The sequence below is a fragment of the Rhodococcus sp. IEGM 1306 genome (assembly GCF_036541985.1).
GTDB lineage: Bacteria > Actinomycetota > Actinomycetes > Mycobacteriales > Mycobacteriaceae > Rhodococcus_F > Rhodococcus_F qingshengii.
On sequence record NZ_JAZHFF010000001.1, the window covers coordinates 797,564 to 853,896 of the forward strand.

Genomic DNA, 56,333 nt, shown 5'->3' on the forward strand with positions numbered 1-56,333 from the left:
AAGACCGCTGGCCGCAGGCGTTGTCGCTGCTGGTCGAGTCGCCGGCGACGCGGGCGCTGCTCACCGACCGTCGTGGATACACGGCGTGGTGGTTGCGTTCGAATGCCGAACTCGGCGGTGAGGTGCTGGGCTTGCTGCGCGCTCCGGGCGATCGCACCTTCGAGGGCTTGCTCGATGCTGCCGAACACCCCGACGCCGGATTCTTCTCCGGATTGCTGGCATCGGATACCGTCGACGATCCGGAACTGGCTCAGCTGCTGCTCGATCGGCTTGCGGACCCACTACGGATGCCGGCCTCCGCCGTCGTCGCGCGGACGCACCGGCTACTGGGTGAGGCAGCGCAGCGACGGGTTCTCGACCTGGAGGAACTGCACCTGCCTCCGTTCGTGCGAGGCCTTTCCGGCGATCTGGTCGATCCCGGCGACGCCCTTGTTCTCGACCGACCGTGGCTGGGAGCGGCACTACCTGCACAACGAGTGGTGCTCGGCAGCTTCGAGACGGCCGACGCACTGGCAGATCTACTCGACGTCGCGACGGCGTCTGCATCCGTTCACGGACGAGTGAGCAGCACCGGCGTCGTCACGACGTGGGCGAACGAACCGCAGGCAGTTCTCGGCTTCGCAGCCCTCGGCCGTGAGGTACCCAGCGGCGAGGTAGTGATCCATCACGAACTGACGGTGGAACTGACGGGGGCGGTCGAGACGACGGTGATCGTGCCGTGGTGGGTGGACTCGGACGGCGTTCATCACGTGATGCGTACGTGGACTCTGCCGCAAGGAATGTGAGGGCAGATGTCTTTTGATCAGTGGGTACTCGACAGCGCAGTGAGTCAGCGGACGGCGTGGCTCGTGGACGTCGTCGACGTCATCACCGACAGCGGCGGAACCCTCGCGTCGTGGCTGATCGCGACGCTGCTCACGATCGTGCTTCTGGTTCGGAGACTGCGTACCGAAGCTCTGCTGATCGCCGGATCGATGTTGACCGGTCTGCTCGTGATGAGCGGATTGAAGCGCATCTTCACGCGAACCCGCCCACCCGTTCCGGAGAGATTGATCGAAATCGATTCGTATTCGTTCCCGTCGGGCCACGCGATGATGAGCGCGATACTCGCGACTTCGGTTGCCGCCGTGATCCTTCGTCTTGCCTTGCCGAGGCTCGCGAAGATGGCAATGCTCGCGAGCCTCGGCCTGTACACGATCGCCGTCGGATTCTCCCGCGTCTACCTGGCTGCCCATTGGATGACCGATGTACTGGCAGGTTGGGCGTTCGGGATGATGTGGGCCGGGGTGTGGATCTGGGGAACCGCGCAGATCAGAAAGCGCCGGGCGCTGGTTACTTCGTGAGTTCGGCGAGTAGTTGGCTCGTGGCCCACGGCAAGCTCAGTGCCGAGCTCGCGGTCAAGGCCGCACCGACCTGCGGAGCCTGATCGTCGTTGACGTAGACGACGCGATTGTCCTTGACCACGTCGAGTTGCTGGAAGCCAGGGTTGTTTCGGACCGCCTGTGCGGCATCGGGATTGCCGATGACAACGAGACGGTCCACGTCGAGAAGATCCAGTCGTTCGGTGGAGATCGGCGCGTAGAACTCACCGTTCATCAAGGCCTCGACCGCGGGAGCAGGTTTGAATCCGAGACTGCCGAGAACCCGTCCGCGGGCGTCCTCGGAGGAGAAGGCGTAGAACTCCGGGGTCGCGTCGACGCTGATGATCACCGCGGTCTGGTCTGCAAATTCCGGGTGAGCGCTTCTGGCGTCGGCGAACTGCTTGTCGATATCGGCGACCAACTTCTCGCCGTCGGCTTCGCGACCCACTGCCTTCGCTGCGGTCTTCGTCGTGATCTGCCACGGAGTTGCGTAGTCGCCGTAGGCCGGATCCTTCGCGACGGTCGGGGCGATCGCGGAAAGTGTGCTGTACAGGTCTTTGTCGATGCTCGAGTAGAGCGCGAGGATCAGGTCGGGCTCGAGCGCAGCGATCTTTTCGACGCTGATCGTGGTTTCGGGATTGCTGCCGACGACGGTCGGTTCGGTTCCGCCCCAAGGGCCGGTGACCCATGGCCACGTGCGGTTGACGTCCGGTTCGCCCGGGTACTGGTTGACCATTCCGACGGGCTTGATGCCCAGAGCCAACAGAGCCTGCTCGTCGTTGTAACCGACGGTGACGATCCGTTGTGGTTCGGAATCGATCGTGGTGCTGCCGAAAGCGTGATCGATCGTGACGGGGAAGGCGCCACCACCGGAACTCGACGAACTACTTGCTGCGTCGTCGTTCGAACTGCAGGAGACGAGTGCTGTGCCGACCAGGGCGACCACAGCAACGGATGTCAGTCTCGTCCAACGTCCTCGGCTTTTCCAACGATTTCGGTGGGAGATCTTCACGGCTACGTGGTTCCTTTCAGCATTGACAAGCTAAGACCGACACGAGAGTGCAGGGTAGGCTTACCATACTGAAAGGGTGAATCGACCTGCTCAGTCGACCAGACCGGCGCCCTGTTGTGCGCCCTTGTCGCCGCGCACAGCTGCGCGTCGTTGAATGGAGAACAGAGCGAAGCCGAGGAAGCCGACTCCGATACCCGCGTAACAGATCGGGAGTGCATCCGACCAACGATCGCCGCTCACCGCGACCACGATCGTGGCGATCACCCACAACGCGGTGCCGATGATCAGTGCCGGCGCGGGTGCGGACAATTTGCCGATCAGGCCTGTTGTGTTGCGAGTCTCCGTCACAAAATTAACGCTACCCGTACCCCGGTGGCCTACTCTCCCTAGTGCGACCGGCTTCATGTGCGCCGGCACACGGCGACCTACAGCGATGGGGAAAGAACAAACATGGCGGCACCCGGCAAGATCCTCGACACCTATTTCAAGATCAGCGAACGAGGGTCGACGATCTCGACCGAGATTCGCGGCGGTGTCGTCACCTTCGTGGCGATGGCCTACATCGTGGTCCTCAACCCCCTGATCCTCGGCAGTTTCTCGGCTGACGACGTTGCAGCGAAGACCGACGTTCTCGGCAACATCCTTCCGGTCAACCAGGTGGCGGCGGTCACCGCTCTGGTTGCGGGCCTGATGAGCATCGTCTTCGGTGTCGTTGCCAACTATCCGTTTGCCATCGCCGCGGGTCTCGGCATCAACAGCCTGCTCGCCGTCACAATCGCACCTCAGGTCACCTGGCCCGAGGCGATGGGCCTGGTGGTCATCGACGGTGTGATCATCGTTCTGTTGGCACTCACCGGTTTCCGAACTGCGGTGTTCAATGCGATTCCCTCGGCATTGAAGTCCGCGATCGCGGCCGGTATCGGCATGTTCATCGCCTTCATCGGACTGGTCGACGCCGGATTCGTCCGCCGTATCCCCGATGCCGCCGGTACGACGGTTCCCGTCGGACTCGGAATCAACGGCTCGATCGCTTCGTGGCCGACCGTGGTGTTCATCTTCGGTGTGCTGCTCATGGGTGTTCTGGTAGTGCGCAAGGTTCGTGGTGGACTGCTGATCGGCATAGTCGTCACGACGATCCTCGCCGCGATCATCGAGGCAGTTGCCGACGTCGGACCCTCGCTCGGAACCAACCCCAAGGGCTGGAACCTCAGCATCCCCGCGATCCCGGAGATGCTCGGTGGTATGCCTGATCTGAGCCTGGTCGGCGACGTCAGCATCTTCGGCGCATTCACCCGCATCGGTGTTCTGGCCGCCAGCCTGCTTGTCTTCACCCTCGTGCTCGCGAATTTCTTCGACGCCATGGGCACGATGACGGGTCTCGGTAAGGAAGCCGGCCTGACCGACAAGGACGGAAACCTCCCCAACGTCGGTCGCGCGCTTGTCGTCGAAGGCGCGGGCGCGATCGTGGGCGGTGGCGCTTCGGCGTCGTCGAACACCGTGTTCGTGGAATCGGCGTCGGGTATTGCCGAAGGCGCCCGCACGGGCCTGGCAAACGTCGTGACCGGACTGCTCTTCCTCGTCGCGATGTTCCTGACGCCGCTCTACTCCGTCGTGCCGATCGAGGCAGCTGCGCCTGCCCTCGTCGTCGTCGGTGCGCTGATGATCGGGCAGGTCCGAGACATCGATTTCACCAAGTTCTCGGTTGCTCTCCCGGCGTTCCTGACCATGATCGTCATGCCGTTCACCTACTCGATCGCCAACGGCATCGGCGTCGGCTTCATTTCATGGGTGGTCCTGCACGCTGCCAGCGGTGGTATCAAGAAGATCCACCCGTTGCTCTGGATCGTGGCGGCACTTTTTGTGGCCTACTTCACTGTCGGACCCATTACCGACGCCCTTACGTGAAATCAGGGTTGACCGGTATTCGATTACGTGAGCTACCGGCCAGCTCTTGACGTATTGTCTGACGCGTGACCACCGAAACTCGTGCGCTGGCCAGCGATCTTTCCCTGGCTGTAGTGCGTCTCACCAGGCATCTGCGCGGCCGCAGAGTCGACGCTCAGGTATCGCTGACGCAACTGTCCGCCTTGGCGAGCCTGGATCAGTACGGCCCGATGACTCCTGGCGTACTCGCAGCACGTGAGAAAGTGCAGCCGCCGTCGATGACGCGCGTTGTTGCTTCTCTCGCCGAGCTCGGTCTGGTCGAGCGCTCGCCGCATCCCACGGACGGTCGTCAGATCATCGTGAATCTGTCCGACGCCGGGCAGGCGTTGCTCGCGGACGAAACCCATGCGCGTGAGGCGTGGATGAACGAGCAGCTGGCCGGGCTGGGTGGCGAAGAACTCGCGACGCTGCGCGGTGCCGTCGAGATCATCACCGAGATGGTCAACAAGACGGAGTAGCTCCGTGAGTTAGAGGTCGCGTAGCTCCGCTACCTAGAGGTCGTTGCCCAAACGAATTACTCGAGGGGCAAGATAGTGGGGTGCCCCGAGACCCCGATTCCGGCATGTTTGCCGCGCTCCACAACCGCAACTACCGCCTTTGGGCTTCCGGACAGATCGTTTCTCTGGTCGGCACGTGGATGCAACGCATCGCCCAGGACTGGCTGGTACTGACGCTCTCGGACGGCAACGCGCTGGCGGTGGGCATCGTCATGGCCTTGCAGTTCGGCCCGACGCTGTTCTTGTCGGTGTGGGGTGGGGTGCTTGCCGATCGGTACGACAAGCGTCGGATCCTGATCTTCACGCAGTGGGCGAGTGCGGTATGCGCACTCGTGTTGGGCCTGCTGGACGTCGGTGGGCTCGTCGCGTTGTGGCATGTCTTCCTGATTGCCTTTGCCCTCGGCTGTGTCTCGGCGCTCGACGCACCCGTGCGTCAATCGTTCACCATCGAAATGGTGGGCAAGGAACACCTGTCCAACGCCATCGCGCTCAACTCCATGACGTTCAACACGGCCCGCATCGTCGGTCCGGCCATCTCGGGTGTGCTGATCAACCTGATCGGAACAGGGTGGGTGTTCCTGCTCAACGTCGCGACATTCGGTGGGGTGCTCATCGCGCTCTACCTGATGAACAAGAAGGAGTTGATCCCGTCGGAACCGGCCCCGCGCACCAAGGGGCAGGTGCGCGACGGGTTCCGATATGTATGGGGCCGCAAGGACCTTCGCGTGATCATGGTGTCGGTCTTCATGGTCTCGACCTTCGGCCTGAACTTCGCGATCAGCCTGGCGGTGATGGCGCGCAACACGTTCGGCCTCGAGGCCGACGGTTACGGATTGCTGTCCACGACGCTCGCCGTGGGCACCCTTGCCGGCGCTGCGTACGCCGCAAGACGGAAGGAAGCGCCGCGGTTGCGGACGTTCCTCGGTGCCGCCGTGGCTTTCGGTGTGTTCGAGGTCGCGGTGGGATTGATGCCCACCTACGCGTTGGTGGCGCTGATGTTGATCCCCACGGGCGCACTGACGTTGACGTTCACGACGTCCGCGATGAACATCCTGCAGATGTCGGTGCCTTCCGAGATGCGCGGGCGGGTGATGGGTATCTACATGCTCAGTTTCCTCGGTGGCACACCGCTGGGAAGCCCGTTGCTGGGTTGGCTCGCCGACTCCGTGGACCCACGTGCGCCCTTGATCGTGGGCGGAGTGATCTCGCTCGTCTCGGGCACTGTGGCCGGGGTGTACCTGCTACGCAGCGAAGGGCTGAAACTTCGTCTTGCGCGACCGGAAGACGGTGGCAGGCTGCCGGTTTTCGTCCTGCGTCCGGTGATCGTATGCGACGCGACCGAACAGGCAGTCGAGGCTAGCCGCGCGCCGTGACCTTCTCACTCTTGGGAAACACCGTGTAGCTCAGGGCGATTGCTCCCCAGATTGCGAGTACCACTGTCAGCTTGCTGATCCATCCGTCGAGGGCTCCAGTGCGGGTGGGGTCGTCGACGAGGAAGATGGCCGCGCCGAGAAGTCCGCACGCGACGGCCCAGGCGATCGCGGCTTTGCCGAACTCGCGCCATTCGCGCAGTGCTCGCGCACTCCCGTACTTGGGTGGTGCGACGGGAGCCGGGCCGCCGGCAAATCGGTAGGCGAACCTGGCGTCGGCCCAGGAGATGAGGCTGTGTCCGAACGCGACGGAGAATCCGATGTAGGCCGCGGCAAGCCCATGGGTGAAGTTCGCCTCGCCACCGCCACGAAGATCGAGGGCTGTGGCGACGAGCAGTACGACATCCACCAGGGGCGCGCAGATGAGCAGTGCGGCGCCCAGCGTTTTGCGGCGCAGTAGATAGCGGGCCGCGAGACCTGCGGCGATGAACACCCAGAACATGATTTCGCACGCGATGATCAAGTGGACGATCATGACATCAGCTCATTTCTAGTACGACTGTGTTAGTGATTGAAAACTAGCACAGCTGTGTTAGTTTTGTGAAGTGGTGAAACGTAGCAGTCCGGATGAGCGGCGTGAAGAGATCGCCGAGGCCGTGTGGCGTGTGATCCGTCGAGACGGTGTGGCGAGCGCCAGCGTCCGGGCGGTCGCGGACGAGGCGAAGATGTCGACGGGGTCGCTACGGCACTTCTTCGCGACGCAGTCCGAACTCTTGCTGTTCGCGATGACGCTCGTGACTGTCCGGGTGGAGGAAAGGATTGCCGGCATCGACTTCGATCCCGACATCCGCCGCGCGATCCGTCAGTTCACCGATCAGTTCGTTCCCCTCGACCAAGATCGGCGTGAAGAAATGCAGGTTTGGGAGGCCTTTGCTGCTGCCGCCCAGACCGATTCGGCGTTGACGGCGGTGCGTGACGAGACAGACCGGACCTTGTTCGAGCACTTTCGTTCGTTCGTGGAAGCGGCGCATCGAGCGGGTTTTCTACGGCCGGGTGCCTCGGTCGACATCGAGGCGATGAGATTGCATGCGCTCGCCGACGGGCTCGCGTCGCACGGCGTCGACAATCCCGAGCGAACCAATCCAGAGGTGATCAGCCAGGTGCTCGACGCGCATTTTGTCACGCTGTTGCGCTAGGTCGGGAGTAGTGGTGGGGGCTCGCGGTGCGTACGGCACGATAGACCCGTGGTTCACGTCATCGACATCTCAGATCCCGCCGATCCCCGGCTGGATGACTTTCGCGATCTCAACTCTTCGGATCGGCGCCCCGACCTGCCGGAGGGCAAGGGACTGGTCATCGCCGAGGGAGTGTTCGTCACTCAGCGACTGCTGACTTCGCGGTTCGAGCCGATCAGTCTCCTCGGCGTCGAACGACGGCTCCTGGAGCTCGCTGACGATCTCGACGGTGTGGACGTGCCGTTCTACCGTACGAGCGCCGAAGTGATGGCCGAGGTCGTCGGATTTCACCTCAACCGCGGCGTCCTCGCTGCAGCAGCACGCCCGGCACCGCTCGCGGTCTCGGACGTGTTGAAGGACGCGAAGACCGTCGTGGTCCTCGAAGGCGTCAACGATCACGAGAATCTCGGCTCGATGTTCCGCAACGCGGCGGGGCTCGGTGTCGATGCAGTTCTGTTCGGGAAGGGTTGTGCCGACCCGCTGTACCGGCGGTCGGTCCGTGTGTCGATGGGGCACGTGCTGCGAGTGCCCTTCGCGCATGTGGCAAAGTGGCCAAACGACTTGGATGAGCTGCGTGGCAACGGTTTTCAGCTCATTTCCTTGACTCCGAATCCGGAAGCGGTCACTTTGGCCGAAGCGATGACCGGGGAGAAGGTAGCGCTACTGCTGGGCGCCGAGGGGCCAGGTTTGACCGAACATGCGATGCGGGCCACCGATATTCGTGCCAAGATACCCATGGCGCCCGGCACCGACTCGCTCAACGTCGCGACCGCAGCGGCGATGGCCTTCTACGAACGTGTCAGGACCGGCCGGTGACTCAGGACCGCACGCCCTGGTTCACCGGAATCGCGGTGTCGGTGTTCGCAGCCATGCTCTCGACCAGTGCCGTCGCGGCGTTCTGTGTCGCGCTGGGCAACGTGAACGTGCTCCTGGCGGTTGTCGTCAATGTCATTGCGGTAGGCGGACTTGCGCCGACCGTCTGGCGCTGGCGAGCCGTCCCCGTCTGGCGATGGGTGGTCTACGGCGCGGTAGCCGGCGTACCGCTCGGGTGGATCGCAGCGATAGCCGCGTGAACCTGTGAGGCTGCTCGGCGCTACTTGAAGCCGAAGTACCGAGCGAGGCGGCCGCGCGGCTTGGCCACCGGTGCGTCGTGGATCGGCGGCATGTTTTCGGGCATGGGTACCTCTGTCGGCGCCTGCTCGGGCATCGGCGCGGGGGCTGGGGGTGCAGGTTTGGGTGCCTCGCCGGGTCGGTGAATCTTGAAGCCCCACAGGAGAATCTGCGTTGTGTCGAGTTCGTGTTCTCGCGGCGCGCCGGTGTATCGAAATCCCAGCCACTCGAGGTTGGCGGACTCCGCGAACTGTTGCGGGTGGAACGGAAGTGACTGCGGATCAGGCAGGATCCCGGGCGGGTAACGCAGGGGATGGTTGCCGGCCCAGAATTCCAGTTCCCAGGTCTGTGGGATCCCCAGATTTTCGACGATGTCGATCGGGATGGCACTGAACGAGCGTCGTAGCTCGCCGTCCTCCCACAGTGCAAACGAACCCTGCGCGGTTTCGGGGACGGAGCTGATCAACAGCGTCGAGCCACCCTCTGCCGAAAGGTTCCAGGAATCAGGCAGTTTCGAGGGGACGAAGGTGCTGAGTTCGGAGCTGCAGACGACACTCACTCGACCGTACGCGCCGACGAAGACGTAGCCGGGGCTCACCGTCGCGGCCATCGACAGCGGCTGAGGCCCGAGCGACTCGAACTCCTTGTCCGGGTACAGCGACATGGCGATTTTCAGGGCCTCGGTCTGATCCGGCTGTGGGTACCTGCTCAATTCGGTGCGAGCGTCTGCGCCGCCCAGAAACCAGATCGTCGATACCCGTGCAGCCACCGGCAGCCCTCTCTCCTCAGCCTCGCTCGAAAGAAGAATACTTTCCTTCGGGTCAGCGACCGCTGCTGCGGACCCCGAGGAGTACGTCATCCCACGAGGGAAGAGCAGGCCGTCCGCGCTTGTCCTTGGTCTGCGTCTGCTGCGGAGCGGTTTTCGGGGTCACATCCGGTGCGGGTTCGGGAACCTCTTCGGTGACGACGGTTTCCGGCTCGACAGCAATCGGTTCGGGCGCCACGATCCGTTCCGCCACCACCGTCCGCTCGGGGACTACTGTGCGCTCGGAAACTGCTGTCCGCTCGGAAACTGCTGCGGGCTCGGGCTCGATCTCCGCCACCGGTTCGACGTCGAATCGGGACAGTTCGAGCTGCTGCGGCTCGTTCGAGACCACCGGTACCAGGCCGCGGAGTGGGCGACCGAAGTCAGGATCGATCAAGTCGAATGCCGCGTCGTCGAGTGCGACGATCGTTCCGCCGTGCGCGTCGGGCTGGTAGCGCCAGTGCGCGGCGTTGGTGGTGCGGCCGGCCTGCCACTGCAACTGCGCGACCCACTGATTGTCCTCGTCGCGCCAGGCATCCCAGGTGGCCTCGTCGATACTGTGGCCGCGGGCGCGGAATGCGTGGGTCACGATTTCGGAGAGGGTGGGAACTGTCGGACCGTTGTCGCGCACCGGGTGTCCGCCCTGCGCCATTTCCGCGGCGCGGGAGCGCTCGAGCAGAACGGGGTACGCAAAGCGCTCGACCTTGCTGATGGGGATCTTCGCTTCTTCGGCGACCTGCTCTACGGAAGCACCGGAACGAATGCGCGCCTGAATTTCGCGGGGACGGAGTTGGCTTTCCATTTCGATCTCAATCTGGCCGAGTCGAGCCACGTCTCCGCGGGAAGCTGCACGAAGTTTGTCATCGGCGGGAAGCCGGAATTTCTGGCCGGTTTCAGCATCTGCGCACACCACATGCGATCCATCGGGTTCAAGTCCGATCACTCGAAGCTCTCGCACATTGACCTCCTTATCGCGCCGGCTCGCGACTTTGCGCCGCGCTCAACTGTAATTCATTCGTGACCATGGACTCGGCAGGACACGCAGGGCGAGATGACCTCGGATCCGCCCACCGGTGTGGTAGCTCACAAGGCCTGGCGCAAACGACGCTCGGCCCCCGACGTCATGCCGGGGGCCGAGCGGTGAAGCAAATGTGAAAATCAGCCGAGCTGAGAAACGACCCAGTCGATGCTCTTGGTGAGAGCGGTGACGTCATCGGGGTCGATGGCCGGGAACATGCCGACGCGCAGCTGGTTGCGGCCGAGCTTGCGGTACGGCTCGGTATCGACGATTCCGTTGGCGCGCAGGATCTTTGCCACCTCGGCAGCGTCGACGTCGTCGTTGAAGTCGATGGTGCCGACAACCTGCGAGCGGTGTGCCGGATCAGCGACGAACGGCGTTGCGAACTCACTGGCCTCGGCCCAGTTGTACAGGCGCGAGGACGAATCCGCGGTGCGAGCGGTAGTCCAGTTGAGGCCGCCGTTGCTGTTCATCCACTCGATCTGGTTGGCGAAGAGCAAGAGGGTGGCCAGGGCCGGGGTGTTGTACGTCTGATCCTTGGAGCTGTTGTCCACGGCGATGGGCAGCGAGAGGAAGTCAGGCGTCCAGCGTCCCGAATCCTTGATCTCCGCGACGCGTTCGAGGGCGGCCGGGCTCATCAGCGCGATCCACAGTCCGCCGTCTGCAGCGAAGCACTTCTGCGGAGCGAAGTAGTAGACGTCGGAATCGGCGACATTGACCGGAAGTCCGCCGGCGCCCGAGGTGGCGTCGATGGCGATCAGTGCGTTCTCCGAACCCGCGGGACGCGAGACGGGGATCGACACACCGGTGGAGGTCTCGTTGTGCGCCCAGCCGATGAGATCGACGGACGGGTCGGAGACCGGCACCGGTGCGCTGCCCGGATCGGCGGAAACGACGATCGGGTCACCGATGAACGGGTTGGCCTTGGCGACCGAAGCGAACTTGGAGCTGAATTCGCCGTTGGTCAGGTGCAGCGACTTCTCGCGGATGAGGCCGAATGCGGCCGCATCCCAGAACGCAGTGGTTCCGCCGTTGCCGAGGACGACCTCGTAGCCCTCGGGCAGTGAGAACAGATCGGCGAGGCCGGAACGAATGCTGGCCACAACGTTCTTGACCGGCTTCTGGCGATGGCTGGTGCCGAACACCGAAGCGCCCACCTCGACCAGGGACTGCAGCTGCTCGGGGCGAACCTTGGAAGGACCGCAGCCGAAGCGTCCGTCGGCGGGCTTGAGGTCGGCGGGGATGATCGGTGTGGAGGTCATCGCTTCTTTCTGTTCCTTCACTTGTGTTCTGTACTACCGTGATTGGCGAATTCGAGCGGGGTACTACGCGTGGCTGATCTGGTCCCAGCCCTCGACCGACTCCGGAGTACGGGGCGCCGGGCCGGTGTAGATGGCGGCCGGGCGTACCAGTTTACCGAGACGCTTCTGCTCGAGGATGTGTGCACACCAGCCGGCGGTGCGGCCACAGGTGAACATGGCAGGCATCATGTGCGCGGGAACCTCGGCGAAGTCGAGGATGACGGCGGCCCAGAACTCGACGTTGGTCTCGATCGCGCGATCGGGACGACGCTCACGCAGTTCTGCCAGTGCAGCCTGCTCGAGAGCTGCGGCAGCCTCGTAGCGGGGAGCGTTGAGGCGCTTGGCCGTGGCGCGGAGCACGCGTGCACGGGGATCTTCGGCGCGGTAGACGCGGTGTCCGAAGCCCATGAGCTTTTCCTTGCGGTCGAGGATTCCCTTGACCAGTGCGCGGGCGTCGCCGGTCTTCTCGGTCTCTTCGATCATCGGAAGAACTCGGGCCGGTGCGCCGCCGTGCAGCGGGCCGGACATCGCGCCGATGGCGCCGGAAAGCGAAGCCGCGACGTCGGCGCCCGTGGAGGCGATGACGCGGGCCGTGAAGGTGGAGGCGTTCATGCCGTGCTCGGCTGCCGAGACCCAGTACGCGTCGATTGCCTCGACGTGTGCCGGATCGGGCTCACCCTTCCAGCGAACCATGAAGCGTTCGGTGACGGTCTTGGCCTCGTCGATGCGGCTCTGCGGGACTGCCGGCTGGTAGATGCCGCGAGCGGACTGCGCGACGTACGACAGCGCCATGACGGATGCGCGGGCGAGCTGGTCGCGGGCGGTCTCGTCATCGATGTCGAGGAGCGGCTGGTAGCCCCAGATGGGAGCCAGCATCGCCAGTCCGGCCTGAACGTCGACACGGACGTCGCCGGTGTGAATGGGGAGGGGGAACGGCTCGGCCGGCGGGAGGCCGGGGCCGAAGCGGCCGTCGACGAGAAGGGCCCATACGTTGCCGAAGGTGACCCTCTGGCCGACCAGGTCTTCGATGTCGACTCCGCGGTAGCGCAGTGCGCCGCCGTCCTTGTCGGGTTCTGCGATATCGCTGGTGAAGGCGACGACGCCTTCGAGTCCGCTCACAAAATCGTCCGGTATTGCTGCGCTCGCTGCCATTCTCGTGGACTCTCCTCGTTCGAGTGCGCCAGGTCTACAGTCGCACTGCCTCAGCTTCAGTGACTGCGCCTCGGTGCTCGCAGGGATGAGCACGCACCGTGTTTTGTACTGCGCAATCGTCTCGTCCCGATTCGGCGCTGTCGCTGGTGCGGCTCGCGGTCCGGGTCGGGTCTAGCCACGGCAAACTTTAGCGCGTGCCGCGTAGCCGTTGGCCAGTGAGTACCCGGGAGTAGCGTTCTCGGCTGTGTCGAATGAACGTCAGGACCCGCAGGCGGTGGACAACGAACTCGCGGCCATGCGTGTGGGCTATCCGCAAGCAGGCAGCGAATCGGAGTCCGTCGAGGACCGCATGAGTGCGGAATTGGATACTTCGGTTGTCGAAACCGGTTGGCTGCCCCTCATGCGCCAATGGCTCGTGGACGCCGTCGAAGCTGACGCGCCGGAGCCCAACGCCATGACTCTGTCGACGGTGGACGACGGTGGCCGTCCGGCGTCGCGCACCGTGCTCTGCAAAGGGCTCAGCGAGGACGGCGTCCTCTTCTTCACCAACTACGGATCCGACAAGGCTCGTCACCTCGACGCCCACCCGTACGCGTCGGCGAACTTCACGTGGCTGACCCTTGCCAGGCAGGTGATCGTCCGCGGCACCACCGAGCGGGTGAGTGCTCAACTGACGCAGGAGTATTGGCGAACCAGGCCTCGAGGTTCACAGCTCGGCGCGTGGGCGTCGTCGCAGTCTCGTCCGATCGACTCGCGAGCCGATCTCGACGAGCAACTGCGTGAGGTCGCTGCTCGATTCGGCGTGGACGGTGAGATTCCGGTGCCACCGAACTGGGGCGGGATTCTGATTCGGCCCGAGTCCGTCGAGTTCTGGCAAGGACGCGCGAACCGCATGCACAATCGAGTTCGCACGAGCCTGGTCGACGGACAGTGGTCCGCCGTCCGTCTCCAGCCGTGAGCCGGCTACTCGCGGACACGACTCCGCTCGAGAATCGCGACTATCGACGGCTGTGGACGGCCGGCATCGTCACCGTCATCGGCGCTCAGCTCAGCGTGGTCGCCGTACCGCAACAGGTGTACGAGATCACCCGAAGCTCGGCCTACGTCGGTCTGACGGGAATCTTCGGTCTGGTCCCGCTGGTCGTTTTCGGTCTGTGGGGCGGCGCACTGGCCGACGTCATGGATCGACGACGGCTGTTGATGATCACCTCGATCGGACTCGGCGTCACGTCGGTGCTGTTCTGGATCCAGGCTGCCCTGAACGTGAACAACGTGTGGTTGGTGCTCGGATTGTTCTCGGTTCAACAGGCGTTCTTCGCGGTGAACCAGCCGACGCGAGCGGCGATCATCCCTCGGTTGATTCCGGGTAGGCAGTTACCGGCCGCGAACTCGCTGAACATGACTGTCGTGCAGTTCGGTGCGATAGCCGGCCCGCTACTGGCGGGTGTCCTCATACCGTCGGCCGGTCTGCAACTGCTGTACCTGCTCGACTCGATCTTTCTTCTCGCCACACTGTGGGCGGTATGGAAGCTCCCGGCGATTCCGCCGACCGGAACGTCTCGGCGGGCCGGATTGAGCGAGGTCCTCGGCGGTTTCACGTATCTCGCGACGCAGAAGGTTCTGCTCGCGTCGTTTGTGGTGGACATCATCGCGATGGTGTTCGGGATGTCGCGAGCACTGTTCCCGGAGATCGCTCACGAATCCTTCGGTGACCCCGCCAGCGGCGGTTTTGCGCTGGGACTGCTGTTCGCGGCGATGTCGGTGGGAGCCGTTCTGGGCGGAGTCTTCTCGGGTTGGTTGCCACGGGTTCAGTACCAGGGGCAAGCCGTTCTGGTCTGCATCGCGCTGTGGGGGCTGTCCATGGTCGGCTTCGGCGTTGCCGTGTACTTCGCGAGTCCCGGTTCCAGTGTGATTCTGCTCTGGGTGGCGGTCGCATTCCTGGCATTCGGCGGAGCCGTCGACATGGTCTCGGCGGCTTTCCGCAGCACGATGCTCCAGCAAGTGGCAACCGACGACATGCGCGGACGACTGCAGGGCGTGTTCATCGTGGTCGTGGCAGGTGGTCCGCGTATCGGTGACGTGCTGCACGGCGGTGCAGCCTTCCTGTTCGGGACCGGTGTCGCGGCAGCGGGCGGCGGCTTCCTGGTGATTGTCGGTGTTGTCCTTTCTGCCCTCGCATTCCCGGCATTCGTTCGCTACAAGGTGGGACGCGCCGTCTGACGTCCTGGTTAACCGGTCGCTCGTGGTGGAAACTGGTACGTATGACTGCGCCGCACAGCACGGGTAGGGGAGGGTTCGAGATCCGTGGTGGAGGCTATCGAGCCGAGATCGCCGCGGCCGGTGCCGGGTTGCGGCTACTCGATCACGAAGGACCGAACGGTCAGCGCACGCTGACCGAGACCTGGGCACTCGGATCGAAGCCACCGCTGTCGGCCGGATTGGTTCTCGCGCCGTGGCCCAACCGAATTCGCGACGGGCACTTCATGTTCGACGGGATCGAGCATCAACTCGAGATCACCGAACCTGCGCTGGGGAACGCGAGCCACGGGTTCGTCCGGCGTCGCAATTGGAGCCTCGTGGACCACACGTACGAGCGCGTCGAACTGTCGGTCGACGTGGGACTTCACAAGGGTTGGCCCTATCCGTTGCAGCTGACGGTCGCCTACGAGGTCGGTGCCGACGGACTGACCGTCACGCACACGGCCACGAACAAGGGTGCGACCTCGTCGCCGTTCGGGCTCGGAATGCACACCTTCATTCGCGCCGGCGACTTTCCGCTCGACGAATGTGCTCTGCATCTGGCAGCAGGCACACGGTTGCCGATCGATCCGGCGAGGATGCTGCCGAACGCGTATTCGCAGGCAGTCGCCGGTACGGACTACGACTTCCGGACACCGAGACTGCTTGCCGGGGTGCAGTTGGACACTCCGTACAGCGCATTGGACGTCGTCGACGGCAGTGGTCGCACGCAACACGAGCTGCTGGCTCCGGATGGAACGGGCACTGCCCTGTGGACCAACCGCGAGTTCCCGTGGATTCAGGCCTTCATCGCAGACCCCGCCAACGACAAGGGGTATCCCGATCGCGGCCGCGCATTGGCTTTGGAGCCGATGACCTGCCCGCCTGACGCCTTCAACTCGGGCATCGATCTCCTGGTGCTTCATCCGGGTCAGACGTGGACGGGTAGCTGGGGCATCAAGGCGCTGTGATCCGGCTCTCATACCGTGGGATCGTGTAACACCAAGTAGGCATCAGCCGATAACAATCGGTTTTCGGTACCCCGTGTCAGTGGTCCGGAAGGTCCGACGTTGCTCCCATTTGCGAATCGCAGCCGAGATTTGCAGATCAGTGTGGGCAAATGCGCGATTCCGTAGACTGGAGTACCGGTCACGCGAGTGGGAAAGCCCAGACTGGAACATGTTTCAGTTTCGGTGGGTATGTCGGGTTCGTGAGTACCCGAAAAATAGCCGTGGAGCGACCCTCCTTCGGCACGATCTCTCCCGTGCGACTAGTTTCTAGTTGATCGCATGTAGTTACTCGTTGGTTCGAGCTTGAGAGGGATCCTTCGTGCCCGCTGACAATGACACAAAGCCCACGCTTACTTACCCCGGTGGTGAGTACACGATGTCCATTGCCAGGGCAACAGAGGGCAATGACGGCATCGAGCTGGGAAAGCTGCTGGCCACAACGGGGTACACCACCCTTGACCCCGGTTTTGTGAACACTGCATCCACCAGTTCTGCAATCACGTACATCGACGGTGAGAAGGGAATCCTGCGTTACCGCGGATATCCCATCGAGCAGTTGGCAGGTAAGTCGACGTTCATCGAGGTCAGCTACCTGCTGATCTACGGCGAACTGCCGACCGACGCCCAGCTCGAGTCCTTCACGGACCGCATCCGTCGACACACCCTGCTTCACGAGGACCTCAAGCGGTTCTTCGACGGATTCCCGCGCAACGCTCACCCGATGCCGGTTCTCTCGTCCGCAGTGAACGCATTGTCGGCGTACTACCAGGATTCGCTCGATCCCGAGGATCCGGAGCAGGTGGAACTGTCCACCATCCGTCTTCTCGCGAAGCTGCCGACCATCGCTGCGTACGCGTACAAGAAGTCCGTCGGACAGCCGTTCCTGTACCCGGACAACTCGTTGAACCTGGTCGAGAACTTCATGCGTATGACATTCGGCTTCCCCGCCGAGCCGTACCAGGGTGATCCCGAGGTCGCCAAGGCACTCGACATGCTGCTGATCCTGCACGCCGACCACGAGCAGAACTGCTCCACGTCGACCGTGCGTATGGTCGGCTCGTCGGACGCCAACCTGTTCACCTCCGTCTCGGCCGGCATCAACGCACTGTGGGGCCCGCTGCACGGCGGCGCCAACCAGGCAGTGCTCGAGATGCTCGACGAGATCAAGGCCAGCGGCAGCACCGCAGCCGAGTTCGTCCGCAAGGTCAAGAACAAGGAAGACGGCGTGAAGCTCATGGGCTTCGGACACCGCGTCTACCGCAACTACGATCCGCGCGCTGCGCTGGTCCGCGAAACCGCGCACACCATCCTCGCCAAGCTCGGCGGCGACGACGAACTGCTCAACATCGCAATGCAACTCGAAGAGGCCGCCCTCACGGACGACTACTTCATCGAGCGCAAGCTCTACCCGAACGTCGACTTCTACACCGGCCTCATCTACCGCGCGATGGGCTTCCCGCCGCGCATGTTCACGGTGCTGTTCGCCATGGGCCGTCTGCCCGGCTGGATTGCGCACTGGCGTGAAATGCACGAGGATCCGGCTACGAAGATCGGCCGCCCGCGCCAGATCTACACCGGCTACACCGAGCGTGACTACAGAGACATCACGTCCCGCTGACGCGTGACCTAGCGATATCACCACCCGCTAGTCTTCTGTACCCAACATTTCGCCTCAACGAGGAGGACCCATGAGTAGCAAGCCCGTAATCGAGTTCCAGGAAGGCCCCGCGCCGACCGATCTGGTCATCAAGGATCTGGTTGTCGGAGAAGGCGCCGAAGCCGTTCCCGGTGGCACCGTCGACGTTCACTACGTCGGTGTCGAGTTCGAGTCCGGCGAAGAGTTCGACTCTTCCTGGAGCCGTGGCGAGTCCATTCAGTTCCCGCTTCGTGGCCTGATCAAGGGCTGGCAGGACGGCATCCCGGGCATGAAGGTCGGCGGACGCCGTCAGCTCACCATTCCGCCGGAGCTGGCATACGGCCCCGCCGGTGCAGGGCACCAGCTTTCCGGCAAGACCTTGGTCTTCGTGATCGATCTGCTGGACGCCAAGTAATCCACTGTGCGCCTTTATTAACCCCCCGCGGTTAATAAAGGCGCACAGCACAAGCAGCCCCGCACCGTCAGGTGTGGGGCTTTCTTGTGTGGTCAGCTCGCGGTCTTTCGTCGGTAGAGCCAGTTGGACCACACGAATCCCACGGCGGCGATGCCCAGGCACCACGCGAGGGCGATGGCCGCGCTGTTCCCGATCGGCGTGCCCATCAGGAGTCCGCGCACAGTCTCGATGATCGGAGTCACCGGTTGGTGCCGGGCAAACCCCTGCAGCCAGGACGGCATGGTCTCAGCCGGTACGAAAGCAGTGCTGACGTAGGGCAGGAACATGATGGCGAAGGTGAATCCGCTTGCAGCTTCCGGGTTCTTGGCCAAGAGTCCCAAAGCTGTCGAGAGGTACGACATGGCAAAGACGAAGGCGACGATCACAGCGGCGACGCCGAGCCAGCGCAACGGATCGCTTGTCGGGCGAAATCCCATGATCAGCGCAACGACGACCACGATCGCCGCAGTCAGGACGTTGCGGACGACGCTGGCCAGTACATGACCGGTCAGGACCGACGACGGAGAGATCGCCAAGGTCCGGAAACGGTCGATGATCCCGTCCTTCATGTCGCTCGAGACGCTGACCGCGGTGGTCGAGGCGCCGAAACCGGCGCACAGAAGGATTATTCCGGGCACTACGTAGTCGATGTACTCGCTACCGGTGTTGATGGCGCCGCCGAAGACGTAGACGAACAGCAGCATGAGCATGACCGGAAGGGCTATCGCGGTGATCATCGAATCCGGACTGCGCAGAACGTGTTTGAGATTCCGGCGGAGCATCACCGCGGAATCGATTGCAACGGTGGAGGTCATCGAACGCTCGCAATCTCGGGTTGGCCTGATCCGGTGAGCGCGAAGAACACGTCGTCCAGATCCGGAGTGTGAACGGAGAACTTCTCGACGGTGATCGACGGATCGTCGATCGAGTCGAGGATCGCTTTGATCGACGGAACTGCCCCGTCGGAAGGGATGTGCAGGGTCAAGGTCTCGGCATTCGAATGCGCCTGCGGCAGTGATGCCGCGGCGAGTTCGAGTTGGGCCAGGTTCTCGAATTGCAGTGCGACGTGGCCGCCGGGAACAAGGCGTTTGAGTTCGTCCGGTGTTCCCTCGGCGACGATGCGGCCGCCGCTCAGCACGCCGACCGTATCGGCCAATTCGTCTGCCTCGTCGAGGTATTGGGTGGTGAGGAAGATGGTGACGCCTGACGCTGTGAGTCCTCGAACGATCGACCACATGTCGTGGCGGCTTCGCGGGTCCAGGCCGGTGGTGGGTTCGTCGAGAAAGACGACGTCCGGTCGGGCGACGAGGCTCATTGCGATGTCGAGTCGTCTGAGCATGCCGCCCGAGTAGTTGCCGGCGCGTTTGTCGCCGAAGTCCGTCAAAACGAACTGGTCGAGCAATTCCTCGGCACGGCGACGGGAGTTCTTCCGGCCCAGGTGATTCAGTTCGCCCAGTAGGGTGAGGTTCTCGAATCCGGTCAGCAAGGTGTCGACGGCTGCGTACTGCCCGGTCACGCTGATGCGTCGCCGAACGTTCTGTGGATCTCCGGGCAGTGAATGCCCCGCGACCGTGACCTCACCTCCGTCGAAGGGGATGAGGGTGGTGAGAATTCTTACGGCCGTGGTCTTTCCGGCGCCGTTCGCGCCGAGGAGGGCGTACACCGATCCGGCCGGGACCGACAGGTCGAGTCCAGCCAGTACCTGTTGATCGCCGTAGCGCTTACGGAGTCCGCGGACCGAGATTGCGGGGATCGTTCCTGACATCGAGACCTCCAAGTAAGAACTGTGTATGTCATAAACTCGTGTTTATAGCGTACACAGTTCTAGGATGATGGCAAGAGTGAAGAGTGGGAGCTTATGGATCGCGGAGCGCTACCGAGAGCAGTTGAACTGGCCTGGGGACTGGACCAGCCGGGAACGCGGGGTCCGAAGAAGGGGCTCAGTCTCGAGCAAATTCTCGACACCGCGATCGAATTGGCCGACGCAGAAGGCGTCACCGCTCTGTCGATGGGCCGCGTGGCCAAAGCGCTCGGGTTCACGACCATGTCGCTCTACCGCTACGTGGCAAGCAAAGACGAACTGATCGAACTGATTTCGGATCGGGTGATCGGGCCGCCGCCGGTAATTCCCGACGGCGTGACCTGGCGCGTCAAGCTCGAGGCGTGGGCGAATCAGGAGTACGCCACGATGCTGAGTCGACCGTGGTGGCTCAAGCTGCCCATCACGGCTCCACCGACCGGGCCCAACAACATGGCGTGGCTCGACGCGGGTCTGAGCGCCCTCGACGGGGTCGCCCTGAGCGCCGCGTCGAAGTTCCAGGTGGTGACCAACGTGTCGTTGTTCGTCATCGGCCGCGCTCGATTCTCGGCTGACCTGGCGTCTCGTTCAGCGCAGTCGGCAGACGACGACGTCGCATACGGCGCTCTCATTGCTCGTGTCATCAATCGGGAGGGATTCCCCTACCTGAGTGCCGCAATCGAGGAAGGCGGCTTCGAGGACGGCAGCCCGGAGGGTGAGGCCGCCGGCGACGATGCCTTCGATTTCAGTTTCTCGCTCGGCTTACTTCTCGACGGAATCGAGAAGCTGGTGCAGCGGTCAGGACACCAGCGCGGTGGCGCTGACGTCGTCGATGATCAGATCGGTGATCAGCCCGCCCCGTAGTGCTCCCTCCAGGGCCGGCAGTTTTGCTGTTCCGGCGACGATGCACACGCGCCTGGCGACCTTCTCGAAAAGGTCCAGTCGCGGGCCGCTCGCGCGCTCGTTGAGTTCGATTCCGCGGTAGCTCCCGTCCGACCGGAAGAAGACGGTTGCGATGTCGCCGACCACTCCGTCGCGTCGAAGTGCTTCTGCTTCATCGGGTTCGAGGTATCCGGCGGTGTAGACGTGACTCGGTACGTTGCCGCCTGGTACGCCGATGCTGAAGACTGCCAGGTCCATTCGCTTCTGCATGTCCAAGACGCGTTTGATGCTTCGTTCGCGCCACAGTTGCTCCCGAGTTTCCGGGTAGTCGAAGAAGGCAGGCACCGGAAATCCTTGTGGCAGAGCACCGTAGGCGTCGGCGATGGTTCTGATGATGTCGCTGGCGTAAGAGATTCCGGTGGTGCGAGTATTCGCGGCGCCGTTGAGTTGCACGACGTACGAGTTGTACGTGCGTTTGGGGGCAAGGTGCTTGCTGACTTCACTGAGTGTGGTTCCCCAGGCGATCCCCATCACCATGTCGCTGTCGAAGAACGACGCCAGCAGGCGTCCGGCAAAGGTTGCGACCTTTTCGAGTCGCTCGAGATCTCCCACCAGTTCCGGCACGGTCACCACGTGGGCGCGCACTCCGTACCGTTCCGAGAACTCGCGTTCGATGCGAGGAGCCTGGCCGTGCGGGGTGCTGATCTTGATCTCGACGAGACCCGAGGTGCGCGCGTAGGTGATCAATCGGGAGACGGTGGATCGGGACACCCCCATGTCGCGGCCGATGGCAGCCATGGTCTGGTCCTGGAAGTAGTAGAGGCGTGCGGCCTGAACTGCGTCGGCGATGCGCGGGTCCGCCGGATCGGAGGTAGCGGAGTCCGAAGTGGGAGTTTCCATGGGTTCGTCCTGTCTGCACGTACGTGCAAGAGCATTGAACCGAATCATATCCGAGTAGGCCCAGGCTGAGGCGCTCGATCACGCAAAGTCCCAGAAGTGTGTCTGTTACCCGCGTTACGGTGCGCAAATGGGGCATTTGCACATATGTGCACGAGCTATGCGTGAATGTGCAAACGGCCTTACGCTACGGGTGCAGCAATCCAAACTATGACATGCATCACAACGAAGTGAGGGTGGGGATGGAGAAAGCCAAGCGATTAGGGCTTCCAGGCGAGTTGGCAGCCGAGTTCGCCGGAACGATGATCTTGATCTTGTTCGGCGTCGGAGTTGTGGCGCAGGTTGTGTCCGGCGGGAGCGGTGGGGGTCTCGGCGGACACGACAGTATCGCGTGGGCCTGGGGACTCGGCGTCATGTTCGGCATCTATGTCGCAGGCCGGGTGACGGGTGCTCATCTGAACCCCGCAGTGACCTTCGCCTTTGCGATCTTCCGGGGATTCTCCTGGCGCAAGGTCCTGCCCTACACGCTGGCGCAGACCGCTGGAGCCTTTGTCGCGGCCCTGATCGTCCGGTGGAATTACAACGACATGCTCAATGCCATCGATCCCGGACACACAACGGCGACTCAGACGATCTTCTCGACGATGCCCGGAAACGGAACGCTCCCGGTCAGTCTGGGATCAGCGCTGATAGATCAGATCATCGGCACGGCGATCCTGTTGTTCCTCATCGTTGCGGTGACCGATACTCGGGGAACTCCGCCGCTCGCGAATCTTGCGCCCTTCGTCGTCGGTTTGATCGTGGTGGCAATCGGATTCGCATGGGCGACCAACGCGGGTTACGCCATCAATCCGGCCCGTGACTTCGGTCCGCGGCTGGCGTCGTATCTCACCGGTTACGGCAGCGCCTGGCGAGATCAGTACGGGAGCCTGTATTTCTGGGTGCCCATCGTGGGGCCGCTGATCGGCGCTCCGATCGGGGTGTTCCTCTACGACAAGCTGATTGGTCGATTCCTGCCTGACGAGTCGGTGGAGAAGGCAGCCGAGGAGCCGGCCACGATACCGGCCTGATGGCGAATCATCATCTCTGACAGTAAATCTTTCGCACTTTCTTCGACACCAAAGGGGTAGCACGATGGCGCAGTTCGTAGCCGCGATAGACCAGGGAACCACCTCCACGCGATGCATGATCTTCGATCACAGTGGGCACGTAGTCGCTGTCGAACAGCACGAGCACACACAGATCTTTCCGCAGGCAGGCTGGGTCGAACACGATCCGATCGAAATTTGGGACAACGTCCGCAACGTCACCGCGGGCGCCTTGGCCAACGCAGATCTGACCGCGGCCGACATCGCATCCGTCGGCATCACCAATCAGCGTGAGACGGCAGTGGTCTGGGAACGAGCAACCGGAAAGCCCGTTTACAACGCCATCGTCTGGCAGGACACACGCACCGATCGAATCTGTACTGCACTCGCCGGCGAAGACGGCCCCAGGAAGTACACCGAAGTCACCGGATTGCCGTTGGCCACGTACTTTTCGGGCCCCAAGGTCAAGTGGATTCTCGACAACGTCGAGGGCTCGCGTGAGAAGGCCGAAGCAGGCGAGTTGTGCTTCGGCACGATGGACACCTGGGTGCTGTGGAACATGACCGGCGGCGTCGACGGCGGAGTGCACGCTACCGACCCCACCAACGCGTCGCGCACCCTGTTGATGGATCTCGACACTCTCGCTTGGGATTCGGCGATCTGCGCCGACATGGGCATCCCCGAATCGATGCTCCCCGAGATTCGCAGCTCGTCCGAAACTTTCGGATTCGTGCGCGAACGCGGAACGTTGTCCGGCGTGCCGATCGCCGGAATCCTCGGCGATCAGCAAGCAGCGACTTTCGGTCAGGCCTGCCTCTCGCCCGGAGAAGCGAAGAACACCTACGGAACCGGCAACTTCGTGCTCCTCAACACCGGCACCGAAAAGGTGATGAGCAAGAACGGCTTGTTGACGACGGTCTGTTACAAGATCGGTGAGCAGCCAACGGTTTACGCACTGGAAGGATCGATCGCCGTGACCGGTTCGCTGGTCCAGTGGCTTCGAGACAACCTCGGCATGATCGACAACGCGGCCGACATCGAGGTGAACGCGCGCTCTGTGGACGACAACGGTGGCGCGTACTTCGTGCCCGCGTTCTCGGGCCTGTTTGCACCGCATTGGCGCGCGGATGCACGCGGTGCGATCGTCGGTCTGACAAGGTTCGTGAACAAGGGGCACCTTGCCCGGGCGGTGCTCGAAGCGACTGCGTACCAGAGTCGTGAGGTGATCGAGGCGATGAACCTCGACTCGGGTGTCGACTTGAAGGTTCTCAAGGTCGACGGCGGAATGGTCGCGAACGAACTCCTCATGCAATTCCAGGCCGATCTGCTCGACGTCGAGGTGATCCGCCCTGTCGTTGCGGAGACCACGGCATTGGGCGCTGCGTACGCCGCTGGTCTCGCGGTCGGGTACTGGGAGAGCGAGGACGACATTCGCAGCAACTGGGCGAAGGACAAGAGCTGGACGCCGTCGATGGATTCGGCCGAGCGTGAGCGCCTGTATGCAGGCTGGCAGAAAGCCGTCACTCGGACACTCGACTGGGTCGACGCAGACTGATCGCGGCGCCCCCATTTCTACCTATTTTCAAGTGAAGGAACAGTTTTCATGAGCACAGCACAAGCATTGAGTCCGTCCTCGCGGGCGGAGTCGCTGAAGAAGTTGGAAGAAACCGAACTCGACGTCCTCGTTATCGGCGGTGGCGTGGTCGGAGCGGGTAGCGCGCTCGACGCCGCAACTCGCGGTCTGAAGGTGGGCTTGGTGGAGGCTCGTGACTTCGCGTCCGGAACCTCGAGCAGGTCGAGCAAGCTGTTCCACGGCGGACTGCGTTACCTCGAGCAGTTCAATTTTGCGCTCGTGTTCGAGGCACTGCGTGAGCGGTCGCTGGTTCTGAATTCGCTGTGCCCGCATCTCGCGAAGCCGGTGCCGTTCATCTACCCACTCGAGAAGTTGATCGACCGGCCGTACGTCGGTCTGGGCATCGGCGTCTACGACGTGATGGGCGCAGGCCGCGGGGTTCCCTCACACCACAAGCATGTGGGCAAGAAGAAGACTCTCGAATCGTTCCCTTCCGGAAAGCGCTCTGCTATCCGGGGTTCGGTCAAGTTCTACGAGGGTCAGGTAGATGACGCCCGCCACACGATGATGCTGGCGCGCACGGCGGCCGAGTACGGCGCGCTGTGCGTCAACAGCACCCGCGTAATCGGCTTTCTCCGTGAGGAGGACCGCGTAGTCGGGGTGAAGGCCGTGGATCTGGAAACAGGTCGCGCGTTCGAGATCCGTGCTCGTCAGGTCATCAACGCCGCCGGTGTGTGGACTGACGAGATTCAGGAAATGGTAGGTGGTCGAGGACAATTCCAGGTTCGCGCTTCGAAAGGTGTGCATTTGGTCGTCCCGCGAAACCGCATCAACTCTGCGACCGGAATCATCACGCGGACCGAGAAGAGTCTGCTGTTCGTGATTCCGTGGGGAAGCCACTGGATCATCGGTACGACGGACACCGACTGGAACCTCGACCTCGCCCATCCGGCAGCGAGCCGAAGCGATATCGACTACATCCTCGGACATGTCAACAAGCTCCTTCAGGACGAGTTGACGCACGAGGACGTCGTCGGTGTGTACGCGGGGTTGCGTCCGTTGCTGTTCGGCGAATCGGATTCGACCAGCACTCTCTCGCGTGAGCATGCGGTGTCGAGTCCGGTCCGAGGTTTGACGGTGGTCGCCGGTGGCAAGTACACCACTTACCGCGTGATGGCCAAGGACGCTGTCGATTCCGCGGTGCACGGATTGGAACAGAAGGTGCCGAAGTCCTGCACCGAGCGTATCCAACTTGTGGGTGCCGACGGCTACTTTGCCGCGCACAACAATCGGCATCTCACCGCTGAGCGCACGGGACTGCACGTTTCGACCATCGAGCACCTACTGGGTCGGTACGGCACTCTGGCTGACGAGTTGTTCGAACTCGTCGAGGCGCGACCGGAACTGGGGCAGCCGTTGGACTCCGCCCCCGAGTACCTCAAGGCGGAGGTCCACTACGCTGCGAGCCATGAGGGTGCACAGCATCTCGACGACATCCTTACCCGTCGTACCCGCATCTCCATCGAGGTTACCGATCGCGGCGACGCGGCAGCAGCGGAAGTAGCCGAACTGGTTGCGCCGGTGCTGGGTTGGACTCCCGAGCACATTGCCGAGGAGATCGAACACTACCGGTTGCGTGTCGCAGCCGAGCGGGAATCTCAGGAGCAGCCCGATGACCTGACCGCTGATGCGGCGCGCCTCGGTGCACCGGACGTTCGCACCGGAGTCGCTGTCGGACAGGTTTGAGTCCGAGACACCACCAATGATCGGCCGGGACCCTGTGTCCCGGCCGATCGACCGAACTGCCTCGGTGTCAATCGAACTCGTCTGCCGAACATTCGGGGAGGTCGATCGTCACCACCGCGCCCCCGTTCGGATGGTTCGCGAAGTCGATACGAGCGCCGATGACCGCCGCTTGTCCCACTACGATCGTCAAGCCGAGGCCCAGGCCCGAGTTCGGGCCGCGTTCGACGGAGTTGGTCTGAAATCTCTTCGGCCCCTGGCGAAGCCACTCTTCAGTGAACCCGACGCCCCGATCCCGGACCGTGATGCGGGAGTGGTCGACGTGGACATTGATCGGCGACTTTCCGTGATTGCGAGCATTCAAGATCAGGTTGGCGATGATCCGCTCCAGTCTGCGCGCGTCGGTGTACGACACGGGGGTGCCGTGAACACTCACTTCACACTCGACTCCTGTGGTGGAAATCGCGTGACGCACCACCGGTGCCAGTTCCACCGATTGGATGTCAGCCTGCTCGGAGGTGGTGTCGAGGCGTGCCACTTCGATGACGTCCTCGGCGAGCCTCCTGAGTTTATGGACGCCGTCGCGCACCAATTCGGTTGGCCTACCGGGTGGCAGGAGCTCTGCGGCGCCGACCAGTCCGGAGATGGGTGTTCTGAGATCGTGCGCGATGTTGGCTGTCACGCGCTTCTCGGCGTCCAATTGTCCCCGTAGAGCATCGGACATCGCGTCGACCGCATCCGCCAGCTCGGTGATCTCGTCGTCGAAAAGCGACCAGGTGACCGAGCGGACGCGGATGTCCGCTCCGGTAGACACTTTGCGAGCCGCACGGGCGGCCGAGCGCAATCGATACGACATCGCGAGTCCAAGCAGAACACCCAGGACGGCACCCGCTGCGATCACTGCGATGGTGGCGTTGCGAAGTGTCCGATCGACGCTGGCGATCGATTCCCGCTGCGCGGTGTACGGGACGCGAATCGCCACCACCTGAGTGTTGACGTCGGCAGCAGCCCAGACAAATGGCTGGTCCCCGCTGTCGACAAGGTAGGTGGCACGTTTGCCGCCCGCCACGGCCTGACGCAACTCTTCCGGAACGTCGAGACCATCTGTGGTGGCGCGGAACAGTGCACGCATGCTGCCCGTTTCGTCCTGCAGCACCAGTTGGAGATTGCGATCAGCTGCCGCCCGCGCTGCATCCTCTTGGTTGTGTGAAAAGGTTTGATGCATCACGGTACTGAGCGTGATCGAGGCGACGGCAATCACGAACGTGATGGCCGCCGCGATCTTCCACTGAAACGACAACCGCCTCCCGGTGGACGGGAGCTTGGCGGCGAGATCCCGCGATCTCACCGATGGTTGTCCATCGTGTAGCCGAACCCCCGGACGGTCCGGATCTGTTCGGAGCCGATCTTCGTGCGCAATCGCTGAACGTGAACGTCGACGATGCGCGTATCGCCGCCCCAGTCGTAATCCCAGACGTCCGAGAGCAGTTCGGAGCGAGACCAGACTTTGCGCGGCACACTCACCATGACCAGGAGCAGCTTCATTTCGGTGGGTGTGAGAGCCACTTCGGCGCCCGAACGCGTGACGGTCACCAACTCGCGATCGATCTCCAGATCGCCGAGAGTCACGATGTCTTTCTCCGTACCGGAATGGGATTCGACCCGCCGGAGCACACTTCGGATACGGGCCACCAGGACACCGCTGTCGAAGGGCTTGGTGACGTAGTCGTCGGCACCGGCTTCCAATCCGAGAACGATGTCGACCGGGTCGTCGCGCGCGGACAGCATGATGACCGGCACCGACAGTTCCTCACGAATGCGTCGGCACAGGCTGATTCCGTTCAGGTCGGGAAGCATCACGTCGAGGACGGCGATATCCGGCTTGGCGTCGACCGCCATATCCATTCCGGTCAACCCACCCGATGCGGTGATCACCCGAAACCCGTTGCGTTCGAGATTCAATTGCGTTGCTTCGCGGATGACAGCGTCGTCTTCGACCAGCAAAATCAACGGATCGGTCATCGGCCTTCGCTTTCATGGGAACGGAACACTCTCAAACCCTTCACCGGTCCACTTGTATGCAGTCGACGATTGACAGAACTCCGGAATGCCGGGGTCTTTGCACAGGTCGACCATGACCGACAATCCTCCGGTTGAGCCGACGACGTAGCGTCCTGGGTCTTGCACTCCGAAGACTTTGTGAGCGCCCGATTCGTCGATCTGGTAGACGAATCCGGCGACCATGAAGCTGACCGGTGGGGCCGGTCGTCCCCAGATGCCGACAGACTCGCAGGTGAAGACATTGACGACGGCATCTTGCCAAACGGCGCCTGTCACGGGGGAGTACCGGATTTCGTAGGGGAAGTTCGCATCACCGCACAGTCGGAGACTGTCCTTGACCGCATCGGACACTTCCGGGTCTGCTCTGAGGAGGGCAACAGGATCGATGCTCAAGCCCTGTGAGAGATCCGAGGGGTCGAGTGATGCTGCGATATTCGGAGTGGGTTCTGATTCAGGCTCGGTGGAACAGGAGGCGAGAGCAAACGCGACCGGCAGGCAAACACCGGCGAGCATTGCGCGGCGACGGCGATCAATCACGGATGAACTCCATTCCATCCCAGTGGAACTCGGTCCGAAGCGGTGGACGGGGGCAACATTCGAACTCCGGTGGCCGCGGATCCGTTTCCAGGACAGACAAACTCGCGGCGCGTTGACCGCTGACGATGAACTTTCCGCGCTCTTCGACGGAGAACAGGCGCTCACCCAGTTCGGGATCGTCTTCACTCGAACCGGCCTTGCCGCTGCGGTAGACGTAGCCGGCAAGGTTGACCGAAATCGACACTCCGGTCCCGGGTTGGTGGGCCGGTTGGCACGGATACACATTCATGACGACGAGTTCGGTCTCCGGCACGATACGCGGTGCGCCTGGATCGAGAAGGATGGACCCGACCGAGATCGGATACCAGTCAGGGCACGACCGAAGTTCTGTCTTCACTCCCTCGGACACCCCAGGATCGTCGAGGAGTGCCCGGCCCAACCTCGAGTTTTCGGCAACCCGTCTGGCCAGGTCTGCAGGTTGTGTGACGGGCAACCCGGTGGAAGCGACATCGCCTTCGATCACAACGCCCTGGGTGGACGCGCAACCGGTGATCACGGACGCTCCGAGGGTTGCTGCCGCGAGCGCTGTACCGAACAGGCTGCGAGTACGGTCTGATCGACCGCCGCAGATGTCACTCCGATACAACACTTTCCCCTCCCCGGCCGCTGCGAACCCTCTCATCGGCATGTGCGTTTTCATACGATCACAGGTGATCTCGATATCGGAGTTTTGCCACCCACCGTTACGTAATCGTATGAATGTCAGGACCGTCGAGAGTTGGTACGCGACCGACGGAATTCTGTTACGAAACCGATGGAATCAGGCTCCTAGAGTGAGTCACGTCGGTGTTCACCGCTTGGGCGGAACGACCAGATCCGCGTATCGAGGAGTGTGAGAGCAAATGCCTGAACTATTGCTGACCAACAAGACTCGGCGTCTGCGAGTGCTGCTCGCCGTACTGACGATCGGGGTGGTGTGCGCGATGACAGGGTGTTCGAGTGATGACAACAGCGCTCCAGGAGACGAACCGACGACTACATCGGTGGTTGCGGCGTCTACGACCCCACCGCCGCTGACCGCAGCGACCACTTCGGAGACAGTCGAAGGCTCGAACTCGGTGGGCGGCGGTACGGACGCATCCACCCCCGGAGTCCCGGCGGGCGGAGCTGCGCCGGCCTGGACACCGGTCTCGACCAGCGCGGCTGCCCCTGCGGCCCCTGGTCCGGCTACCGAGTCGACCAAGTGCACCGATCAGATCAACTATGTGGGTGACCCTCGTTCGAATGCGGAGATCAACAGCATCGGAGAGCGGATGGGTTCGTGCCCGGCGCCCCTCCCGCCCGATGCCGTCGAGCCCTCCGAGAAGTGCACCGACCAGATCAACTACGGCGCTGACCCTCGTTCCAACGCCGAGATCAACATCATCGGGGAACAAACCGGGATCTGCCCCGAGCCGATACGCCCCTAGCGACTTCAAAACCTGAGCATTAGTCGGGAATTCGACCAAGAGCCGAACCAGGGGGAGATCGGAATGACAAGCAGGGCAGGTGGACGTTCGATCGACAGTGTTGCCGACGATGCGTCCCGAGGGGATCGGGACGCGATTGCAGAACTCCTTCAACGCATCGTGCCTCTGGTGACGCGGCGCTGCCGTGCCGAACTGCGACCGCTCGACGCTGATCGTATTGCCGTCGGTATCTGCCGATCCGTCCTGTCCGACATTCGGCGACGTAGACGTGCCGGAGAAGCGTTCCTCGCGCATCTGTACGACGCGATCAGTCGCGAAATCGATTCGCTACCCGCCTCCAGTCGACTCACTCTGCCCTTCGGTGATCTGTCGGCCGCAGAACGCAACGTCTTGGTAGCTCGCATCGTTGTCGGCTTCGACGTGCGCGAGACGGCGCTGTCACTGAGAACGACAACGAGCGCCGTCGAACTCGCCCAACACCGCGCGCTGGCCAAGATCAGACGCGGCAGCCTGAGCGGCGCCTGAATCAACGCTCGAAAGTCAACAGCTGCAACCCTTCGCAACTCCCGGCAACCTCACGCAACTCTTTCCCTTCGCCCGTGACCTACACGACACTGCATGGCGACGAGTGATCGAGAACGAGGAGTGTGACTGTGGTTCAACGGACGGCGCAGAAGCCGACAACCCCAGGATCGAAAAGGACCGGCGCCAAGCCTCATTCAGGGCTGGACCGGGATGCATTGCTGAAGGCGTACGAGAAGATGTCGCGCATCCGTGCGTTCGAGGATCGACTGCACGAAGAGAATGCAACCGGTGACATCCCCGGCTTCATTCACCTCTACTCGGGCCAGGAAGCCATCGCGGTGGGAGTGTGCGAGAACCTGAGCGACGCCGACTACATCGGATCCACTCACCGCGGTCACGGGCACTGCATCGCCAAGGGCTGCGATCTGAACGGCATGATGGCCGAGATCTTCGGCAAGGACGACGGCCTGTGTCGCGGTAAGGGCGGCTCGATGCACATCGCCGACCTGTCCGTGGGAATGCTCGGCGCCAACGCGATTGTCGGCGGAGCCCCGTCGTTGGCGATCGGCGCTGCACTGAGTGGCAAGACGCTTCGAAACGGTGTCATCGCAGCGTCGTTCACGGGAGACGGTGGATCCAACCAGGGAACCGTCTTCGAGGCGATGAACATGGCTGTGGTGCTGGATCTTCCGATCGTCTTCGTGATCGAGAACAACGGATTCGGTGAAGCAACAGGAACCGACTACGCGGTGGGCGCACCCGACATCGCCGCCCGCGCTGCATCCTTCGGAATGCCTGCCGTCAAGGTGGACGGCACCGACTTCTTCGCGGTCTACGACGCGATGGCGGAAGCATCGGAGCGCGCCAGGACCGGCGGTGGCCCCACCACGATCGAGGCGGCGGCATTCCGTTGGCACGGCCACTTCGAGGGTGACGCGCAGCTGTACCGCACGGCGGAACAGGTTGCGCAACTACGGGAAACCAAGGATCCGCTCAAGAATTTCCGTAGCAGCGTGGATGTGAAGAAGGTCAGCACCGCTGATCTGGACGCGGTGGACGAGCAGTCGCGAGTGCTGGTGGACGAGGCGGTAGCGAAGGCGCGTGCCGCGGCGTATCCACCCGTCGAGAATCTGCTGACCGATGTCTACGTGTCGTACTGAGGAGCCCGAGATGACAAGCGTGGAAGCCGAGAACGTGTCGAAGAAGACCTACCGCGAGGCCGTCAAAGAGGCCATCGCCCAAGAAATGCAACGCGACCCGAGCGTCGTTCTCATCGGTGAGGACGTACGGGGTGGGCATGCCGGTACCAATCCCGATCTGGAGACGAAGAAGATCGAGGCATTTGGCGGTGTCCTGGGTGTCACCAAGGGATTGTGGACGGAGTTCGGATCGGAGCGTGTAATCGATACCCCGATCACCGAATCCGCGATCATCGGAATGGCTGCCGGAGCCGCACTGACCGGACTGAGGCCGGTCGCCGAGCTGATGTTCATGGACTTCTTCGGAGTCTCCTACGACGCGCTCTACAACCAGGCTGCCAAGTTCCGCTACATGTTCGGTGGCAAGGCCAGAACCCCGCTGGTGGTGCGAGGCATGATCGGCGCAGGCTTCTCCGCCGCTGCGCAGCACTCTCAGTCTCCGTACAACGTATTTGCCGCGGTGCCCGGCCTGAAAGTGGTCGCGCCGTCCAACGCCTACGACGCCAAAGGCCTACTCATCCAAGCCATCCGGGACGACGATCCCGTCGTCTTCTGTGAGCACAAGGTTCTCTACGACCTCAAGGACGAAGTGCCGGACGATCCGTACGCGATTCCGTTCGGCGTCGCCAACTACACCAGGCAGGGCGACGACGTCACGATCATCGCGTTGTCCGCAATGGTGAACCGCGCCAACGACGTAGCAGACAAGCTGGCCGCCGAGGGTATTTCGGTCGAGGTTGTCGATCCTCGTACCGTCTCACCATTGGACGAGGACGGCATCCTCGAATCCGTCGCATCGACCGGACGCGTCGTGATCGTCGACGAATCCGCCGCCCGCTGCGGTTTCGGGCACGACGTAGCCGCGCTGATCGCCACCAAGGGATTCAACTACCTGAAAGCGCCGATCGAACTGATCACTCCGCCGCACACGCCGGTTCCGTTCTCCCCGACCCTCGAAACTGCCTGGCTGCCTGACGCGGCGCGCATCGAAGAGTCGGTTCGCAAGCTGGTGAGAGCCTGATCATGGCTGACATCAAAGCTATCGACATCCCCAAATGGGGGCTCTCCATGGAGGAGGGGTTGGTCAACGCCTGGCTCATCGGGGAAGGTGACTCGTTCACCAAGGGCCAGTTGATCTGTGAGATCGAGACCAGCAAGATCACCAACGAGCTCGAGGCGCCGTTCGACGGTGTTCTCCGCAAGATCGTCGGCACGCCTGGGCAGACTCTGCCCGTCGGCGCCGTGATCGGTGTATCCGCCGATGCGTCCGCGACGGATGCGGAGATCGAGCAGTTCCTCGCCGCCCGCGGCGCAACCGCGCCGGCGGAAGAGCCGGCACCGTCACCAGCTGCTGCGCCGGCGGCTCCCGTGACACCTGCGGCTACACCGGCTGCGAAGGTGGTTGTTGCACCGAAACCTGTACCAACCGGTTCCACCGTCGTACCGAGCGTTCTGCAAGGCACGACGCAGGACGATGTGTTTGCGAGTCCTCGCGCACTCCGACGTGCGGAATCGCTCGGAATCGATCTCGCCGCCGTAGTGGGTACCGGTCCCCTCGGGCGGATCAGTGTCCGCGACATCGACGACGCGATTCGTGACGCCGGTGGCACTGTTGCGCCGGTAGTGCCGGCCGCGAGATCCGGACTCCCGCTGCGATCGACCGCCGACGACAGTGCCGTGCCTGCCACCCCGGTCGCACGCAGAACTGCCCGATCACTGGGCGTCAACCTGCATGACTGTCGTCCGACGGGTTCGCGGGGGCGCGTCTGCGTCGCCGATGTGCACGACGCCGCTCGTTCCGCGCAGCTCCTGCCCGAGGCGGCGGCTGAGACCGAATCTGTTGCGGCCGAACCCGAGTACGACACAGTTCCTTTCACCCCCATGCGATCGGCAATCGCCGGTAGGTTGCAGGCGTCCAAGCAGCAGGCACCCCATTTCCGGCTCACCGCAGACCTCGAGCTCGATGCGCTCCTCGCTCTGCGCAAGGAGATCAATTCGACCGTCCCGGCGGTCAAGCTGTCGGTCAACGACTTCATCGTGAAGGCTTGCGCCGCTGCACTGATGAAGGTGCCGGACGTGAACGTCCAGTTCGATGCCGCGAACGAATCGGTTCTTCGATTCGCGTCGGCGGATGTCTCGGTGGCAGTTGCACTTCCGACCGGGCTGATCACGCCCATCGTGCGTAGCGCGAATACCAAGTCGTTGGCGGACATCTCGGGTGAGGTGCTCTCGTTGGCCACCAAGGCGAAGACCGGCAAACTTCGTCCCGAAGAATTCCAGGGCGGAACCTTCACGGTGTCCAACCTCGGCATGTTCGGGATCAAGGCATTCGACGCGATCATCAATCCGCCCCAGGGAGCGATCCTTGCCGTAGGTGCGGGGGAGAAGCGCGCGGTGGTGGTCGGTGACAGTGTTTCTGCCCGGACCGTGATGACCGTGACCCTCTCGTGCGATCACCGGGTTATCGACGGAGCCCTGGGTGCGACCTTCCTTCGGGAGCTCCAGCGCTTTGTCGCTTCTCCCGCGCTGATGTTGGTGTAAGGGGCTGTGGTGGAAAACAATACGTCGCATAAGTACGACGTTCTTGTCATCGGTGGCGGCCCCGGTGGTTACGTGGCGGCGATCCGGGCTGCCCAGTTGGGGTTGAGCGTCGCGCTGGTAGAACGTGATCGCCTCGGAGGTATCTGCCTCAACTGGGGTTGTATCCCCACCAAGGCGATGCTGCACGGCGCGGACGTTGCGCATACCTTGAGTGAACTCGACACATACGGATTCAGTTCGGCGTCTGTCCAGTTCGACATCTCGAAGTTGGTGTCGTTCAGCCGAGGGGTTTCGGAGAGGTTGTCCGGCGGTGTTGCCTATCTGATGAAGAAGAACGGCGTCGACGTCATCTCAGGCGCCGCGAAGTTGGTGGACAAAGGCGTCGTATCCGTGGGAGGACAGACGTATCGAGCCGACCACGTGATCATTGCAACCGGTGCCCGGCCGCGTTCGATTCCCGGCGTTGCCCCCGACGGTGATCGGGTATGGACCTACTTCGACGCGCTCGTCCCGAAGGAACTGCCGAAGTCGCTGCTCGTGATCGGGTCCGGCGCGATCGGAGTCGAATTCGCCAGCCTGTACGGCGATCTCGGAACCGAGGTGACCATCGTCGAGATGGCACCACACATCATGCCGGTCGAGGACGAAGAGATCTCGGCCTTCGTTCGCAAGCAGTTCGAGAAGCGTGGCATCACGATTCACACCGGAGCCTCGGTGTCGGCAGTGACCGTCGGCGACGACGCCGTCCAGGTGAATGTGCAGACGAGCGACGGTGTCGAGTCGTTGACCGTGGACCGGGTGTTGGTGGCGGCCGGAATCACCGGCAACGTCGAGGATCTGGGGTTGGAGGCTCTGGGCGTCGAGATCGAGCGCGGTGCGATCGTCACCGACCAGTGGTGCCGTACCAGCGCTTTCGGGATCTATGCGATCGGCGACGTCGCGGGCGCTCCATGTCTGGCGCACAAGGCAAGCCACGAAGCTGTCCTGTGCGTCGAAAAGTTGGCAGGCGTGCCCGACGTTCATCCGCTCGATCGCGACTACGTTCCGGGATGCACGTATGCCCGCCCACAGGTGGCGAGCCTGGGCCTGACGGAGAAGCAGTGCGCCGGTACTGGTCGCGCGCTGCGGGTCGGACACTTCGACCTGCAGGCGAACGGCAAGGCACTGGCGATCGGCGAGGCCGAAGGCTTCGTCAAGACGATCTTCGACGCCGATACCGGGGAACTTCTCGGCGCGCACATGGTCGGTCCGGATGTGACCGAGCAGATTCAGGGTTTCGGTATCGCTCGATCCCTCGAAGCCACCGGCGAGGATCTCGCCGAGGTCGTGTTTGCTCATCCGACGCTCTCGGAGGCAATGCACGAGTCTGTGCTCTCGGCGCTGGGGAGACCCCTCAACGCGTGAGCACCGTTCGCGTGCGTGAACGCCGTCCTTTCGTTCACGCACGCGAACAACTCTGCAACCGGGTGCAACGCTCGCTTTCGATGACCCCGTCACATAGGACTGGAGTGTGATCGGCGAAACGAATCGACTCGAACCGGCCCTGGCCAGTGGTGAAGACCCGGCGCAGTACGCACGTGTTCTCGAATCCGTGTACGAAGCAACGATGTCGGGACGCAAGCCGCCTGCGCGTCCGCGCTCCGTCATCGCGAATTCGTGGTCGCGTTTGCGTGCGCTCGGACTCGATCCGGACCGGTGCTCGATCACCGAGACGGGCCGCGAATCCGAGATCGAAGAAGGCAGACGCGCAGCCGGCATGGCGGAGATCTTCGACGAGGCGGTGCACGGTCTGGCACCACTCGTCGGCCCGGACGACGCGAATCTGATCGTGGTGGCGGACCGCTACGGACGTATCCTCTGGCGACACGGGTCCAGTCGAATGTTGGATCGGGCCGAACGGCTCGGGATGATCGAGGGTGCGTCGTGGACCGAGGAAGCTGTTGGTACCAACGGGATCGGCACTTCCTTGGCATCAGGTTCGGCAGTGCAGGTGTTCTCGGCCGAGCACTACTCGCGCTCGCAGCATCCGTGGACCTGCTCCGGGGCGACGGTTCGAGATCCGCGTAGTCGCCGGGCCATCGCCGTCGTGAACGTCGCCGGCGCAGCAGACACGGTCCACCCGTCGACTCTCGCTCTGGTGGACAGTGTGGCCAGGCTGGCGGAATCCGCACTGCGGGAGAAGCATCGAATCGGATTGGATCAGCTCCGGATGATCTCGGCATCGACGCTGGCTCGTGCGAGTCAGCCGACAGTGGTCGTGGACCGCAGTGGCTGGGTCGCGGCGGTGGACTCGATGGCGCCGATCTACAGAATCGCACTGCCGAAAGTGATGAGCAGCGGCGAGCATTGGCTCCCGTCGCTCGGACTATGTATGTGCGAGCCGCTTCCGGGTGGTTGGCTCGTCCGCCCTCAGATGGATCCGGCGTCCGGAACGGTTTGTGCAGAAGTCGAATTGGATGTGCAAGATCCGAATGCGATGGAATTGCGGTACTCCTCGGCAATGGGGAGCTGGAGTATCGACCTCAGCCCGCGCCATTCGCAGATCCTCGTGGCTCTGACACAGGCGCCCGAGGGCCTCACGGCCTCGCAGCTCGCCTCACAGTTGTTCGGCGATCCGCGCAAGACGGTGACCGTCCGGGCCGAGATGTCGAGGTTGCGTAAGCGATTGGCCGGAATCCTGTTGGCTCAGCCCTATCGCTTCGACCCGGCGGTGAGGGTAAAAACCGCCCCTACTGTGCGCCTTTATTAACCGCGGGGGGTTAATAAAGGCGCACAGCAGAGCGGCGCGAACGCCGCACCTGCGCGTACTCGTAGCCGTTCTGCCAGGTCACGGTGGCCACCAGCACCCAGATGATCCAGGTGGCGCTCATGTGCGTGCCGACGATGCCCATGACGATGGGGATGGCGGTGCACGGGAGCGCCCAGCCGAGCAGCCACCGTCGGTCCGATCGCGCGAACAGCCCTGCCACCAGGCTGATTCCGAAATAGACTGCGATGCTTCCGCACAACAACCACCGCAGGTTCGCGGGCGTGTGCTCCGCACCGTGTTCGGTTGCCGCTCCGAGCCCTGCGACCAGAACCGCGATAGCGCCGGTGGTGAAACAGTGCAGCGCCATGTCGATGCGAGCGGGAAACTTCTCGGCCTGCAGGTGCGGAACACCGGCGTGGCCGTAGAGAAGCGAGAGAGCCCACATGCCCGAGAGCAGGACAAACGATCCGACTGCGAGGCTGACCACCGTCGAGTCCCAGGTGAGCTTCGAGGCCGCAGAAATCACGAGGATCACACCCTCGCCCAGCACGATGATGACGTACAGGCCCAAGCGCTCGGCAAGGTGAGCCCGATCGGAGTGCAGGGCTTCGAGTTCGGGAATCCGGTCGTCCTTGAACCCCCGAACCTTGATGATGCGGTCGAGCTTTTCCTGCGCGTCTTCCATGATCGCGCTGCCGGAGACGACGAACATGATCAGCAGGTCGATGGTCACACCGGCGGTCCAGAGCCAGAACCGAGTTTCGCCCTCGAACCAGAACGAGACGATCCACGGGATCACACCGAGAGACATCTGGGCGATCGGCCAGTCCACGACTATCTGGCCGTTGTGCCACACCCGACTCGCCAGCAGACGTACGGCCACGTAGGCGACAGCGAAGGCCAGCGCATGGTTGTCGTGGATGCCGGCCACGGCCGCCATCATGACGGCCAGTCCGAACATGGCGATCAGCATGCTCGGGATCCGGACACGGTCACCGGCAACGTTGCCGTACATCGTGAACGTCGCCCACGCGGTCCAGAACGCGAGATAGAGCAACGCGTAGAGCGCGACATCCGACCACGACGGCGAACCGTGGAGCAGGTGAGCCAGCTGACCGATACCGGCAACCACGACGAGGTCGAAGAACAATTCGATCCATGACGCGTGTCGCTCGAGCACCGCCTTCTGCTTCGAGTCTGGTTCATTTCCGAGTTCCGACATACAGCTCAGTATCGGTTATCGGCATCAACAGTGCTGGTAGGCGGCGAAGTTGTCCGTTTTTTCGAAGTAGTGTTTATGCTGTCCGCGCTCACGCGCGCGCCGTCAGGGAGGGGCATGCGAAGGCGCAAGTCGACGCCGTCGACCACATGACAAAAAAGTACGCACAAGAGTTGGCAGACAAGGGCTGACATCGTGAATGTCCCACAGGGCAACCGGGCGTTGTGTTTTCGAGAAGCCATGGCGCACGTGTGCTCACCGAGACTGCCGGACGCTCCCATCTGGATCGTGTGCACTGTGGACGGTGGTGATCACAAGATCGTGACAGGATCGGTGGACGAGGTCGAGCACCGCGAGTCGAATCCACTGACCTACCACCGGCGTGTATTCGGTACGCACGCACCGACGTCAGTGCTCTAGGAAGGAGAGCCATGTATGTACTGGTGGACGACGGCCGCGTCAGCATCCACGATGTGGACAACCTGAAGGCCTTTCACGTCGAGGTGAGTGCCCACATCTCCGAAGCCGAACTGGACGAACTCTTGCGCCTTCAGGATTACGGATACGTCAGCGGTGGTAGTGCATTCATCTCGGTAGCCCGCGTTCGCGAGAGCACCACGGACGTCGAAGGTGTTGCCGCGATGGTCGACTACGCCCAGAGCAAAGGCTGGGTGGACGAGGACGGTGAAGCACTGCAGGCTCACGTCGTTCGCCAAAAGTAGCGGAACGGCTCAGACCATGTCGTTCTTCTGCAGCCACCGCAGTGTCGGCCAACCGCAGAACACCGGGAGCCAGCAGGTCAGCACTCGGTAGAGCAGGACCGACGGGACCGCGATGCTTGCCGGCAGTCCGAATGCGGACAGACCACCGATGAGGGCGGCCTCGACGGCTCCGACGCCACCCGGTGTCGGAGCCGCCGAGGCGAGCGTCCCACCGATCATCGTCACGATGGTGACGGTGATGAACGTCGTTCCGCCGCCGAATGCTTCGACGCTCGCCCACAGAGCCAGGGCGGCACCCAGAGTTGTTGCGGCGCTTCCGCCCACGATGATGAGGAAGCGCGTGGGATTTCGCGCGAGTTGGCTCAGTTCACCCAACACCTCGGTGATCTGAGGACGCAGATCGTCGCGCAGCCACCCACGGAGTTTCGGAATGAACATGAATGCACCGAGAACTCCGAGCGCTACGCCGCCCGCCAGGTACAGAACAGTGGATCCCGGGATGAAGTGCGAGAGGTTCGTATCACGTCCGGCGACGATCGAGAAGAAGATCAGCAAGCCGACGTGGGTGACCACCTGGACCGTCTGCTGCAGCGCGACTGCGGCCGTTGCACGGACGGTACCGAGCCCGCCCTTCTGCAGGAACCGCACGCTCAGCGCGAGCCCGCCGACTCCGGCCGGAGTTGTCGTCGCCGCAAAGGTGTTGGCCACCTGCATGATCAAGAGGTTGCGGTAACTGACCATCGACGACGCACAGGCCCACAGGGCCGCTGCCGCGCCGACGTACGTCAGTGCGGAGACGCCGAGGCCGAGCAGTGCCCACCACCAGTTGGCCGTCTTCAGCTCGGTGATGAACGCGGGGACCTGGCTGATGAAGGGGTAGGCGACGTAGACCAGACCGATGAGCAGAACGAGCTGGATCAGCTGGTTGCGACTGAATCGGGTGACCTGTGCGGGAGCGACCTTTTCGATCCCGTTCTTGGCACCGACCTCGTCTCGGATCTCGGTCATCAGTTTCGCGGAATCCGTGACCGTCCGCCGAATTCGGTTGGGCAATGCAGCGGTGGTCAATCGGCCGGAGGCGGCGAGAATCGTGTCTGCGCCTTGCGCTCGAATCGCGGCGTCCACCGCTGCATCGACCCCGAACAATGATGCGGTGGCGAAGAGAAGTTGTGCGTTGTCGGACTGCATCTGAACTTCGGTGGCGCCGAATTCGGAGTACGCGTACCCGCCGAAGAGGATGGTTCCGCCTTCGACACGAATCTCGGAAGCGCGCAGGTCGCCGTGCGCCATCTGGTGCACGTGAGCGGTATGCAATGTTTGCCACAGCAAGTCGATCAGTTTGGTGGATTCTTCCTCGCCCGCCTGGTTCTCGACGGCGACGGCAAGGGGGATGCCACGAGGACTCGGGCGCGCGTACATCTCCCACCCGCGATCGAGTACCGAGATTGCGACGGCCTTGGAACTGGCCAGACCGATGTCGGCGAACGCGATACCCATGAGCGCTCGGTGTTCGACGGCGCGACGAAGTGATCCGTAGGGCGGCGGAGTTTCACGGTTCCGGAACGAGATCCAACGGAACGTCTGTCGAATTGCTCCGCTGCTTCGCTGGTTCTGTCCGTACAACTCGACGACGAGTTCGTCGAAAGGTTCGTCGTCCGGTGCTTGGTCGATGGCTGCGGACATGACAAGAGGCCCGATTCCCGAGGGACTCACGACGCGGAACGCGGTGACGCGGTAACCGCGCCGCGCGAGTACGCGTACTGCCGAGTCCAACGGCACTTCGAGGGCAGGGGTGCCGACGGCGAGAACGATCACCGCGCCGATCAGGTAACCGACGGCGAGACCCAGCATCGATCGTGCGGGAACGATCGAGCTGACGATCAGATGGATGGGAGCGAAGAGCAGAAGCAGCGTCCACCAGGCTCGTCGCCACTTCTTCGGAAGCCACGGGCCCGAGACGGTGAGCACCGCCGCGAGCATCGCGATCCATCGCGGATCGTCGAGGAATTGCGACAGGAAGGTGGCGTCGAGTCGGTCCGGCACGTCGAGGTGCCATTTCGGTGCCGCCAGGCCTGTTCCGGTGAAGGACAGCGCGACACCGGCGCACAGGCCGGCGGCGGCGTATCCGGCCAGCAACTTCCACCGGCGCCCGACGATCAGGCCGATCAGGATGGCGAACGGTAGCGCCAGAATTGCGATGCCGTAGAGCAGGTACACAGTGTCTGACAGGCTCGGCGAGAGAACACCGACGATGTTGGACACTGACGTTTCGAGGGCGTCCCACTGACTTCGAGTGATCAGAGATCCCGCGATCACGCCGCCGAGCAGCACAGCAGCGATCGCAACCCGCATGATGTCGCTCGTACGGCGGTGCAGTGGTGGCAGGAGGCTTCCCGTTACCGGGATCTCCCGTCCGTCTACTCGCATCTCGCCAGAACTCTCTTCTCTCGGGGTTACCGACCGTCTCAGTTACCTCGATCAAGGTACCGCGTGAGGGTTCGGCGACTGGGAAGCCGGACCTGTCGTTACCTCCTCGATGCCAAGCAACATTCTCTTCGGACCCGCGGGAGCGGGCTTCGGCGCGTAAAATTCACTTTCCGGACGTTCGTTCATTTCGACGACAGGGAGTGCGTATTCATGAGCCCCGACGCCAGCGGTGTGGACGGTCGGGTTCCTGACCTGCCGACCCCGTCGACCAGAATTTCCGTCACCGAGGATTACGCGGCCGAGATCGACGAGCTGTCGAGTCTCAAGCACAAGCTCGGCGTGCTGGAGCCTTCGGAGTTCGCGGATGCCTGGAAGCAGGGTTACCCCTACGAGAAGAAGATGTCGCGCCGCGAGTACGAGCGGAAGAAGCGGCGTCTGCAGATCGAGCTGCTCAAGCTGCAGTTGTGGGTCAAGGAAACCGGTCAGAAGGTGCTCATCATCTTCGAAGGTCGCGATGCTGCCGGTAAGGGCGGGTCGATCAAGAGATTCACCGAGCATCTCAATCCCCGTGGAGCCCGCGTGGTCGCGCTCGAGAAGCCCACCGACATCGAGCGGACGCAGTGGTATTTCCAACGCTATGTCGCACACCTACCCAGCGGCGGCGAGATAGTGATGATGGACCGGTCCTGGTACAACCGCGCCGGCGTCGAACGAGTGATGGGTTACTGCACGCCGACGCAGTATCTCGAGTTCATGAGAGAGACCCCGGACTTCGAGCGGATGCTCGTCAACTCCGGGATTCATCTGCACAAGCTGTGGTTCTCGGTCAGCCGCGAAGAGCAGTTGGCGCGGTTCGCGGCCCGCCGAACGGACCCGGTGCGTCAGTGGAAGCTCTCACCGACCGATCTGGCTTCGCTCGACAAGTGGGACGACTACACCCAGGCCAAGGAAGCCATGTTCTTCTACACCGATACCGGGGATGCGCCCTGGACGGTGATCAAGAGCAACGACAAGAAGCGCGCTCGCCTCGAGGCGATGCGTCACGTGCTCGCCAGCTTCGACTATCCCAACAAGGATCACCGGGCTGTCGGTACTCCGGATCCCTTGATCGTCGGGCCGGCGTCGGCCGTATTCGAAGAGGGCGAGCACGTGAACGTGGAGTTGCCTCAGCTCTAGCGCAGGTGATCGCTCAGATCGAACTGGCCTCTGCCCACAGATTGATGCCGCTGTCCTTGGCGTGCTGATCTATGGAGGCCAGTTCGGCTGCGCTGAATTCGAGATTGTCGAGCGCGCCGACGTTGGCTTCGAGTTGGGCGACACTGGACGCACCGATCAGTACCGAGGTGACCCGCGAATCGCGGAGTGCCCAGCTCAGTGCCAGCTGAGCCAGCGACTGGCCGCGGTCTGCCGCGATGTCGTTGAGCGCGCGGATGTGGGTGAGAGCGTCGTCGGTCAACCACGACGGATCCAGTGACTTACCTTGAGCTGCACGGGAATCCTCGGGGACGCCGTTCAGATAGCGATCGGTGAGCATGCCTTGAGCGAGTGGTGAGAACGCGATGACGCCGACGCCGAGATCGTCGACAGCCGACAGCAGGTCCTGCTCTATCCAGCGGTTCAGCATCGAATAGCTCGGCTGGTGGATCAAGAGCGGAACCCCCGCAGCGGCGAGCAGTGCGGCGATTTCACGGGTGCGCTCCGGCGAGTACGAACTGATACCCGCGTACAGGGCCTTGCCCTGCTGGACAGCGCTGATCAGGGCGCCTGCGGTCTCGTCGATCGGAGTTTCGGCGTCAGGGCGATGGCTGTAGAAGATGTCGACATAGTCGACGCCGAGTCGTCCGAGCGACTGATCGAGGGAAGACAGCAAATACTTGCGGGAACCACCGAATCCGTAGGGGCCGGGCCACATGTCCCAGCCGGCTTTGGACGAGATGACCAATTCCTCGCGGTACGAAGAGAAATCCTCACGCAGGATCCTGCCGAAGTTCGTCTCGGCGCTTCCGTACGGGGGACCGTAGTTGTTCGCAAGATCGAAGTGGGTGATTCCGAGATCGAATGCCCGCCGCAGAACTGCGCGCTGGTTCTCGATCGGTACGTCGTCGCCGAAGTTGTGCCAGAGGCCCAGCGAGATGGCCGGGAGTTTGAGACCGCTCCGACCGGTTCGGCGGTACGGCATGGCTTCGTAGCGGTCCTGCGTGGCGACGTACTGATCGGACATGGTGCCTGCCTTCACATCGTTGTGTCTGCGGTTGAGCGTTCACTCCCGACCATTATCGCCGACGGCGCTCAGGTGTGCCGGCCGCTGGAGGTGTGTCAGTCAAAATGCTTGCGGTTTAAAGCAATTCGATCGATCTTTTGGACCGATGTTCAGGTTCGAGTCACAGTGCCGGGCGGCGGTGACGTCGACCACGTCTGGGCTCGCATCTAAGGGAACGGTAAGGAATCGCGGTTACCATGGTCACAGTCGATCGGCGATACCGATCGCCGATTCGCTTCGAACATGTTGCCCAGCAGCCGGATCCGGGGTCCGGCGAGGAGATCTATGTCGACGCAGTCCGTAGTGCACGCACAATCATCCGCTGACGAGAGCGTCGTGGGGGATTCGTCTCCGCCGGGTGGTGGAAGCCGGCGATATCTCGAGCAACTGATCAGATACGACGTGCCGGCGTCGCTGGTCGTATTCCTGGTGGCGCTTCCCCTGTCATTGGGAATTGCGATCGCCTCCGGGGCGCCGATCATGGCAGGTCTGATCGCCGCAATCGTCGGCGGAGTGGTGGCCGGAGCTGTGGGAGGTTCACCGCTGCAAGTCAGTGGTCCCGCAGCCGGCCTGACCGTGGTGGTCGCCGAACTGATCGGCAAGTTCGGGTGGAAAGTCACCTGCCTGATCACCGTCGGCGCCGGAATTCTGCAGATCGTGTTCGGGCTCAGCCGAATTGCCCGTGCGGCGCTGGCTATTGCTCCAGTGGTGGTGCATGCGATGCTCGCCGGTATCGGCATCACCATTGCGCTACAACAGGTTCACGTGTTGTTGGGTGGAAGCTCGGCCAGCTCGGCGCTGGACAATCTACGGCAGTTGCCCGCACAGATCGGTGCCTTGCATGTCGAGGACCTGATGATCGGACTCGTCGTCATCGCCACCCTTCTCGGGTGGCGCTATCTCCCTGCCGGTGTCCGCAAGGTTCCGGCGGCGTTGGTGGGCATCGTATTGGCAACTCTCGCTTCGCTGGCGCTGCCGATCGACGTCGAGCGTATTGCTCTCGACGGATCTTTGCTGGACTCGATCGGACTCCCCGCTCTGCCCGACGGCCAGTGGCTCGGCGTCGCAACCGGCATCCTGACCATCGCCCTGATCGCCAGTGTGGAGAGTCTGCTCTCGGCCGTGGCCGTGGACAAGATGCACTCGGGCCCGCGGTCGAACTTCGATCGCGAGATGCTCGGCCAGGGCACCGCGAACATGGTGTCCGGGGCCATCGGCGGCCTTCCGGTCACCGGGGTGATCGTGCGCAGTGCGACCAATGTCGAGGCCGGGGCGAAGTCCCGCGCGTCGTCGATCATGCACGGCCTGTGGATTCTGCTGTTCTCGGCTGCGCTCGCCGGGTTGGTCCAGCAGATTCCGAAGTCTGCACTGGCCGGACTGTTGATTGTCATCGGTATTCAACTGGTCAAGCTGGCGCACATTCGGTTGGCGCGACGGACCGGTGATCTGTGGGTGTACGGCATCACGGTGGTCGGCGTCGTGTTCTTGAATCTGCTCGAGGGCGTCCTGATCGGGTTGGCGCTGGCCATCGCCCTCCTGGTGTGGCGTGTCATCCGCGCAACTGTCACCGCAGAAGAGTTGGGCGACAACGATTCCGGGAAGTGGCGCGTCCTGGTCGAAGGCTCGTGCACCTTCCTGGTGCTGCCCAAGCTGACGTCGGTGCTCGCCGGACTCCCACCGCGGTCGGACGTCACCGTCGAGCTGTCTGTCGACTTCCTCGACCATGCCGTCTTCGACGTCATCGAAGAGTGGGCGAGGCAGTACGAGTTGGCAGGTGGTTCGGTGGTCATCGACGAAGTCGGCTCGGTGAGTATGGAGAGCGCGACCACCGGTCCGCCGAAGCGCGGCGCCGCAGTCACCGACCTGCGCGGCTTGCTCGCGCCGTGGGGCAGTTGGCAACCACAGGCTTCGGGGAGGAATCTGAGCAGCCCGCCGGCCTTGCGGCCCATTCTCGACGGGGTGTCCAACTATCATCGCCATCGCGCCGAAGCGATACGGCCGCACATGGATCAGTTGCGCGACGGGCAGAACCCCGACTCTCTTTTCCTTACCTGCGCAGATTCGCGAGTGGTGCCGAACATCATCACGAGCAGTGGCCCCGGTGACCTGTTCACCGTGCGCAATGTCGGAAACCTGGTTCCTGCCGGCGGCCGCGATACGTCGGTGGAAGCGGCACTGGCCTTCGGGATCGACGAGTTGGGTGTCAGCTCGGTGGTCGTGTGCGGACATTCGGGCTGCGGCGCGATGCAAGCACTCCTGACGAACGGTTCGTCGGAATCGGGAGTCGTCGGGGAATGGCTGCGGCATGCGGAGACGAGCTTGCAGGCCTATACGAGTGGCCATCCGGTCGCGCGTGCTGCGGCCGAGGCAGGTTTCTCGGAGGTCGATCAGCTCGGAATGGTCAATGTCGCAGTCCAATTGCAGACTCTCGAACGCCATCCTCTCGTCGGTCAGGCCCGTGTGGATGGTCGCCTGCGTATCGCCGGACTGTTCTTCGACATCGGCTCGGCTCGGGTCATCGAAGTGACAGCGTCAGGGATCGGCCAGTTGATCGAGACCTGAAGGGGCTATTCGGGTCCGGGCTGATCCCTGAGTTCGACCAGCAGGCGAGCCCCGCCGAGTGGACTGTCGTGAAATGTCGTCCGTCCGCCGTGCAGGGCCGCCTGCTGCGCCACCAGCGCCAGGCCCAAACCGGAGCCTGTCTTGCCTGCCGTCGATCCGCGAGTGAAGCGCTCGAACACGCTCGAGCGTTCCTCGGCCGGTATTCCGCAACCGTTGTCGTCGATCGTGATCGTGACGGTGTCCGGTGAATCTGCCGGGCGAGCGAGGGTGATGCGCACCGCGCTCGCGCCGCCGTGGCGGACTGCATTGGTGATCGCGTTGTCGAGGATCAACCGGATTCCGCCGGGAAGGGCCCGGATGCAATAGGGGAGTGGGGAATCCACCGTGACGACGCCGACGTCGAGCCCAGGATGATGTCGGCGTGCGTCGTCGGCAGCGATGTCGCAGACCTCGGTCAAATCGGTGTCCTTGAAATCCTCGGCCGTCGAGAGTTCACCCTTCGCCAGGCGCTCGAGGTCTCTCAGAGTTGACTCGACGCGGCCCTGCGCGCGGGCCAGATCTGTGAGGATCTCGCGTCTTTGTTCGTGATCGAGGTCGTGAATGGACAACACTTCGATGTCGGTTCGCATTGCTGTCAACGGAGTTCGGAGTTCGTGAGCCGAGGCGGACGCAAAATCTCGGGCGGCGGCAAGGGCGGAGTTGGTTGCGGCTTGCGCTCGAGCGACGTCGCTGAGCATCGATTCTGCTGCTGCGGCAAGCTCGTCCGCTTCACGGATTCCGGAAACCTCGGTGGCGAGATCGGGATCGCGCCTGGCGATCCGGCGGGTCAACTCCACGAGGGGGCGCACCGCCGGGCCACCGAACAACCATCCCAACGCAGCTGCGGCCGCTACGGCCCCGACGCCGAAGAACGCAACCTGTCGCTGTTGGTCGACTGTGATGTCTCGCGCTTCGGCATAGGGAACCGCCAGCGAGACAAGGGCATTGATCCCGTCGGCCTCGGCGGTATATGCCCGGTACTTCGTACCGTCCACGTCGACGGTCGCCGAGCCGACCGGTAGTTCGGGCAGTCGCGTCGGGGTACTGGATTTGACGGTTCCGTCGGTGTCGGAGCGGATGGTCACGGAAAAGGCGCCGCCGTCTCCGAACGCGCCGAGAAAAGGTCCCGCTGTAGCCGCATTGGCCACGATGACCGTCGATGCCGTCTCCAATCGACGGTCCAACTGCGCCAAATTGTTTCGTGCGATAGCCAGTGCAACGACCACACCGAGTGCGATGACGATGAACGTCGCCCCCAGTGCCGCGGCCGCGGCAACGCGAGTTCGTAGTGAGAAGCGGCGACGCTTCACGGGTTCTCCCGAAGCACGAACCCGACGCCGCGAACGGTATGCAGCAGACGAGGTGAACCGCCGGATTCGAACTTTCGACGCAGATAGCCGATGAAGACGTCCACGACGTTCGTGTCGGCGACGAAGTCGTAGCCCCACACCAGTTCGAGGAGACGTTCGCGAGTGAGCACGATGCCGGAATTGTGTGCGAGCACTTCGAGTAGCTCGAATTCGCGTTTGGTGAGCGGTACTTCCTTGCCGTCGACACGAACCCGGCGACCGGAGAGATCGATGTCGAGGTTTCCGACCCGCAGGGTATTCGTACCCTCGGAGTGATCGCCGGCCGGAGTGTTGCTGCGACGGAGCATTGCGCGGATCCGGGCAACCAGTTCGGCAAGAACAAACGGTTTGACCATGTAGTCGTCTGCACCGGATTCGAGCCCGGCGATGCGATCGTCGACCGAGTTGCGCGCACTGAGCACGCAGATCGGGATTTCGTTGCCGGCGGCACGAAGCGCCGTCACCACACCGGTGCCGTCGAGCACCGGCATGTTGATGTCGAGGACTACCGCGTCCGGTCGCTTGTCGGAGATCACTCGGAGCGCGTCGGCGCCGTCCACCGCCGTCAGTACGGTGAATCCCGAGAGCCGCAATCCGCGTTCGAGTGAGGTCAGGACGTCTGCGTCGTCGTCGACTACGAGGATTTTCGGTATCTCGGTCACAGCCCCATTGTGCCTTGCCTGGTACGTCGGGTTTCGCCGATCAGACCGGCAAGTCGGTACCGTCCGGACGCAGACCGGCCATGAACACCGCGACCAACCGCGGGACCAGGTTCGGCATGGCCTCGTCGGACAACTCGATTTGCGGGCGCGTCAGTTTGGCCAGAGCCATGACGAATTCGAGCGGTTGCAGATCGGCGCGAACCAGTCCGGCGCTCTGAGCGGCGCCGATCGTCGCGGTCATCTTCGTTTTCGTCACCTCACGCACCGCCAGAACTTCGGGCGCCAGCTCGGTGAAACTGCGTTCCACCAGTGCAGGAATGAGCGCACCCAGGCGCAGTTCCACGAGGCGGTCCACCAGCGTGTGCCACGCGTTTATCGGATCGGTGGACATTGCCGTGAGTGCGATGTCGGCAGCCTCGCGGACATCGGTCAGTGTTGCGACGGCGACGGCGGTCACGAGGTCCTCGCGCGTCGGAAAGTTTCGATACAGCGTGGCGATGCCCACTTTCGCGAGTTCTGCGACTGCATCGAGCGGCGCGTCGTGCCCGCGTTCGGTGAACACCGCTCGTGCGGCGTCGACTATTGCGTTTCTGCGTTCACGTGCATCGGCTCGCACATCCACCTCCGGTATTGACAGTTCATCATAACCGGAGGAATATCTTCCACAAATAGTGGAGGAAAAACTTCCACTTAGGGAGGGTAGTTATGAACGCCGAAGTCGAAGCACGGGACCGCAAGAAGTTGGTGGCTGTGGTGTTGGGCTTGTCCGCCGTGATCGGGCTGATGCTGCTTGCCTTCGTGCTGCCCTCGGTCAACAGTGGCCCGCACGAACTGAAGTTGGGCATCACCGGTCCAGCTGCGGCAACCGAACAGATCAGCACCTCGCTCGAGGCGAGTAAGCAAGGCGCCTTCGATACTCGAGAATTCGCCGACGCCGACGCCCTGCGTGACGCGATTCGGAATCGCGACGTGGTCGGCGGAATCGCCGTTGATGCCAACGGTCCTCACGTGTTGATCGCGACTGCAGGCGGAACCCCGATCGCCCAGACCCTGACCGGGGTGGCCAACGGCCTCTCGGAGGCCTCGGGGGCAAAGGTTCCCGTCGAAGACGTTGTGCCGTTGACGGCGGACGACCCGACTTGTGCTGGGCTCACGGCATTGGCCTTGCCTCTGGTGTTCGGTGGAATCATGCCTGCTGTTGTTCTCGTGCAGCTGTTTCCGCGCAGCATTGTCAAGCGAGTGTTGGGCGCTGCCGGCGTCGCGGTGGTCGCGGGTTTTGCACTGACTGCCATTCTGCAGTTCGGCACCAACAGTCTTGACGGAAACTACCTGCTCACCGCGCTCACACTCGCCGTTGGTATTTCGGCCATCTCGCTTCCCATTTTGGGGCTCGAATCCCTGCTCGGGATGAAGGGGTTCGCTTTGGGCGCCGTCACGATGATGTTCATCGGAAACCCACTCTCGGGGATGGCGACAACTGCCGCGTGGTTGCCCGCGGGTTGGGGCGCTTTGGGGCAGCTGCTCCCACCCGGCGCCGCAGGAGCATCCGTCCGTTCGATGGCGTTCTTCGACGGCCATGGCGCCACCACGCCACTTCTGGTGCTGGTGTGCTGGATTGCCGTCGGGATCGCGCTGTGCGTGGCTGCCGGTCGGAAGAAGGCGTCGACCCCCGTGGTCGAACCCGAGGCTGCGCTGGTCTAGTCGGTGCGGCTTGCGTACGGGGTCAGGTCGGGAATCGGCCAGACCCCGTCAACGCGTTCCATGGCCAGTTCGGCGACCACGGTGTCCTCGTCCATCGGTAGAGGTCGGAGGATTCGGGGCTTTCCCGCCTCCCATTCGACGTCGATGCCTGCGGAGGTCAGGGCGTCCTGATCGATGACGGCGACGACCAGTGGCAATGTGAGGTCGCCGAACACCAGATCGAGCACCGAAGCGAGTGCGTCCGGGTTCGTTGCGCGAATGAATCCTGCCTCGTCGTAACTGATTCCGCGCGTCGAGACCTCGTACTCACCGAAACGCTTGCATGCTTCCCAGTCGTCGGCGATAGCGACGTGGACGAGTCGTTGTCCGGTCATGCAGTGCTCCTGTAGTATTCGAATTAATGAAACGTCAACGTAGCATTAATTTACCGGCACGGTAACAGGGGACTTGATGGAGCAACCGCGCAGACGTGGGAGAACCAGTGACGCCGAGCGCGCCGAACGACGCAACGAGATTCTCGACGTCGCTGTCGACTCGTTTCGAGATGTCGGGTTCGCCCGAACTACCATCGAGGGCATTGCCACGGTGGCCGGCGTCGCCAAGCGCACCGTGTACAGCTACTTCGGCGACAAGTCTGCGGTCTTTGCAGCTGCGGTTGCGCGTCAGCACGCGTACGTCGACGATGCCGGCGAGGGCCAGTCCGACCTGCTCGCCGCTGCAGTGGACATCGTCATCGCCCTGCACAGCGACAACTCGATTGCGCTGCACCGCATGATGATCGGCGAGGCCGTGCAGTTCCCTGAATTGGCCGCAGCGTTCTACGAATCCGGCCCGGCCAAGTCGATTGCCTTTCTGGAGAAGATTTTGATCGATCAGCACGGCCAGAAGGCTGCGCTGTGCGCGGATCAGTTGTACACCTTGCTGCTCGGGGAGGAGCACCGGCGGCGACTGCTCGGGCTCACCTCCGAACCGACAGCCGAAAGAGCGGCGCAACTGGCGGCCCGCGCGGTGGGATGCGTTCTGAGATCTGATCGGTAGGCTCGACTGGGTGAGTAACTCTGTGATCTGGTTTCGACGCGATCTGAGGGTCGGTGATCTTCCGACTCTGACTGCAGCGGCGGATGCCGGCGGACAGACGTTGGGTTTGTTCGTCCTCGACGAGAAGTTGCTCGGACCGGCAGGCTCACCCCGCCAGAATCAACTGTTCGCCAACTTGTCGGCACTCGACAACCAGCTCGACGGACGATTGATGGTTGTTCGAGGTGATCCGGCAGACGTGGTGCCCCGCGTGGCGGAATCCGTTGGCGCCGAAGAAGTTCACATCAGTGGCGACTACGGGCCCTACGGCCGACGGCGCGACGCGGCCGTGGCCGAGAAGGTGGAGTTGATCGCCACCGGGTCACCATATGCCGTGGCGCCCGGACGCGTCACCAAGGCGGACGGTGATCCGTACAAGGTGTTCACGCCGTACTTCCGTCAGTGGATGGAACATGGTTGGCGGGGCCCCGCGTCGACCGATGCGGGGACGGTCCGTTGGTTCGATCCGAGCGAGAAGGACGGTGGCCCGCGCCGGGTGAGTATCCCCGCGCAGTCCGGCACCGTCAGCGATGTCGTCGGTGAGGCCGGTGCGCTCGAACAGTGGAAAGAATACTGCGAGAACGATCTTGACCGGTACGACGACGAACGAAATCGACCCGACCTCGACACCACGAGTCGGATGTCGATCCCGCTCAAGTACGGCACGATTCATCCGAGAACCATGTTGGCAGATCTCTCCAAGCGACTCGGAGACGGCGCTCAGGCGTACCGTCGCCAGCTTGCTTGGCGAGACTTCTACGCAGACATCCTGTTTCAGCGCCCCGACAGCGCGCGGAAGAACTACGACGACAAGTTCGACCGTTTACGTCACGACGGGGGAGTCGACGCAGACGCCGCCTTCACGGCCTGGTGTGAAGGCAAGACCGGCTTCCCGATCGTGGATGCCGGTATGCGGCAACTCGCCGCCGAGAACTGGATGCACAATCGGGTCCGAATGATCGTCGCGTCATTCCTGGTGAAGGACCTGCACATTCCGTGGTGGCGCGGCGCACGGTACTTCATGTCGCAACTGGTGGACGGTGACTTGGCCTCCAATCAGCACGGGTGGCAGTGGACTGCCGGGTCGGGTACGGATGCTTCGCCCTTCTTCCGCGTCTTCAACCCGATCACGCAAGGGGAGAAGTTCGATCCCGACGGCACATACGTCCGTCGGTGGGTCCCCGAACTTCGCGATGTTCCCGGGAAGGCCGTCCACTCGTTGAAGGCGATGCGCCCAGTCGACTACCCGGACCCGATAGTCGATCACGCGCACGAGCGTGAGGAGGCCTTGCGCCGGTACGGCGAGATCAAAGGCTGAGTGCTCAGTGATCTGCGGGCGCTACGCGGACGCGGTTTCCGTCCAGATCTGAAATGACAAACGTCAGACCGAAGACATCTTCGTTGGGTTCTTCGACGACCTCGACTCCCTTGGCCACCCACTCGTCGTGGATCGCCCGAATTTCGTTGCTCCCGCCGTCGACCAAGATGCCGACTTCGAAATTGCGCGGTGTCGCGGGATCGAGGTCGCGGGACTTGCCGCTCCACAGTGCAAGGACCACACCGCCGCCGAGGTCGAAGGTCATGTACCGAGGGCTGAGGACCTCAGGCTTCGCGTCGAACAATTCGCCGTAGAACGCTGCTGCGGAGGCGGCATCGCTGACGTAGATCAGAAACTGGTTGGGTAGTCGCACTGTGGTTTTCCCTCTCCCGTTGATGTTCGGGCCACCGGCAGCGGGGCGTGTGCCTGGTCGTGCGGGGCTGCGTTCAACAATCCCCGCGCGCCGGACGAATGTCCAAGAACAAGTGCGTCTGAGAGGCAGATGGATTACTTATGACGACTGCTGCAGTCACACCGCACTGAGGTGGTACCCGACGCTCAGGTTCGGGTAGTAGCCGTCGATGTAGCTCGAGATGAAGTAGTGATCAGGGTCGGTGGTGCGAGTTCCGTCGGTGTCGAACTGCGGATAGTCGTTGGCCATGAAGACTGCTTGTCCGCCGTCGGGAGTGGAATAGACGACGTCGACCGTCAGGCCGCGCGGGTCCTGGTTGTATGCCGTGACGATCTCGGTCTCGTGAGGCGCGAGCGACTGGCGTGGGCTCTGCATCCACTGTCCGTAGGGGTTGTCGGCGCCTTCGAGATGAATTGTCTGTTCGGTGTCGTTGCTGATCGTCATCGTGATGCTGTTGCCGGTTGTGGGAAGGGTTCCGGCACTGGCGATTCCGCTCAATCCCAACGTGAGGGCGCCGGCGGCCAGAGCTGTGATTGCGGCAACTACGTAGCGTGGGTTCGTCATCGTCGGTGTCCTTTGTCCGGGTGAGCGTTCGGTTGGCTCTCTCGAAGACAACTATGTCGGAGCAGATCGATGTCGTATGTCCACTCCCCGGACCCTGTGCAGGCGGAACGGTGTGTCCACCGATCGGGGGACACCTACTCCGACACCGAGACGGCTTCGACCTTTCGCTCGCCGGTGACCAGCAGTCCGATCAGTGCGGCCGCCGCGAGCACCATGACGAGTGCTCCGTAACCACGCGTCGTATCCACCAATCCGACCTTGCCGACCAGGTAGCCGGCCAGCAAGGCGGGAAGACTGTTGGCCAGATATGCGATGACGTAGACGGTGGACAACAAACCCGCGCGTTCGTGGTTCTCGGCCAGCGGCATGACGGTGAGGATAGTTCCTTGGAATCCTGCTCCGAAGCCGATACCTGCAACAGCCGTACCGACCAGAATCAATACGGCAGAGGATGTTTCAGCACCGATGAGTGTGACGGCCACCCCGAGCACCAAGGCGGTGGTTCCGATCAGCATCACGGTCCGGCCGCCGAGTTTGCGGAAGGTGAGCACTGCTGCCGCTCCGAATCCTGTCAGTGTTGCGACCATGATGGCACCGATGAGGGAGCTGTGAACGTCAAGTGCGTTGCGCGCCAATGCAGGTCCGAGTGAGAGGTAGAAACCTCCCAGTGCCCAGACCGCGATCAGGCACGGTGCGGTCAGGGCAATCATCGTGCGCGCCTGACGAGGAACGGCCAGTGTGGTGCGCAGGGACTGCCAGGCTCCCGGGCGTCCGCCCGAAGTCTCGGGAGCGGCCCATACTCCGAAGATCTCGAGAATGACAAGCACGAGAAGGACCAGGTAGACAGTGCTGGTGGGACGGGGCAGGTGCTCGCTGATGAGGCTCGAACCCACTGCTCCGACTGCAAGCCCCATCGTCGGAGCGACGCTGTTGATGATCGATCCTCGGCCCGGAGTGCGTTCGAGGTCGATCAATGCCGAACCCAGAGCACTGATTGCAGCGCCGGTGGCAACACCCTGTACGACCCGGGCGATGAGCAGGATGGTCAAACCGTCGGCCGAGGCGAACAGCGCGAGCGAGACTGCCTCGAGCGCGAGTGCTCCGAGCAGGACCGGGCGCCTGCCGATGTGATCGGACAGGGATCCGGCGGTCAGGAGCGTGGCGAGCAATGCGAGAGCGTAGATGCCGAACACAAGCGTCGACGCGAGCGAGGAGAATCCCCACAACTGTTGATAATGCTCGTACAACGGTGTCGGGGTCGCGGATGCGCCCAGGAACGTGGCGATGATGACGGCGATGAGTGTGAAAGCGACGCCTCGCCCAAGGCGTGGGCGTGAAGTGCTCTCGGTCTGTGGTGAAACGGTCGTTGTCATTGTCGTAGCGCTTCCCGTGCGGGTGGTGAAGACTTCAAACGCAAATACTTTGCGTTTGGGACGCTACGCCTGGCCGTAGCCTAATGCAACATCTTTGCGTTAGTATTGGATTTATGAGTCCGTCCGCAGGTCCGCGCCCCGGTGGCCGTAGTGCGCGCATCCAACAGGCCGTGCATGCGTCGGCGCGCAAGTTGTTGGAACAGCGTGATCGAGCCGAGATCACGGTGCCGATGATCGCGACCGATGCGGGAGTGACCCCGTCGACCATCTATCGGCGGTGGGGTGACATCAACGAAGTCTTTGCCGACGTCTCGATCGAGAGATTGCGCCCGGACGCCGACCCGCGTGAAACGGGCTCGCTCCGAGGGGATCTGACGATTTGGGCGCAGGAGTACCTCGAGGAGATGTCTGCGCCTGTCGGTCGTGCTTCGTTGCGTGACGTGTTGATGAGCGACGATCAGACGCATGCACCGGACGGTACGAAGAAGTTCAAGTGTGCCTTCTTCTGTCGGACGCAGATCGACGTGATCCTCGCGCGTTGGCCGGAAGCTGCCGGCGTGGATGGTGATTCGGTGGTCGACCATGTAGTGGCGCCGATCATCTACCGAATTCTGTTCGACCTCGAACCGGTCGTGCCGCAGCGAGTTGCGGAATTGGTGGATCAGACGCTTGCCCTCGCGGCGCGAGTCGTTGCCGAAGGCTGATCGCTACGTAGTCGGGCGTGGACGTGCATGTCGTGCCAGCCGTCGGCGTGCCTGGCGGAGCTTCGTCGAACACCTTCTTCGCTGAACCCTGCTTTGGTGGCGACTCGGCACGATCGTGGGTTGTGGATCGAGTGCTCGAGTTCCAGTCGATGAAACCCCGCTTCGCGGAATGCCCACTCGGACAGTGCGGTTACAGCCTGGGTGCACAGTCCGCGGCCGCGCGCCGCTGGGGTCACCCAATACGCGAGCTCGGCAGTGCCGTCCCACAAATTCACCCCCTTTGCTGCGATTCGACCGAGGAGTTCATTTGTCTCGGGAGCGGCGATCGCCCAATGGCATTCGGATTCGCTTGCCCACCCGTCTCTCCACTGGGTGAGCCAACCCCGTGCTTCGTCGATCGAGTCGGCGCGGCGGATGTGCCAACGCTGAATCGACGGATCGCGAAAGGCTTCCATGACGGCCGGTGCGTCGTCGCGGGTCCAGGGTCGGAGAATCGCGAAAGTCCCGACGTGGATCGAGGGTTGGTCCATTCCCCGGAGATATCCAGCGGCGATAGCGGGCGTGGTCAACTTGGGCACGTGAAGCATCATCGCCTACCCGCCTGATGGCGGGCAATGGCGTGAGCTTTCCGGTCATTATCCCTGCCACTCTGCGTTCAGTCGGCGCGCAGATTCCAGAGTTGCGATGGCCTCTTCGGTGTCAACTCGTGCGAGTACCAATGCACTTACCGTGCAGGAGA

Annotated in this window: 58 protein-coding genes (2 of these 58 running past the window's edge); 32 read left to right on the top strand and 26 right to left on the bottom strand. The window is 62.8% G+C overall.

The window, feature by feature from the left end; genetic code table 11:
- A protein-coding gene (locus V3587_RS03965) for a sacsin N-terminal ATP-binding-like domain-containing protein (RefSeq protein ID WP_283376145.1) crosses the window boundary here: on the top strand, positions 1–785 show its final stretch. It extends 1,888 nt beyond the left edge of the window; only the last 785 of its 2,673 coding nucleotides appear in the window; the start codon falls outside the window, past its left edge; the stop codon is at positions 783–785.
- A gap of 6 nt (positions 786–791) precedes the next feature.
- Complete coding sequence (locus V3587_RS03970; RefSeq protein WP_050654714.1) at positions 792–1,343, top strand: phosphatase PAP2 family protein; 552 nt, start codon at positions 792–794, stop codon at positions 1,341–1,343.
- Here the strand turns inward: V3587_RS03970 and V3587_RS03975 are convergent.
- On the bottom strand, positions 1,333–2,373 hold the full coding sequence (locus V3587_RS03975) for an iron-siderophore ABC transporter substrate-binding protein (protein ID WP_051649549.1): 1,041 nt from the start codon (positions 2,371–2,373) through the stop codon (positions 1,333–1,335). The genes V3587_RS03970 and V3587_RS03975 overlap by 11 nt on opposite strands.
- A gap of 90 nt (positions 2,374–2,463) precedes the next feature.
- The gene (locus V3587_RS03980) at positions 2,464–2,721 is read right to left on the bottom strand and encodes a DUF2530 domain-containing protein (RefSeq protein WP_007733492.1); all 258 of its coding nucleotides are present in this window, start codon (positions 2,719–2,721) and stop codon (positions 2,464–2,466) included.
- Positions 2,722–2,823: 102 nt separating this feature from the next.
- Here V3587_RS03980 and V3587_RS03985 point away from each other — a divergent pair, with 102 nt between their 5' ends.
- The 3 genes from V3587_RS03985 (at position 2,824) to V3587_RS03995 (ending at position 6,187) form a co-directional block, all read left to right on the top strand.
- Positions 2,824–4,278, top strand: a complete 1,455-nt coding sequence (locus tag V3587_RS03985; protein WP_283376146.1) for an NCS2 family permease — start codon at positions 2,824–2,826, stop codon at positions 4,276–4,278.
- Positions 4,279–4,343: 65 nt separating this feature from the next.
- A complete protein-coding gene (locus V3587_RS03990) occupies positions 4,344–4,775 on the top strand; it encodes a MarR family winged helix-turn-helix transcriptional regulator (RefSeq protein WP_003939901.1) in 432 nt (143 codons plus the stop codon).
- Positions 4,776–4,879: 104 nt separating this feature from the next.
- The gene (locus V3587_RS03995) at positions 4,880–6,187 is read left to right on the top strand and encodes an MFS transporter (protein WP_007733487.1); all 1,308 of its coding nucleotides are present in this window, start codon (positions 4,880–4,882) and stop codon (positions 6,185–6,187) included.
- On the opposite strand, the gene V3587_RS04000 is transcribed toward V3587_RS03995, so the two are convergent.
- A complete protein-coding gene (locus V3587_RS04000) occupies positions 6,171–6,719 on the bottom strand; it encodes a hypothetical protein (RefSeq protein WP_209447877.1) in 549 nt (182 codons plus the stop codon). The two genes, V3587_RS03995 and V3587_RS04000, sit on opposite strands and share 17 nt — an antisense overlap.
- Positions 6,720–6,789: 70 nt before the next feature.
- Here V3587_RS04000 and V3587_RS04005 point away from each other — a divergent pair, with 70 nt between their 5' ends.
- The 3 genes from V3587_RS04005 to V3587_RS04015 are packed head-to-tail and all read left to right on the top strand — an operon-like array spanning position 6,790 to position 8,492.
- Positions 6,790–7,380, top strand: a complete 591-nt coding sequence (locus V3587_RS04005; protein WP_037128521.1) for a TetR/AcrR family transcriptional regulator — start codon at positions 6,790–6,792, stop codon at positions 7,378–7,380.
- A 48-nt stretch (positions 7,381–7,428) separates the two neighbouring features.
- Positions 7,429–8,235 (top strand): TrmH family RNA methyltransferase, encoded by an 807-nt coding sequence (locus V3587_RS04010; protein ID WP_283376147.1) that lies wholly within the window; start codon positions 7,429–7,431, stop codon positions 8,233–8,235.
- Complete coding sequence (locus tag V3587_RS04015; protein ID WP_030535366.1) at positions 8,232–8,492, top strand: DUF2537 domain-containing protein; 261 nt, start codon at positions 8,232–8,234, stop codon at positions 8,490–8,492. Before V3587_RS04010 ends, V3587_RS04015 begins: the two co-directional genes overlap by 4 nt.
- A 20-nt stretch (positions 8,493–8,512) precedes the next feature.
- On the opposite strand, the gene V3587_RS04020 is transcribed toward V3587_RS04015, so the two are convergent.
- The 4 genes from V3587_RS04020 to V3587_RS04035 all read right to left on the bottom strand — a co-directional run bounded on the left by V3587_RS04020 (position 8,513) and on the right by V3587_RS04035 (position 12,805).
- Positions 8,513–9,298 (bottom strand): DUF6928 family protein, encoded by a 786-nt coding sequence (locus V3587_RS04020; protein WP_042921685.1) that lies wholly within the window; start codon positions 9,296–9,298, stop codon positions 8,513–8,515.
- Between the two features lie 52 nt (positions 9,299–9,350).
- Positions 9,351–10,292, bottom strand: a complete 942-nt coding sequence (sepH, locus tag V3587_RS04025; protein ID WP_030535368.1) for a septation protein SepH — start codon at positions 10,290–10,292, stop codon at positions 9,351–9,353.
- A 200-nt stretch (positions 10,293–10,492) separates the two neighbouring features.
- A complete protein-coding gene (gene serC / locus V3587_RS04030; protein WP_283376240.1) occupies positions 10,493–11,614 on the bottom strand; it encodes a phosphoserine transaminase in 1,122 nt (373 codons plus the stop codon).
- Positions 11,615–11,677: 63 nt separating this feature from the next.
- Positions 11,678–12,805: a citrate synthase 2 gene (locus tag V3587_RS04035; RefSeq protein ID WP_003940025.1), complete on the bottom strand. Its 1,128-nt coding sequence runs from the start codon at positions 12,803–12,805 to the stop codon at positions 11,678–11,680.
- Positions 12,806–13,049: 244 nt separating this feature from the next.
- Between V3587_RS04035 and pdxH the strand changes: the two genes are divergently transcribed.
- From pdxH to V3587_RS04060, 5 genes are all read left to right on the top strand, one after another.
- Positions 13,050–13,763, top strand: coding sequence for a pyridoxamine 5'-phosphate oxidase (gene pdxH / locus V3587_RS04040; protein ID WP_007733483.1), 714 nt, complete (start codon positions 13,050–13,052; stop codon positions 13,761–13,763).
- On the top strand, positions 13,760–15,025 hold the full coding sequence (locus V3587_RS04045; RefSeq protein WP_209447876.1) for an MFS transporter: 1,266 nt from the start codon (positions 13,760–13,762) through the stop codon (positions 15,023–15,025). Before pdxH ends, V3587_RS04045 begins: the two co-directional genes overlap by 4 nt.
- Before the next feature lie 41 nt (positions 15,026–15,066).
- Complete coding sequence (locus tag V3587_RS04050; RefSeq protein ID WP_047270943.1) at positions 15,067–16,014, top strand: aldose 1-epimerase family protein; 948 nt, start codon at positions 15,067–15,069, stop codon at positions 16,012–16,014.
- 358 nt (positions 16,015–16,372) lie between these two features.
- Entirely contained in the window at positions 16,373–17,671 is a 1,299-nt protein-coding gene (locus tag V3587_RS04055; RefSeq protein ID WP_003940509.1) for a citrate synthase, read from the top strand.
- Between the two features lie 70 nt (positions 17,672–17,741).
- Positions 17,742–18,104, top strand: a complete 363-nt coding sequence (locus V3587_RS04060; RefSeq protein ID WP_003940440.1) for an FKBP-type peptidyl-prolyl cis-trans isomerase — start codon at positions 17,742–17,744, stop codon at positions 18,102–18,104.
- A gap of 92 nt (positions 18,105–18,196) precedes the next feature.
- Here V3587_RS04060 and V3587_RS04065 read toward each other — a convergent pair whose 3' ends face one another.
- Together V3587_RS04065 and V3587_RS04070 are read right to left on the bottom strand one after the other, a co-directional pair.
- The gene (locus V3587_RS04065) at positions 18,197–18,958 is read right to left on the bottom strand and encodes an ABC transporter permease (protein WP_283376148.1); all 762 of its coding nucleotides are present in this window, start codon (positions 18,956–18,958) and stop codon (positions 18,197–18,199) included.
- Positions 18,955–19,908 carry an ATP-binding cassette domain-containing protein gene (locus V3587_RS04070; protein ID WP_058037822.1) on the bottom strand — a complete coding sequence of 318 codons (954 nt, stop codon included), beginning with the start codon at positions 19,906–19,908 and terminating at the stop codon, positions 18,955–18,957. The genes V3587_RS04065 and V3587_RS04070 overlap by 4 nt, the downstream gene beginning before the upstream one ends.
- Before the next feature lie 93 nt (positions 19,909–20,001).
- On the opposite strand from V3587_RS04070, the gene V3587_RS04075 reads away from it, so the two are divergent.
- Positions 20,002–20,805 carry a TetR/AcrR family transcriptional regulator gene (locus tag V3587_RS04075; RefSeq protein ID WP_007733476.1) on the top strand — a complete coding sequence of 268 codons (804 nt, stop codon included), beginning with the start codon at positions 20,002–20,004 and terminating at the stop codon, positions 20,803–20,805.
- On the opposite strand, the gene V3587_RS04080 is transcribed toward V3587_RS04075, so the two are convergent.
- A complete protein-coding gene (locus V3587_RS04080) occupies positions 20,740–21,723 on the bottom strand; it encodes a sugar-binding transcriptional regulator (RefSeq protein WP_007733475.1) in 984 nt (327 codons plus the stop codon). The genes V3587_RS04075 and V3587_RS04080 overlap by 66 nt on opposite strands.
- A gap of 239 nt (positions 21,724–21,962) precedes the next feature.
- On the opposite strand from V3587_RS04080, the gene V3587_RS04085 reads away from it, so the two are divergent.
- The 3 genes from V3587_RS04085 to V3587_RS04095 all read left to right on the top strand — a co-directional run bounded on the left by V3587_RS04085 (position 21,963) and on the right by V3587_RS04095 (position 26,127).
- Positions 21,963–22,790, top strand: coding sequence for an MIP/aquaporin family protein (locus V3587_RS04085; protein WP_003940085.1), 828 nt, complete (start codon positions 21,963–21,965; stop codon positions 22,788–22,790).
- Positions 22,791–22,854: 64 nt separating this feature from the next.
- Positions 22,855–24,363, top strand: a complete 1,509-nt coding sequence (gene glpK, locus V3587_RS04090; RefSeq protein ID WP_007733474.1) for a glycerol kinase GlpK — start codon at positions 22,855–22,857, stop codon at positions 24,361–24,363.
- 48 nt (positions 24,364–24,411) lie between these two features.
- Positions 24,412–26,127: a glycerol-3-phosphate dehydrogenase/oxidase gene (locus V3587_RS04095; RefSeq protein WP_007733473.1), complete on the top strand. Its 1,716-nt coding sequence runs from the start codon at positions 24,412–24,414 to the stop codon at positions 26,125–26,127.
- 67 nt (positions 26,128–26,194) lie between these two features.
- Here the strand turns inward: V3587_RS04095 and V3587_RS04100 are convergent, their stop codons facing one another.
- From V3587_RS04100 to V3587_RS04115, 4 genes are read right to left on the bottom strand one after another with little or no spacing between them, the layout of a single operon-like run.
- Positions 26,195–27,472 (bottom strand): sensor histidine kinase, encoded by a 1,278-nt coding sequence (locus V3587_RS04100; protein WP_050654708.1) that lies wholly within the window; start codon positions 27,470–27,472, stop codon positions 26,195–26,197.
- Entirely contained in the window at positions 27,469–28,146 is a 678-nt protein-coding gene (locus V3587_RS04105) for a response regulator transcription factor (protein WP_003939990.1), read from the bottom strand. Before V3587_RS04105 ends, V3587_RS04100 begins: the two co-directional genes overlap by 4 nt.
- Before the next feature lie 12 nt (positions 28,147–28,158).
- Positions 28,159–28,722 carry a hypothetical protein gene (locus V3587_RS04110; protein ID WP_054781865.1) on the bottom strand — a complete coding sequence of 188 codons (564 nt, stop codon included), beginning with the start codon at positions 28,720–28,722 and terminating at the stop codon, positions 28,159–28,161.
- A complete protein-coding gene (locus V3587_RS04115; RefSeq protein WP_003939689.1) occupies positions 28,715–29,371 on the bottom strand; it encodes a hypothetical protein in 657 nt (218 codons plus the stop codon). Before V3587_RS04115 ends, V3587_RS04110 begins: the two co-directional genes overlap by 8 nt.
- Positions 29,372–29,624: 253 nt before the next feature.
- On the opposite strand from V3587_RS04115, the gene V3587_RS04120 reads away from it, so the two are divergent.
- The 7 genes from V3587_RS04120 to V3587_RS04150 all read left to right on the top strand — a co-directional run bounded on the left by V3587_RS04120 (position 29,625) and on the right by V3587_RS04150 (position 37,205).
- A complete protein-coding gene (locus V3587_RS04120; RefSeq protein ID WP_283376149.1) occupies positions 29,625–30,191 on the top strand; it encodes a hypothetical protein in 567 nt (188 codons plus the stop codon).
- 63 nt (positions 30,192–30,254) lie between these two features.
- Positions 30,255–30,716, top strand: coding sequence for a hypothetical protein (locus V3587_RS04125; RefSeq protein WP_003940038.1), 462 nt, complete (start codon positions 30,255–30,257; stop codon positions 30,714–30,716).
- Between the two features lie 236 nt (positions 30,717–30,952).
- Positions 30,953–31,876, top strand: coding sequence for a thiamine pyrophosphate-dependent dehydrogenase E1 component subunit alpha (locus V3587_RS04130; RefSeq protein WP_051649553.1), 924 nt, complete (start codon positions 30,953–30,955; stop codon positions 31,874–31,876).
- Between the two features lie 10 nt (positions 31,877–31,886).
- Positions 31,887–32,936, top strand: coding sequence for an alpha-ketoacid dehydrogenase subunit beta (locus V3587_RS04135; RefSeq protein ID WP_283376150.1), 1,050 nt, complete (start codon positions 31,887–31,889; stop codon positions 32,934–32,936).
- A gap of 2 nt (positions 32,937–32,938) precedes the next feature.
- Entirely contained in the window at positions 32,939–34,456 is a 1,518-nt protein-coding gene (locus tag V3587_RS04140) for a 2-oxo acid dehydrogenase subunit E2 (RefSeq protein WP_283376151.1), read from the top strand.
- Between the two features lie 6 nt (positions 34,457–34,462).
- Positions 34,463–35,860 (top strand): dihydrolipoyl dehydrogenase, encoded by a 1,398-nt coding sequence (gene lpdA, locus V3587_RS04145; protein WP_311093808.1) that lies wholly within the window; start codon positions 34,463–34,465, stop codon positions 35,858–35,860.
- A gap of 106 nt (positions 35,861–35,966) precedes the next feature.
- The gene (locus V3587_RS04150) at positions 35,967–37,205 is read left to right on the top strand and encodes a helix-turn-helix domain-containing protein (RefSeq protein ID WP_054781783.1); all 1,239 of its coding nucleotides are present in this window, start codon (positions 35,967–35,969) and stop codon (positions 37,203–37,205) included.
- Positions 37,206–37,215: 10 nt separating this feature from the next.
- Here V3587_RS04150 and V3587_RS04155 read toward each other — a convergent pair whose 3' ends face one another.
- Entirely contained in the window at positions 37,216–38,427 is a 1,212-nt protein-coding gene (locus V3587_RS04155) for a low temperature requirement protein A (RefSeq protein ID WP_193595030.1), read from the bottom strand.
- Between the two features lie 192 nt (positions 38,428–38,619).
- Here V3587_RS04155 and V3587_RS04160 point away from each other — a divergent pair, with 192 nt between their 5' ends.
- Together V3587_RS04160 and V3587_RS04165 are read left to right on the top strand one after the other, a co-directional pair.
- Positions 38,620–38,844, top strand: a complete 225-nt coding sequence (locus V3587_RS04160) for a flavin reductase (RefSeq protein WP_230587458.1) — start codon at positions 38,620–38,622, stop codon at positions 38,842–38,844.
- Positions 38,845–38,855: 11 nt separating this feature from the next.
- A complete protein-coding gene (locus tag V3587_RS04165) occupies positions 38,856–39,146 on the top strand; it encodes a hypothetical protein (protein ID WP_204855470.1) in 291 nt (96 codons plus the stop codon).
- A 9-nt stretch (positions 39,147–39,155) separates the two neighbouring features.
- Here the strand turns inward: V3587_RS04165 and V3587_RS04170 are convergent, their stop codons facing one another.
- On the bottom strand, positions 39,156–41,573 hold the full coding sequence (locus V3587_RS04170) for a lysylphosphatidylglycerol synthase transmembrane domain-containing protein (protein ID WP_283376153.1): 2,418 nt from the start codon (positions 41,571–41,573) through the stop codon (positions 39,156–39,158).
- Between the two features lie 210 nt (positions 41,574–41,783).
- Here V3587_RS04170 and ppk2 point away from each other — a divergent pair, with 210 nt between their 5' ends.
- A complete protein-coding gene (gene ppk2 / locus V3587_RS04175) occupies positions 41,784–42,749 on the top strand; it encodes a polyphosphate kinase 2 (RefSeq protein WP_003940295.1) in 966 nt (321 codons plus the stop codon).
- Positions 42,750–42,762: 13 nt separating this feature from the next.
- On the opposite strand, the gene mgrA is transcribed toward ppk2, so the two are convergent.
- Complete coding sequence (gene mgrA / locus V3587_RS04180) at positions 42,763–43,794, bottom strand: L-glyceraldehyde 3-phosphate reductase (RefSeq protein ID WP_042451484.1); 1,032 nt, start codon at positions 43,792–43,794, stop codon at positions 42,763–42,765.
- A gap of 324 nt (positions 43,795–44,118) precedes the next feature.
- Between mgrA and V3587_RS04185 the strand changes: the two genes are divergently transcribed.
- Complete coding sequence (locus tag V3587_RS04185) at positions 44,119–46,395, top strand: SulP family inorganic anion transporter (RefSeq protein ID WP_042451182.1); 2,277 nt, start codon at positions 44,119–44,121, stop codon at positions 46,393–46,395.
- Between the two features lie 5 nt (positions 46,396–46,400).
- Here the strand turns inward: V3587_RS04185 and V3587_RS04190 are convergent, their stop codons facing one another.
- The 3 genes from V3587_RS04190 to V3587_RS04200 are packed head-to-tail and all read right to left on the bottom strand — an operon-like array spanning position 46,401 to position 49,061.
- The gene (locus V3587_RS04190; protein WP_003939972.1) at positions 46,401–47,744 is read right to left on the bottom strand and encodes a sensor histidine kinase; all 1,344 of its coding nucleotides are present in this window, start codon (positions 47,742–47,744) and stop codon (positions 46,401–46,403) included.
- Positions 47,741–48,445 carry a response regulator transcription factor gene (locus V3587_RS04195; RefSeq protein ID WP_003939853.1) on the bottom strand — a complete coding sequence of 235 codons (705 nt, stop codon included), beginning with the start codon at positions 48,443–48,445 and terminating at the stop codon, positions 47,741–47,743. The genes V3587_RS04190 and V3587_RS04195 overlap by 4 nt, the downstream gene beginning before the upstream one ends.
- A 40-nt stretch (positions 48,446–48,485) precedes the next feature.
- A complete protein-coding gene (locus V3587_RS04200; protein WP_007733449.1) occupies positions 48,486–49,061 on the bottom strand; it encodes a TetR/AcrR family transcriptional regulator in 576 nt (191 codons plus the stop codon).
- A gap of 89 nt (positions 49,062–49,150) precedes the next feature.
- Between V3587_RS04200 and V3587_RS04205 the strand changes: the two genes are divergently transcribed.
- Complete coding sequence (locus tag V3587_RS04205; RefSeq protein WP_192712276.1) at positions 49,151–50,146, top strand: ABC transporter permease; 996 nt, start codon at positions 49,151–49,153, stop codon at positions 50,144–50,146.
- Here the strand turns inward: V3587_RS04205 and V3587_RS04210 are convergent.
- Positions 50,143–50,520, bottom strand: a complete 378-nt coding sequence (locus V3587_RS04210) for a DUF952 domain-containing protein (protein ID WP_073512668.1) — start codon at positions 50,518–50,520, stop codon at positions 50,143–50,145. The genes V3587_RS04205 and V3587_RS04210 overlap by 4 nt on opposite strands.
- Positions 50,521–50,596: 76 nt before the next feature.
- On the opposite strand from V3587_RS04210, the gene V3587_RS04215 reads away from it, so the two are divergent.
- Positions 50,597–51,184 carry a TetR/AcrR family transcriptional regulator gene (locus V3587_RS04215; protein ID WP_042921655.1) on the top strand — a complete coding sequence of 196 codons (588 nt, stop codon included), beginning with the start codon at positions 50,597–50,599 and terminating at the stop codon, positions 51,182–51,184.
- Between the two features lie 10 nt (positions 51,185–51,194).
- Positions 51,195–52,541, top strand: coding sequence for a cryptochrome/photolyase family protein (locus tag V3587_RS04220; protein ID WP_073512669.1), 1,347 nt, complete (start codon positions 51,195–51,197; stop codon positions 52,539–52,541).
- Positions 52,542–52,545: 4 nt separating this feature from the next.
- Here the strand turns inward: V3587_RS04220 and V3587_RS04225 are convergent, their stop codons facing one another.
- The 3 genes from V3587_RS04225 to V3587_RS04235 all read right to left on the bottom strand — a co-directional run bounded on the left by V3587_RS04225 (position 52,546) and on the right by V3587_RS04235 (position 54,890).
- The gene (locus tag V3587_RS04225) at positions 52,546–52,914 is read right to left on the bottom strand and encodes a VOC family protein (RefSeq protein ID WP_003939994.1); all 369 of its coding nucleotides are present in this window, start codon (positions 52,912–52,914) and stop codon (positions 52,546–52,548) included.
- 156 nt (positions 52,915–53,070) lie between these two features.
- Positions 53,071–53,517, bottom strand: coding sequence for a hypothetical protein (locus V3587_RS04230; protein ID WP_003939681.1), 447 nt, complete (start codon positions 53,515–53,517; stop codon positions 53,071–53,073).
- A gap of 134 nt (positions 53,518–53,651) precedes the next feature.
- A complete protein-coding gene (locus tag V3587_RS04235; protein ID WP_283376154.1) occupies positions 53,652–54,890 on the bottom strand; it encodes an MFS transporter in 1,239 nt (412 codons plus the stop codon).
- A gap of 113 nt (positions 54,891–55,003) precedes the next feature.
- Here V3587_RS04235 and V3587_RS04240 point away from each other — a divergent pair, with 113 nt between their 5' ends.
- Positions 55,004–55,594 carry a TetR/AcrR family transcriptional regulator gene (locus V3587_RS04240; RefSeq protein WP_007733425.1) on the top strand — a complete coding sequence of 197 codons (591 nt, stop codon included), beginning with the start codon at positions 55,004–55,006 and terminating at the stop codon, positions 55,592–55,594.
- On the opposite strand, the gene V3587_RS04245 is transcribed toward V3587_RS04240, so the two are convergent.
- Both V3587_RS04245 and V3587_RS04250 read right to left on the bottom strand, forming a co-directional pair.
- Complete coding sequence (locus V3587_RS04245; RefSeq protein WP_042451481.1) at positions 55,552–56,172, bottom strand: GNAT family N-acetyltransferase; 621 nt, start codon at positions 56,170–56,172, stop codon at positions 55,552–55,554. The two genes, V3587_RS04240 and V3587_RS04245, sit on opposite strands and share 43 nt — an antisense overlap.
- Positions 56,173–56,229: 57 nt before the next feature.
- Positions 56,230–56,333 carry the 3' end of a TetR/AcrR family transcriptional regulator gene (locus V3587_RS04250; protein ID WP_030535389.1) on the bottom strand. 481 nt of this gene lie beyond the right edge of the window, so the window shows 104 of its 585 coding nt (coding positions 482–585); the start codon falls outside the window, past its right edge — the gene reads right to left on this strand; the stop codon is at positions 56,230–56,232.

Excerpts from the sequence above, each read along its gene's own strand:
- V3587_RS04060 (WP_003940440.1), top strand. The coding sequence starts at position 17,742 with ATGAGTAGCAAGCCCGTAATCGAGTTCCAGGAAGGCCCCGCGCCGACC.
- V3587_RS04065 (WP_283376148.1), bottom strand. The coding sequence starts at position 18,958 with ATGACCTCCACCGTTGCAATCGATTCCGCGGTGATGCTCCGCCGGAAT.
- V3587_RS04075 (WP_007733476.1), top strand. The coding sequence starts at position 20,002 with ATGGATCGCGGAGCGCTACCGAGAGCAGTTGAACTGGCCTGGGGACTG.
- V3587_RS04205 (WP_192712276.1), top strand. The coding sequence starts at position 49,151 with ATGAACGCCGAAGTCGAAGCACGGGACCGCAAGAAGTTGGTGGCTGTG.
- V3587_RS04240 (WP_007733425.1), top strand. The coding sequence starts at position 55,004 with ATGAGTCCGTCCGCAGGTCCGCGCCCCGGTGGCCGTAGTGCGCGCATC.
- V3587_RS04080 (WP_007733475.1), bottom strand. The coding sequence starts at position 21,723 with ATGGAAACTCCCACTTCGGACTCCGCTACCTCCGATCCGGCGGACCCG.
- mgrA (WP_042451484.1), bottom strand. The coding sequence starts at position 43,794 with ATGTCCGATCAGTACGTCGCCACGCAGGACCGCTACGAAGCCATGCCG.
- serC (WP_283376240.1), bottom strand. The coding sequence starts at position 11,614 with ATGACCTCCACACCGATCATCCCCGCCGACCTCAAGCCCGCCGACGGA.
- V3587_RS04230 (WP_003939681.1), bottom strand. The coding sequence starts at position 53,517 with ATGACGAACCCACGCTACGTAGTTGCCGCAATCACAGCTCTGGCCGCC.
- V3587_RS04170 (WP_283376153.1), bottom strand. The coding sequence starts at position 41,573 with ATGCGAGTAGACGGACGGGAGATCCCGGTAACGGGAAGCCTCCTGCCA.
- V3587_RS04165 (WP_204855470.1), top strand. The coding sequence starts at position 38,856 with ATGTATGTACTGGTGGACGACGGCCGCGTCAGCATCCACGATGTGGAC.
- glpK (WP_007733474.1), top strand. The coding sequence starts at position 22,855 with ATGGCGCAGTTCGTAGCCGCGATAGACCAGGGAACCACCTCCACGCGA.
- V3587_RS04035 (WP_003940025.1), bottom strand. The coding sequence starts at position 12,805 with ATGGCAGCGAGCGCAGCAATACCGGACGATTTTGTGAGCGGACTCGAA.
- V3587_RS04000 (WP_209447877.1), bottom strand. The coding sequence starts at position 6,719 with ATGATCGTCCACTTGATCATCGCGTGCGAAATCATGTTCTGGGTGTTC.
- V3587_RS04050 (WP_047270943.1), top strand. The coding sequence starts at position 15,067 with ATGACTGCGCCGCACAGCACGGGTAGGGGAGGGTTCGAGATCCGTGGT.
- V3587_RS04130 (WP_051649553.1), top strand. The coding sequence starts at position 30,953 with ATGTCGCGCATCCGTGCGTTCGAGGATCGACTGCACGAAGAGAATGCA.
- V3587_RS04210 (WP_073512668.1), bottom strand. The coding sequence starts at position 50,520 with ATGACCGGACAACGACTCGTCCACGTCGCTATCGCCGACGACTGGGAA.
- V3587_RS04085 (WP_003940085.1), top strand. The coding sequence starts at position 21,963 with ATGGAGAAAGCCAAGCGATTAGGGCTTCCAGGCGAGTTGGCAGCCGAG.
- V3587_RS04095 (WP_007733473.1), top strand. The coding sequence starts at position 24,412 with ATGAGCACAGCACAAGCATTGAGTCCGTCCTCGCGGGCGGAGTCGCTG.
- V3587_RS04120 (WP_283376149.1), top strand. The coding sequence starts at position 29,625 with ATGCCTGAACTATTGCTGACCAACAAGACTCGGCGTCTGCGAGTGCTG.
- V3587_RS04105 (WP_003939990.1), bottom strand. The coding sequence starts at position 28,146 with ATGACCGATCCGTTGATTTTGCTGGTCGAAGACGACGCTGTCATCCGC.
- ppk2 (WP_003940295.1), top strand. The coding sequence starts at position 41,784 with ATGAGCCCCGACGCCAGCGGTGTGGACGGTCGGGTTCCTGACCTGCCG.
- V3587_RS04070 (WP_058037822.1), bottom strand. The coding sequence starts at position 19,908 with ATGTCAGGAACGATCCCCGCAATCTCGGTCCGCGGACTCCGTAAGCGC.
- V3587_RS04155 (WP_193595030.1), bottom strand. The coding sequence starts at position 38,427 with ATGTCGGAACTCGGAAATGAACCAGACTCGAAGCAGAAGGCGGTGCTC.
- V3587_RS03970 (WP_050654714.1), top strand. The coding sequence starts at position 792 with ATGTCTTTTGATCAGTGGGTACTCGACAGCGCAGTGAGTCAGCGGACG.
- V3587_RS04135 (WP_283376150.1), top strand. The coding sequence starts at position 31,887 with ATGACAAGCGTGGAAGCCGAGAACGTGTCGAAGAAGACCTACCGCGAG.
- V3587_RS03995 (WP_007733487.1), top strand. The coding sequence starts at position 4,880 with ATGTTTGCCGCGCTCCACAACCGCAACTACCGCCTTTGGGCTTCCGGA.
- V3587_RS04140 (WP_283376151.1), top strand. The coding sequence starts at position 32,939 with ATGGCTGACATCAAAGCTATCGACATCCCCAAATGGGGGCTCTCCATG.
- V3587_RS04185 (WP_042451182.1), top strand. The coding sequence starts at position 44,119 with ATGTCGACGCAGTCCGTAGTGCACGCACAATCATCCGCTGACGAGAGC.
- V3587_RS04215 (WP_042921655.1), top strand. The coding sequence starts at position 50,597 with ATGGAGCAACCGCGCAGACGTGGGAGAACCAGTGACGCCGAGCGCGCC.
- V3587_RS04235 (WP_283376154.1), bottom strand. The coding sequence starts at position 54,890 with ATGACAACGACCGTTTCACCACAGACCGAGAGCACTTCACGCCCACGC.
- V3587_RS04125 (WP_003940038.1), top strand. The coding sequence starts at position 30,255 with ATGACAAGCAGGGCAGGTGGACGTTCGATCGACAGTGTTGCCGACGAT.
- V3587_RS03985 (WP_283376146.1), top strand. The coding sequence starts at position 2,824 with ATGGCGGCACCCGGCAAGATCCTCGACACCTATTTCAAGATCAGCGAA.